Below are 53,365 nucleotides of genomic sequence, written 5' to 3'. Positions count from 1 at the left end.
GGGACGTAGCGGTTGAATTGATATTTACCGAAGCTGGATCTTGATTGCCGCCTTGAGGGTCACGCCTTCTTCACGAACTCGGTTTTGAGCACCAGGCCCTTCACTTGCTTGGTGTTGCATTCGATCTCGCCGGGATTGCCGTTGAGGCGAACGTTCTTCACCAACGTGCCCCGCTTGATCGTCTCCGAAGTGCCTTTGACTTTGAGGTCCTTGATCAGCGTGACGGAATCGCCGTCATTCAATTGAGCGCCATTGCTGTCGCGCACGACTACATCGTTTGGCATGCCGTCTCCTGTGATTTGGATCACCACTACCAGATCGCGCAACAATTCCAAAACCGGCTTGTGGGCGTTCACACATGCACCCTTGCTAGCCGACAAGATCACCGCGAATTTGGACACCAGAATAGGGCATTGATCCTTCTGGCGCCCCTTACGAAACGCAGCGATATCAGACGATTCTACCATTTTTGTGGATTGGCGGAGAGAGCGTCCGCCGAAGGTGGAGTGTCATGGGGTGACGCACGGTGACAGGCTAACCGAAAATCCCTGCAAATACAACGAAGTTGCCCATTCCAACAGGTCGAGCGCTGACATATACTACCTTTCAATGACACCAAGGAAAGGTGCAAGTGAAATGGCCCGCCCCACCAACAAGCTCTCCGCTCAGGAGGTCAAGTTCGAAGCAAGGCCGGGACGCCACAGCGATGGCGGCGGCCTCTACCTTCAGGTTGAGCCGAGCGGGTCGAAATCTTGGGTCTTCATGTGGAAGCGTGACGGTAAGCGCACAGCGATGGGGCTGGGACGTTATCCCGATACCGGCCTGGGCGACGCGCGCGGGAAGGCTGAGGCGGCTCGCAAGAACCTCGCTGCTGGCCGCGATCCCTTGCTGCATGCGCGCCAAGAGGCGGATCGCGAGGAGGCCGAGCCGACCTTCGCTGAGGCAGCCGAGGCTTTCCTCGACGAGGATAGAAAGGCCTCGTGGAAGAACGCCAAGCACCGGGCTCAATGGGAAATGACGCTCGGCGACGCCTATTGCAGGCATCTCAGCTTGATGAAGGTGTCGGCAATCGGCACCGAAGACGTACTGAAGGTTCTGAAGCCCGTCTGGTCGGCGAAGCCCGAGACGGCGTCGCGCCTTCGCGGTCGTATCGAGCGTGTGCTCAGTTTCGCCAAGATGCGTGGCTGGCGGTCAGGCGAGAACCCGGCGCTGTGGCGCGGCCATCTCGATGCGATCCTGCCGAAGCCTGAAAAGCTGAAGCGGCGCGGTCATCATCGTGCAATGGCCTATGGGAGCGTCCCGGCGTTCATGCAGCGCCTGCGCGAGGCCAGCGGCATGGACGCAAAGGTCCTTGAGTTCACGGTGCTTACTGCCGCGCGGTCCGGGGAGACCGTCGGCGCGACATGGGACGAGATCGATTTCGAGCAGAAGGTCTGGACGGTCCCGGCAAGCCGCATGAAGGCCGGGCGCAGGCACGAGGTGCCGCTGTCTCCACGCGCCGTTGCGCTCCTGCGTTCGCTGCCGAAGGGCAACGATAACCCGCACGTTTTCCTCGGCTTGGGTAAGGGGAAACCGATCTCGGCTGCCTCGATGGAAATGTTGTTGCGCCGATGGGAACTCAAGGACCAAACGACCATCCACGGCTTTAGGTCCTCTTTCCGCGACTGGGCCGGTGACTGCACCAATTTTCCGCGTGAGGTGGCAGAGGCCGCGCTGGCGCATGTCGTCGGCGACAAGGCCGAGCAAGCTTACCGGCGCGGAACGGCACTGGAGCGTCGCCGAAAGCTGATGAGCGCGTGGGCCGACTTCCTCGCCAGCGGCAACGCCAAGTGCAAGGTGATCCCGTTGGCCGGACGGCGCAAGGCGGCGGCAAAGTAGGGGCCATGGGCAAAAGGCCCGACAGCCACAAGGCCATCCGCGCGGCTTATCTGAAGGCGATGGCCGACGAGGGCGACGAGACCGGCGTCTTCGCCCATATCGTGAGGATGCTCTGGAGGTCCGAAGATCCAGAGCAGCGGATGGCGGCCCGAATTTTGCTCAGGTACTCCAGAACAGGTCGCTTCTCGGAAGCGCCAAAGGCGACGATCGGCAAGCCGACTGGTCCGGTCAAATGCAAAAGGACGCCGACCGGCGAGCGCAGGGAGTGCGAGGTTCTTCGCAGCGAGATCGCACTTTCGGCTTTCCACCACCTTGCACCCGACCCCAAGCCTCCCAAGTTCACGCTGGCGGCGATCTTCGACGCGGACGAACGGCGGAGCTCGCTACGTCGGCGCAAGCTAGGGAAGGCGGTCGCCGACACGGCCCGGTACTTTGGCATCAGCGAGAACGTGGTGCGCGACTGCTTCGAGGAGCACTATGACGAACTGTTGCTGTTTGGCGACGTGATCACATGGTCATGACGAAGAGGACGCCGGATCGGCCTTTGAAATCGTCATGAAACTGCCAAATCATTGTTTTGCAAAGCGATTTCAATAGTGTTGTCATGGGCTGACCAACGCTTTCGAGAAGTGCCAGCCATGAACACCACTGCAGGGGCCGAGCGCACCGATCCCATCGTGGACCTCCTTTCGAAGCTGCCCGACAACCGGGTTTCCTATTCGATCAAGGAGGTCGCCGAGATGACCGGCCTGAGCAAGAGGACGGTTTTGCGGCGCATCGCCGACGGCAGCCTTCCGGCGGTCCGCAGCCAGGGCAGGACACTGATCCTGAAGGAACTCAACCCCGAGGCAGCCTAGACCCGCTGACAGCTACCCTGCGCGGCGGGCCAAGGTTGTTTTCAGGCTGGTGAGACGGCCCGAAACTACTCCCCGTTTGAAGCGCAGGTCAACTGCCCGACCCCTATGCGAGAGGGAGGACGCGAACCATGCGCGCACCGCACCCAGATCAACGGCTCCTGCGGGAGCAACTCGAGACCTACCGGGCGCTGCTCGATCTTCGGGAACACGATATCGACCGGCTCCACGCCGAAAGTGAAGCCTTCCTCCGACTGCTCGATTTTCTCCTGTCCGCGGGCCTCATCGAAGCGGCGCGTGAAGCGATCCGGGAACGGCTTCAATGAGGAGGGGAGCAGAAATTGCGGCAAGCCGTAAAAACGGCGCTGGCCGGCACCGAGGCTACATCTTCGACTATCGCCCGCGAGCAAAGACACTTGCGCTGCTCGATGACGTGCGGGCCGTCATGAACGAATATCGCGGTTATTGGCCGCTGACATGCCGGCAGGTTTTCTATCGGCTGGTCAGCACCACCGCGCTCTATCCGAAAACGGAACTCTTCTACGGCAAACTGTGCCACCATCTCGCGAACGCACGCCGGGGTCGGGCAATCCAGTTTGGCGCGATCCGCGATGATGGCTTAACCACCTGTAGCCTCGACCATTTCGACAATCATGAGCATTTCCTGCGGCACGTTCGTGAGCTTGGAAAAAACTACACGCGCAACAAACTTGCCAGGCAGGAAGTCCACATCGAGGTGTGGTGCGAAGCGGCAGGCATGCTGCCGCAATTGCACGCGGTCGCCGAACCGTACTCGATCCCGGTCTATTCGTCCGGCGGCTTCGACAGCCTGACGGCAAAGAAACGTCTGGCAGACCGCATCTGCAAACTCGGCAAACCGGCCATAATCCTTCACCTTGGCGACTTCGACCCGAGCGGCGTTTCAATCTTCGACAGCGTGGCCGAGGACGTGGCCGCTTTCGTGGAAGCCGACCGGCCCTGGGCGACGGTCTCGGTTGCCTTCGAGAGAGTTGCCCTGACTGCCGAACAGGTCCGTCAATACGATCTGCCTACTGCGCCGCCCAAGGCATCGGACACGCGCTCGAAATCGTGGCAGGGTGGAACTTGCCAGTTGGAGGCGCTGCCGCCCGACGTGATCGCGGACATCCTTCGGGCGACGATCAACAGGCATTTCGATCTCGAAGGTCTCCATCACGACCTGCGGCAAGAGGAAACAGATCGGCGCAGGATCGCTGGGGCGCTTCCGGTTCCGGGAGGCGCGTCATGATGCGTTTCTCGCCGAAGGTAATGGCCCGGCAGCTCGGAGGCGATGCGCTGCAGAGCGGGCGTGTTCTCTGTCCGGGTCCGGGCCACAGCCGAAGAGACCGTTCGCTGAGCGTTTGGTTTGACCAGGAAGGGAAGCTGCGTGTCCGCTCATTTGGCGATGACGACTGGCAGACATGCATGGACTATGTTCGCGAGCGCCTCGGCCTGCCGGCGTTCACACCCGGCTCGCCGCGCCCGGCGCCGCCGCAGCCGTGCTTCCGTGATCATGAAAACGCGCGCATCGATGAGGTCAGCCGGAGGCAGAAGGCGGGGCAACTATGGGCCGAGGGTATTGGTCCCAGCGGCACACTGGTGGAGACCTACCTCGCCTCGCGCGGCCTGATGCTGCCTCCCGAAGTCGCCTTTCGCACGATCCGATTTCACCCGGCCAGCCCGTGGCTGGACGAGAGCGGAGAGGTCGTCCGTGCCCCTGTCATGATCTGCCGGTTCTCGCCGAGCGAGAACGATCTCGATCCTGAAGCGCCGCCGAGCGCCATTCATCGCACGCGCCTGAAGCCGGACGGCTCGCGCCATCTCGGCAAGAAGATGCTCGGCGCGGTAGCAGGCCAAGTGATCAAGTTGTCGACGGACGAGGACATTACCCTCGGGCTCGGGATTTGCGAGGGCATCGAGACAGGGCTTGCGATCATGGAGGCGGGTTTTCGTCCCGTCTGGGCGCTTGGCTCGGCTGGGGCGGTCGCCAACTTCCCGACGCTCGCCGGGATCGATTGCCTGACGGTGTTCGCCGATCATGATGGCCCCGGCCTCGCCGCCGCGCAGCAATGCGCCGAGCGCTGGATCGCCGCCGGCAAGGAGATATTCATCCGGTGGCCGCGCTATCTCGGCCATGACTATGCAGACGAGGCATGATCATGACGGGCGACGAAGACAATGTACTTCATCTCACGCCGCGCACCGACGAACCCGACGCCACCGCCGAGCACGTTGCCAATCCGCTCAACTTACGCCGCGAATTGCACCGCAACGCCCTGACAAAGGGGCTGGTCCGATACAACGAGTTCTCGCAGGAAATCGAGCTTGCGCGTCCAATCCCGCGTCCGAACATGAAGATGCCGAAGACTTTCGTGCCCTGCGCATGGACAGACGCCGACGATACGGCACTGATCGAACACTTCAATCACCGAGGCTTCCGCCGCGTGGGTCGCTCGCTGGCGCGTGACGTGATCGAGCTTGAGGCTCGATCTCATCCTTTCCATCCGGTGCGTGAGTATCTCGACGGCCTTGTCTGGGACGGCCAGCCGCGCCTGTCGCGGTTTTTTCTCGACCATTGTGGTGCTGTCGTCGACGAGGAAACCGACGCCGACAAGGCGGCGGCCTTGAGGTACGTCGAGGCGGTAACGCGGTGCTTCTTCGTATCGGCAGTTGCGCGTGTCTACATGCCCGGCTGCAAGGCCGACACCATGATCGTGCTTGAAGGCCCGCAGGGCTCGCAGAAATCTCAGCTTCTGCGCGCGCTTGCCATTCGCGACGAGTGGTTTTCCGACAGCTTACCGCACGATCTCGAAAGCAAGGATGCTCGCGCGCACCTCGCGGGCCGCTGGATTGTCGAAATGAGCGAGGTCGCGCAATTCCGGCGCTCCGAGATCGAGACCCTGAAAGCCTTTCTGTCCTGCCAGATCGACAAGTATCGACCCGCCTATGGCCGCACCGCTGTCGCCGTTCCGCGCCAGTGCGTCTTCGCCGGCAGCACGAACGCCGACACGTATTTGCAAGATCCGACCGGAAACCGGCGCTTCTGGCCTTTCCGGGTCGAAAAGATCGATCTCGGCGCGGTGATGAAGATCGTCGACCAGCTGTGGGCTGAAGCCGTCACCGCTTGGCGTGCCTGCGAACAGTGGTGGCTTGCCCAGGACATCGAGGCGATTGCGGCGGACCAGCAGGAAGACCGCGTCGTCACCGATCCTTGGCATGACAAGATCGCCGATTTTGTCAGTACGCGACGGACGGGCGTCTGGTTCACCACCGCCGATATCCTCCATCATCTCGACATTGATGAGGGACGTCGCGACCGTTCTCACGAAATGCGCGTCGGTGCCGTGCTGCGTCGACTGAAATGCGAACGCAAGAAGCGGCGCGGCGGCCCCAACAAAAAGCCGCACTGGGCATATCGGCTGCCACCGATCGAGGACAGCCGGTGAGGTCTTGTATCTCGTTCCCACCCTTTCTGTCCGCAAGAAGCCGGAAAAGCCGGTTTGAAAAAGATGTGATCGAGAAAAGTAGGCTTTGAACTGTTCCCACCATACCTACCTTCATACCGCCGTTGAAGGCGTTGGAAACAAAGGAAAGTCGGCGAGGGTTTGTTCCTACAGTACCTACCGTTCCTACCTATAGAATAGAGGTATCGTGGGTAGGAATTACGAACTCTATAGGAAACACTGGGAACAAGAGGGAACTGGGAACAGGCGAAGGCTACCTAGTGGTCGAAATTTAACGCTTGGTCCTCTCAGCACGGCGGATGCGGAAGGCACGGGACGGGGAAGACGGTGGTCTGCTCCCGGACAGGTACCATGCCGCCGAACACGTCCCGACTTCTACTTGCTTGTCGTCCGCCTGCGATCCCGAGATCGCTTCTGATAATTATGCCATCGGATCGTCTGCGTGTGAGCGCCAACAAGCCTATATCCGATATTCTGAGCGACTTGAACGATGATGCTAGTGCCCCAGAGCGTCCCCAAACCGCCCACCGCGAATGCGATTACTCCTTGTGTGCCGCCGCCAGCGCTTTTCCCTAAAGCTAAGCCAACTCCGAAACTACCAGCCCAAAGGCAGACCTGACCTGCAATCACGGGCAAGACGAGCCAGAGCGCAACGCCCGTCTCTCGGTAGCGGCGCTCGGAGTAGGTGCTGATACCGGCTATGAGCAAAACGCCGAGTACTAAGAGAACGGTCGACCTGGCAATGATTTCTGCTATCGACAATGTCATCTCTCTGCCCTTGCGACTTTGCGCTTATCCGATTGTGCCAGTCGGCCGGAATGTCCGCAATTAGGCAAGCGGCGGTCTACGGCAAGTAGCCGCAACTGGGCGCTGCGGACTAGGTGACCGTGTCTTATGCAGGGGTCCCGGGGTGGCTCGCAGTCCTGCATTGCGATACTCTGAGCCATGCTTCAAAACACACGCCATGAATGCTACGCGCGGCACCGGGCAAAGGGCAAAAGCATCGACGAAGCCTATGCTCTCGCCGGCTATCGGCCCAATCGCGGCAACGCGGCTCGCCTGAACGCAAATGAAAGCATCAAGGTCCGCGTGGCCGAGTTACAGGGCGAAGCAGCCGAGAGGGCCATCGTGACCATTGAGAGCATCGCTCGCCAGCTTGATGACGACCGCCAGCTTGCCCGTGAGTTGGGACAGGCAGCTGCTGCCGTGAACGCCACCATGTCAAAGGCGAAAATCTACGGCCTGGTCACCGACCGTCATGAGGTCGAGAGCGTGGCGCGCAAGCCGATGCGCGAGCCTGGAGCCGCCCCGCAAATGTCGCTGCAGGAGTGGGAGGAGCGGTTCAAGCCGAAGACCTCCGCACCGCTGCCGGGAAACGGCGAGCCCTCCGCCGAACCGAAGACGGCGGAGCCGGAGCGCGAGATCGGGATCATGGAGGCCATCCGGCGGGCCAAGGCCGGCAGGCGGGTGAAGTCGGGTTCGACCTAACGTCGCTTGGACATCGCCGAGGACGCCCCCGCAAAGGCACCTCGTGCGGCCTAGAGGCCGCTCGGGGCCGGGCGGAGTTCCTACCTCCTGAAGGGCCTTGCGCCGTTCTACGGGCTGCCCTGCAGGGTCAAAGCACCGTCCGCTGAACCCAGTTGCGACCTTTCTTCCGACATTCTGACGACCTTGTAAAGTTTGCACACGAGCGTATACTGTCCTTACATCAGTTTGGGATCGCTCATGAAGCCCGTCATTTCCTACCTTCGCGTGTCGACCAACGGCCAGAGCCGAAGCGGCCTTGGCCTTGAGGCGCAGCGTCAGGCCATCGCCCGTTTTGCCGAAACCGAAGGGTTCGACATCATCGCCGAGTTCCTAGAAGTCGAAACCGGCAAGGGTGCGGACGCCCTGTCGCGTCGTCCGCAGCTTGCCAAGGCGCTTGCTGCCGCGAAAAAGGCAGGGTGTTCAATTGTGGTTGCCAAGTTGGATCGGCTCAGCCGCGACGTTGCCTTCATCGCCGGATTGATGGCAAGGCGCGTGGCGTTCGTGGTCGCCGAGCTTGGCCCGAACGTCGATCCCTTCGTGTTGCATCTTTTCGCGGCTGTCGCCGAGCGTGAGAGAGCTATGATCTCTGAACGCACGCGTGCGGCGCTTGCCGCTGCTAAAGAGCGTGGTGTCCAACTTGGCGGCCCGAAGCTTGCCGAAGCGCAGCAAAAATCAAGGGAGGTTCGAATGACACAGGCCGATGCCTTCGCAGCCAACATCCTCCCGATCATCCGCGACATCCAAGCGAGCGGGGTCAAATCCCTGAGACAAATCGCGGTGGCACTCAATGCGCGTGGCATCGCCACGGCGCGCGGCGGAACGTGGACCGCGGTTCAGGTGACGGACATCATCAATCGCGATGGTCGCTTGAAGTCCAATCCGCGCCAGCCGGTCGCTGCGGAGCCGCAAGATGAAGCGGCAAAAGATGCAGGGCCCGCATCACGGACACCGCTCGGCTCCCGCTGGTAGCAGGACGGCCCGGACGACCGCACCCGCCCCTCCGGGTTCATCGGAAGGCCGGGGGCCGGAGTGGCTTGTGGGGCCCCTATGGCGCGCCCGACCGACCCCTCGTTCACAGTTCGGGACCTCCTCATGGCCGACCGCTCGCCCCAAAACCCAAATCACTCTGAACGACCGAGTTCGACCCATTGCGGACCATCTAACTTCGGGGCATCCTGAGGCTAGAAACTGGGAAAGCTGCCTTGGACGATGTGAAGCTGCTCACTGCGTCAACCAACTATGCGGTCGTACAACTTCCGCAGCGTCGCTTCCCAGGCGTGGTGTTTCAAGGCGACAGCTTACATATCCTTATTCGAGACCTCGGTAGAGTAGCAAACGAGATCGATCCATTTGAGAAGGCGGAAGCGTTGGCGGATGTCATTGAAGAGCTTCGCGTTATTCAGAGGCATTATGAAGCCGTTCTAAAGCGCGAGGGCATAGAGCGCCCCTACCAAGATTAAACGACCGCTTTCCACCCGTTGCGGACATATAGAGAGCGTCGCATAAGCTATTGACCATGCGCACACTCGCTGAACGGCTAATAGGCAAACATCTGAAAGGCATCGACGCTTCCGAACCTGGACATGGCGTTGGCGTGCTTTTCACGGATGGCTCTGCCTTCACCGTGTACAGCAGCGTTGCTGTTTTGATTTCCTCGCTGGCAAATGCGTCGCGCGTCGAAGTGGTGAATGTCAGCGAGCGACAGGTTGAATTGCATTTATCCAGCCACGGCTGCATCACGATTTCGACTGACTGGGACAAACACGACGTGGTCGAGGCGTATGTCTTCCGGGATGTAGACGGAACCCTGATCGTCGAAAATGGAAGTTAGAAGCCGAACGCTTTCCACCCATATCGGCCATCTGCAGCCAGCTGACAGAGTTTTAAACGCTAGAGCGCCAGCGTGAGAGACTGCCGCCGCCGGAGCGACCGGATGCTGGTCGGCACCCTCCGAGTTCATCGGCAGGCGGGGTGTGGTGGCGATTGTGGGTCCCTATCAGGCGAAGGCCGCCAACTTCGCGTAATCCTGCGCCTAGCTCCACTACCGGAGCTGCTCCTTACCTTCCGATTTGCGACGCTGCCGACATTAGCTCCTGAGTGTTCGGGGCGCCGAATAGGCCGCCATCGAGTACCTCGTTGGAAGTCCAGCGAACGACGCCATCGCGGTCCAGCAAGAACTGGCCGACGAGCTGCCCAATGCCGGTGGCCATCATCTGTTGATCCGCTTCCGTGATATCGTAGCTGTCCTTCTTGTTCAGATATTCGAGCGCCGCAAACGGGTCCATCGGCTCCGGGATCTCGCCCGGCAAGTCGACCCGCATCGACTTCACATCGCTCATCGAAACCTTTTGCGGCCATGCGCTCTCGTCATCTGTGATCTGCATATTCGGCAATCCAAAGGCGCGGTGTGAAGTCCGCTCCGGATCGGATGCCGCGAGCAGGCCGAGCATCGGATGGTACCGCAGATAGAGGCGCGCCCGGTCGATGGGCGTGTTGACCACTGTCAGGCTTTCGATGCCCTTCTCGTTGAGGGCTGGGGTGAGCAGCGAAATCGTCGCGATATGACGCCTGCAAAAAGGACAATGGAGACCTCGATACAGCCCAACCAGCACTGGTTTCTCGCCTCGGAAATCGTCGATGGCGATCTTGCCCTCGCGGGTAATCGCGTCGAGCACGACATTGGGCGCCGTTTCGCCAGGTTGCAGCGGGCCTATGTTGAGACGTTCTGACATGCTGATCCCTCCTCGCGGGTCAATCCAACGGATGTGCGGGCGGGTGGCTTGAGCCCATGTGCGGCACATACGTCCTTGGGCATGCTGAAATGGCGGTCGGCCTTAGGACGGCGTCGAGGTCGAGCGTCGATAATCCATTTATAACACACACGGAGAGGGTGGACGCTAGTTCTTACGGAGGGCAACGCTTTTACACTAGATGGCGCCCCACGAACGCTGGACCTTCTCGCGCAGACGATCCCACAGCCAACTGCTGGTCCTCGTCACTCCATAGCTCATTTGCAACCGGATGTGAGTTAATCTCCGCTGGGTCGGCTGACCAACCCCCGGGCTTCATCGGCAGCCAGGGGGTGGGGGTGGGTTGTGGGACCCCACATTGGATTGCTCCTTCTGGGTTCGAACAGTCCACTGACCCCATTGTCAGCAGACAGCATCCGACCATCTCTGCGCCCTTCCACGGTGGTGCTATGGTCCAGCATGATCGGTAGCGAGGAGGATATCCATGCCCACGATCTCTCGCCGTAGTCTTCTTGCGCTGACCGGCGCGGCGGTTGCCGTCGACCCGATGTCCGCTGCTGACGAAAGCTCCTCGCCGAAGCTGCAGGCACTGATCGCGGCACATGAGGCGGCCTATGCTGCGTTCCACCGTGTTGTTTATCGAGCGGGGAGCAGCAGGGATGACCGCGAGCGGGCCGACGGGGTCGAGCAGGAGGCGCTGCTGGCCCTCTGCTCCTATCGTGCAATCAGCCAAGGAGACTGCCGGGCCAAGGCGATGGCGGTCTGCATGAGCCGGCGCATCTGCGTCGATCTGTACAAGCAGATCATCAAGCTGCAGCCCGACTGGCACTCCGATGATGACGACAAGGGCGCGGTCAAGATCGTCATGACCGGCTCGGCATCCGACCCGCTCGACTGGCAGCAGCACATCGGCAACAAGAAGCGCCGAGACGATCTCGCCAAGCGGGCGCGCAACCCCGACGATCCGCTCAAGCTGGTGATCGTGCGCGACATGTGGCTGACCGGCTTCGACGCGCCGTGCATGCACACCATCTACATCGACAAGCCGATGCGCGGCCACGGCCTGATGCAGGCCATCGCCCGCGTCAACCGGGTGTTCAAGGACAAGCCGGGCGGCCTGATCGTCGACTATATCGGCATCGCCCAGAACCTGAAGAACGCGCTCGGCCAATACACCAAATCCGATCAGGAAAAGACCGGTATCGACGAGGAGCAAGCGGTCGCCGTCCTGATGGAGAAGTACGAGGTGGTGCGCGGCATGTTCCATGGCCACGATTACAGCCTCGGCATCAGTGGTGAGCCCCAGCAGCGTCTCGTCGCGCTTGCCGATGCCATCGACTGGATACTGAAATGGCAGGAGCAGCAAGCCGCCAAGGTCGGCGGCGCGGACGAGAAGAAGAAGGCCCACCGCCGCTTTTCCGACGCGGTGCTTGAACTCAGTAAAGCCTATGCGCTCGCATCGGCCAGCGACAAGGCACGCGCCATTCGTGACGAAGTCGGCTTCTTTCAGGCGGTGCGGGCGGCGTTGGTCAAGACCACGGCCACCGGCAAGATGTCGGACCGGGCCAAGAGCTTCGCCGTCGAGCAATTGCTGAACCAAGCCGTCGCCAATGCGGAGATCGTGGACATATTGAAGGCGGCGGGCATTCAGTCGCCAGACATCTCGATCCTGTCGGACGAGTTTTTGGCCGACATCCAGAAGCTGGAGAAGAAGAACCTTGCGCTGGAGGCGTTGAAGAAGCTGCTCAACGGCGAGATCAAGAGCCGGACGCGGTCCAACGTGGTGGAGGCAAGATCGTTTTCGCAGCGACTGGAAGAGGCGGTCTCCCGCTATCATGCCAGTGCCATCTCGACGGTCGAGATGATCCAGGAACTGATCGCTCTGGCGAAGGACATCAAGGCGTCAGCCGCACGTGGCGAGGAGCAAGGCCTGTCGCCCGAGGAGGTGGCCTTCTATGACGCCCTGGCCGAGAACGAGAGCGCTGTCGAGGCGATGGGCAGCGAGCAATTGCGCGTCATCGCTCATGAGCTTGTCGAGCAGATGCGAGGGTCAGCGACCGTCGACTGGCAGCACAAGAGCAGCGCCCGCGCTCGCATGCGCGTGTTGGTCAAGCGCATTTTGAAGAAATACGGCTACCCGCCGGACCTCGAACAGGAGGCCGTGCAGACGGTGTTGGCGCAAGCGGAAACGCTCCTGCGTGAAGTAATGGTTCCGGCGAAGTAGCGTTGGTCGGATGAGACAACCCGAAGGGGAACGAAGCAGCCAATGGATGATGTTCAAAGGCGAAGGCTAGAGCGCATTGCATGGAACCACGCCGCCGCCGCAACCCGCGACGATGAAGAAAGATGGCCATTTCTGTTTCAGACTGAGGGGGCAGTCGGCTATCTCTTCTGCCCATTTCCTGAGGTTGAGGCGTTCGACGGCGATCTTGAGGGATTAAATCTCGCGTGGAAGCCGGAGCGCGTTGCGCAGATCGATGACGGCGGAGACCTGACCTCTGTGGAATTTGCAGAATGGCAGCGTGCCTATTGTGACCAACAAGTGGTAGCTGGTGCGGATAGCGTGTGGCCAGTCTGGATCGTGCCGATCAGGCTGGAAGGCCAGACCGCCGGTTACGCCACGTTTCTGTCCCAGCACGACGATCCCACGCTGGGTGGCGTGTACGAGACTGTCGAACAGGCGGAAGCCGCGCTATCTGGACAGGGCGCATTCAAGCGGAGCTAACCGCCCCAGGGTGGCGGCAGGGTTCACTACGGAACGGCTCACACACGCATCAATCATGCGCTGAAGGTGCAAGGAAAGGTGCAAGGAAATTCGGCCGCAACGCAGAAAATATAACGAAATCAACATGTTATATAAAGTAGATGGCGGAGAGAGCGGGATTCGAACCCGCGTTACGGTTTCCCGTAAACACACTTTCCAGGCGTGCGCCTTCAACCACTCGGCCACCTCTCCGTCCATGCATGTCACGCCGGCCGGTTTCGCCGCGCGGGTTGGGGAGATGCACCTCCCTTGGGGCGGAGGCGTTGAATTCCTCGCCAGCGTCGCCAACCAGCGAACGCCCTTCCCCTGCACCTGAGCCGTCGAAGCAACAGGCGCGGGGCTCATCTAGTCGATCCGGCGCCGAATGCCAAGCCATAACGACAGTCTATTCGCTTTGCCGGCCACACGGCGTTTCGCGAGGCCGCCAGCGCGGCGCAAACGCAAGCCGGCGGCTTAGGGCGACGGGAGAAAGCGTGGACTTCAAATTCGCGTAGGACGATTGCGAAGTGGGCAGGCCCATTCTATCTCTCGTTTCGAAACGTGCCGGAAGGCCCTCGGGAGGAGCTTGAGGACTGGCCCGGGAGGAAGGTCGCTGATGTTTCGCTTCATCTTTCGTCTTGCCGCCATGGTCGCCCTGTCGATTTCCGTCATCATGGCGGTGCTCGACGCGACGCGTACCGTGGCGGCCTCAGCGCTGGTGCTGACGCCGCTCAACACCAGTTGGCTGGCGGTCTCGCCGGACACTCGGGCCGAATTCGAAACCTTCGTGCGAACCAAGGCCGGCCCTCTGCTGTGGGATGGCGCCGTCGCTTGGGTGCTCAACCAGCCGGGCTTTGCCGTGTTCGCGGCGCTGGCCTTCCTGCTCTATGCGATCGGCTACAGGCGGCAACCGCGCGGACGGTTCCCCGCGAACTGATTTACTCTGAGGAAAGCCGCGCATGTTCTTTCTCAGCGACATGCTGAACAAGAAGCTCAAGCTGCCGAAGCCGACCGAGGCGTTGCCGGGCCGCGCCAGGGCGATCCCGACCGCACGACGGCACCAAGTCTCGAAAAGACCGCTCAAGGGTCCTTATCCCGAGGGGCTGGAGACGGCGATGTTCGGGCTCGGCTGCTTCTGGGGTGCGGAGCGGCTGTTCTGGCAGATCGAAGGCGTCTGGGTCACGGCGGTCGGCTATGCCGGCGGCATCACGCCCAATCCGACCTACCAGGAAACTTGCACCGGCCTCACCGGCCATGCCGAAGTGGTGCTGGTCGTCCATGATCCCAGGATCGTCTCCTATGCCGCGCTCCTGAAGCTGTTCTGGGAAAGCCACGACCCGACACAGGGCATGCGCCAGGGCAATGATGTCGGCACCACTTACCGCTCCGCTATCTACGCGATCGGCGATGCGCAATTGCAGGCGGCGAGCGCCTCACGCGATGCCTATGAGGCTTCGCTGCGCGGCGCCGGCCACGGCGGGATCACCACCGAGATCGCGCCGGCGACCGAATTCTACTTCGCCGAAGCCGATCACCAGCAATATCTGGCGAAGAACCCTTACGGCGCCTGCAACTTGAAAGGCACGGGCGTCGCTTACGGCATTCCGGCCGCCGCCTGAGGTCTTTGGCGCAAAGATCAAGCTGCTGCGCGGCTGGCCTTCGCCATGCTTTTCCAAAAGGTCAAAATTCCGCGTGAATTTTGTTTCGGGCCGTGCCAGATTGCCGCCGAGCGGGAGGGGAATACACTCCTGGCTGATGCCGTATGCCTGCCGGAGAACCGGGCCGGCATGCGGCGCATAACGGAAAAAATAACCGACAGGGTGTGGATCACATGAAACGTATCGTTCTCGGCCTCCTGGCCGCAACCGCAATGGTTCTTCCGGCTTTCGCCGCGGATGTCCAGCCGGCCATCCTCTATGATCTCGGCGGCAAATTCGACAAATCCTTCAACGAAGCTGCCTTCCACGGCGCCGAAAAGTTCAAGACCGAAACCGGCACGGCCTATGTCGAGTTCGAGGTTTCCAACGCCTCGCAGCGCGAGCAGGCGCTGCGCCGCTTCGCCGAGGACGGCCGCAACCCGATCGTCATGGCCGGCTTTGCCTGGGAGGACGCGCTGAAGAAGGTCGCGGCCGAATATCCTGACCTCAACTTCGCCATCATCGACGACGCCGTCGATCTGCCCAATGTCCGCTCGCTGGTATTCAAGGAGAATGAAGGCTCCTATCTGGTCGGCATCCTGGCGGGGATGGCTTCGAAGTCGAAGAAGGTCAGCTTCATCGGCGGCATGGACATCCCGCTGATCCGCAAGTTCGAATGCGGCTATGTCGGCGGCGCCAAGGCGGCCGGCGCGACGGACGTCATCCAGAACATGACCGGTGACACGCCGGCCGCCTGGAACGACCCGGCCAAAGGCGGCGAGATCGCCAAGACGCAGATCGACCAGGGCTCCGACGTGGTCTACGCCGCGGCCGGCGGCACCGGCGTCGGCGTGCTGCAGGCGGCGGCCGATGCCGGCAAGCTTGGCATCGGCGTCGATTCCAACCAGAACGGCCTGCAGCCCGGCAAAGTGCTGACCTCGATGATGAAGCGCGTCGACGTTGCCGTCTACAACGCCTTCATGGACGGCAAGAACGGCACCTTCAAGGGCGGCCTGCAAAACCTCGGCCTCAAGGAAGGCGGCGTCGACTACGCCATGGACGACAACAACAAGGCGCTGGTGACCGACGAGATGAAGGCGGCCGTCGAAAAGGCCAAAGCCGACATCATCTCCGGCAAGATCCAGGTGCACGACTACACCACCGACAACGCCTGCCCCTATTGAGCTGCATCCTGCCATGATCTGCAAACCGCCGGGCGCAAGCCTGGCGGTTTGTCTTTTACCGGATCGAGCGAAATAGCCACCGCTCCGCCACGGATGCCATTTCGAGACAACGATGCAGCCGATAATCGAACCCATGGCCGAGCGCGATGTCGAAACGATCGCGCGACTGCGCCTCGCCACCTTTTTCGAGGGGACCGCAAGGACTTTCGAAGAGGATGCGGCAGGCCTTCGCGAACTGCTCGCCGGTGACGGCTTCGAGGCGGCATTCGTGGCCCGGATCGGCGATGTAGCGGTTGGCTCGTGCCTGCTGGTCCGCCACGAACTGGAACCGGCGCATGATCTGACACCATGGCTGGCAGGATTGGCTGTCGATGGTGGCCACAGAAACAGGGGAACCGGCGTTGCGCTGGTCAGGGCGACTGAAGCCCATGCAGTTGGGCAGGGTGTCGAGACGCTCTATCTCTACACATGGGAAGCACGTGATTTCTACGCAGCCCTTGGCTGGAACATGATTGAGGTTTTTGGGCAGGACAACGAAACGATGGCTCTGATGTCGTGCCGGCCGCGAGCGTGATCCCGAAAATAAACCCCTAGAACTTGCCCGCCAGATACCCCAGCGCAAAAGCCACGATCAGGCCGACAGCCACGGCAAATCCGCGCCGGCCGCCAAACGCGTGCAAGCCGATGCCGTGCGGCCGCTGCGACAGGCTTTGGATCACGGCTGGCGACCCGGCATCGATGAGCCCAGAGCTGCGCATCTGCGGCAGGTCGCCGATGCGCTGCGTGATCTGCTTCCAGCGCTCGTCAGGTTCGGCATGGTCGAAGACATGCATGCGTTCGGCAAGCTGCACGACCGCGTCGCGGAAGGCCGGGTCGATTTCCAAATCGCGCTCGGCTCGTTCGCGTTCGGCGTCGTTCATCAGGCCGAGAACATAGTCGCCGGCCCGCGCGATGCGGTCGCTTTCACTTGCCACGGCATGCACCCTCCCCCTCTTTCCTCACCAGTGCGGCGGCTTGGTTACAGGCACTTCGTCTCCTGCCTGCTCCTCCAGCGCCAGGAACCGTTCGGTCAGCGCATCGAGCTTGCGCTGCATGCGCTCGATCACCTTCCACTGCTCGGCAATCTGACCGGACAGTTCCTCGATGGTCTTCTCCTGTTCGGCGGCGCGAATCTCCAGCGTCGTCAGCCGGTCGGCGGGCATGGTCATTCAAAATCCCCAGTCTTGCAGCGTAAAGCCTTTGCGCCGTGACGCGAATTTCGGCTTCGCCATATTAGCGAATGTGAAGGCCCCGGCCACGTTGGAAATTGACAAGCGCACCGGGATTTGTCGAGAGTGGCCCTGCTCCGGCCAATTGGCACGGGCGGAGCGTCATGCTAGGCGTTTTGACCAAGCGATAAAAAAATAAGAGTGGGACAGGCTGCATGGCGCAAGCCGCAATCGAGCTGATCGGCATCAACAAGAGTTTTGGCGCCGTGCGCGCCAACCGGGACATCAATCTGGAGATCGCGCGCGGCACCATCCACGGCATTGTCGGCGAGAACGGCGCGGGCAAGTCGACGCTGATGTCGATCCTCTATGGCTTTTACCAGGCCGATAGCGGCGAGATCCGAGTCGGCGGTCAGCCGACGGCTATCAAGACGCCCAATGACGCCATCGCGCTCGGCATTGGCATGGTGCATCAGCACTTCATGCTGGTCGACAACTTCTCGGTGCTGGAAAACGTCATCCTCGGCGCCGAGAGCGATGCCCTGCTGAAGAAGAGCATCGCCAAGGCGCGATCCGAACTGGAGCGGCTGGAGCGCGAATACGGACTGGAAGTCGATCCCGATGCGATTATCGAGGAACTGCCGGTCGGCCTGCAGCAGCGTGTCGAGATACTGAAGGCGCTTTATCGCGGCGCCGAGATCCTGATCCTCGACGAGCCGACGGGCGTGTTGACACCGGCCGAGGCCGACCATCTTTTCCGCATCCTCAAGCAGCTGAAGAACCAGGGCAAGACGGTGGTGCTGATCACTCACAAACTGCGCGAGATCATGGACATCACCGACACCGTGTCGGTCATGCGCCAGGGCACGATGGTGGCGACGCGCGAGACCGCCAAGACCACCGTCGAGGAACTGGCTGAGCTGATGGTCGGACGGCGCGTGCTCCTGAGGGTCGAAAAGGGCGAGGCGGAAGCCGGCGGCGTCAAGCTGGCGGTCAAGAACCTGACGGTGAAGGACACACGCGGCGTCACCATGGTCGACGACATCTCCTTCGATATCAGGGCCGGCGAGATTGTCGGGATCGCCGGTGTCGCCGGCAACGGACAATCCGAACTGCTCGAGGCGATTTCCGGCATCAGGCGAGCCGTCTCCGGCTCGGTCATGCTCGACGGCAAGCCGATCGACCTGACCGGTGCCGCCGATCCTGGCGAATTGCGTGACCGCGGGCTCGCGCACGTGCCGGAGGATCGCCATCACGTCGGGCTGGTGCTTGCCTTCGAGGAGAATGAGAATTCCATCCTCGGCTATCATGACGACCCGCGCTATTTGAAGGGCCCCTTCCTCAACATCGATGCCATCCGCAACGATGCCAAGGACAAGATCGCCAAATACGATATCCGCCCCACGGACTGCCGGCTCAAGACCGCCAATTTTTCCGGCGGCAACCAGCAGAAGATCGTGCTCGCGCGCGAAATGGAACAGGATCCCGGCGTGCTGATCGTCGGCCAGCCGACGCGCGGCGTCGACGTCGGCGCCATCGAATTCATCCACAAGCGCCTGATCGCCATGCGCGACCAGGGCAAGGCAGTGCTGGTGGTGTCGGTCGAACTGGACGAGATCCGTTCACTCTCCGACCGCATCCTGGTGATGTTTGCCGGCCGCATCGTCGGCGAGCGCGGCCCGGAGGCGACCGAAGGCGAACTCGGCCTGCTGATGGCCGGCGTCGAACACCAGGAGGCTGCAGAGTGAGCACGCCTTACGCCAAGCTGCCGGCTTGGGCCGACTACGGCCTGATCCCGCTGATCAATCTGTTCGTTGCCTTCGTGGTCGCCGGCTTCGTCGTGCTTCTGGTCGGCGAAAACCCGCTGCGCGCCGCCGTCATCCTGGTCGAGGGCGCCTTCGGCAAGGGCACAGGCATTGCCTTCACCCTTTTCTATGCCACCACGTTCATCTTCACCGGGCTTTCGGTGGCCGTGGCGGCACATTGCGGCCTGTTCAACATCGGCACCGAAGGACAGGCCTACATAGCGGGCCTCGGCATTGCTGTCGTCTGCCTCAGCTTCGACACGACGCTGCCATGGTGGTTGACCTTTCCGCTGGCCATCGTCGCGGCAGCAGTCGTGGGCGCTTTGTGGGCACTAATCCCCGCTTATCTGCAGGCCAAGCGCGGTTCACACATCGTCATCACCACCATCATGTTCAACTTCATCGCCGCCTCGATCATGGTTTACCTGCTGGTCGGCCCGTTGAAGCCGGCAGCCTCGCAAGCGCCGCAGACGCGCAACTTCTTCGCCGGTGCGGAATTGCCGAAGCTCAACTGGATCATCGAACTGTTCGGCGCCAAGATCCGTTCGGCGCCGCTCAACATTTCCTTCCTGCTGGCGCTGGTCATGGCCTTCCTGGTCTGGCTGCTGATCTGGCGCACCAAGCTCGGCTATGAGATGCGCACCTATGGCCACAGCCCCAAGGCGGCGCGTTATGCCGGCATTTCCGAAACCCGCATCATCATCACCGCCATGATGATCTCCGGCGCGCTGGCCGGCATGATGGCGCTCAATCCGGTGATGGGCGACCAGCACAATGTAGCCATCGACTTTGTTTCAGGCGCCGGTTTCGTCGGCATCGCGGTGGCGCTGATGGGCCGCCTGCACCCGGTCGGCATCGTGCTGGCGGCGATCCTGTTCGGCATGCTCTACCAGGGCGGCGCCGAACTCGCCTTCGAGATGCCGGCGATCAGCCGTGACATGATCGTCATCATCCAGGGGTTGGTGATCCTGTTTGCCGGCGCTCTCGAGCACATGTTCAGGCCCTACATCCAGGCGCTGTTCGCCTCGTTCAACCCGAGGTCGGTCGGCATGGAAGCGATCAAGGGGAAGGGTGCCTGAGATGGATGTGTTCAACGCAATCGTCCAGACACTGGACTCGACCATCCGGCTCTCGGTGCCGCTGCTGCTCGCTTGCCTCGCCGGCCTTTATTCGGAACGTGCCGGCATCTTCGACATAGGCCTCGAAGGCAAGATGCTGGTCGGCGCCTTCGCCGGTGCGGCTGCTGCTTCCGTGTTCCATTCGGCCTTCCTCGGCCTCGGCATGGCCATCCTGATCTCGGTCGCCTTTGCCATGATCCACGGTTTTGCGTCGATCACCCATCGCGGCAACCAGATCGTCTCCGGCGTGGCAATCAATTTCATCGCGGCTGGTTCGACCATCATTCTCGGCCAGGCCTGGTTCCAGCAAGGCGGGCGCACGCCGGCGCTGCAACCGGGCGAACGCTTCGAAGCCATCATCTGGCCCGGCGCCGATGCCATCCACGATGTGCCGATCATCGGACCGATCTATGCCGAGCTACTGTCGGGCCACTCGATCCTGGTCTATCTCGCCTTCCTGATGGTGCCGTTTACCTGGTGGGTGCTGTTTCGCACCCGCTTCGGCCTGCGCCTGCGCGCCGTTGGCGAGAACCCGGCCGCCGTCGACACCGCCGGAATTTCGGTCGCCTGGCTGCGCTACCGGGCGCTGATCTGCACCGGCATCCTCACAGGCATTGCCGGCGCCTATCTGTCGATGGTGCAAAATGGCGGCTTCGTGAAGGATATGACCGCCGGCAAGGGCTATATCGCGCTGGCAGCCCTGATCTTCGCCAAGTGGAAGCCGGTCAACGCCATGTTCGCTTGCTTGCTGTTCGGCTTCCTCGACGCGCTGTCGATCCGCCTGCAAGGCTCGCCGCTGCCCATCATCGGCAAGGTGCCGGTGCAGTTCATGCAAGCGCTGCCCTACATCCTCACCGTCATCCTGCTCGCCGGCTTCATCGGCAAGGCGATCCCGCCGCGCGCCGGCGGCGTCCCCTACGTCAAGGAACGCTAAGGTCGAAACGCCGCTCGGCGCAAGCGCCGGGTTTTGGACATGATCCTCGGAGAGAACACCTGAATGTCGCATGATCTGTTCGAGGCCGCCAAGACCGCCATGGCCAAGGCCTACGCGCCCTATTCGAAGTTTCCCGTGGGCGCTGCCTTGCGCACCGAGGACGGTCGCGTCTTTGCCGGTGCCAATATCGAGGTCGCCTCCTATCCGGAAGGCTGGTGCGCGGAGACCACCGCGCTCGGCCACTACATCATGGGCGGCGGCGGCAAGATCGTGGAAATCGCCGTCATCGCCGAGCGGATGGCCAAATGCTCGCCCTGCGGCGGCTGCCGACAGCGGCTGGCCGAATTCTGCCAGCCCGAAACCAAGCTCTATCTCTGCGACGATGCCGGCGTGGCCGAGACCGTGACCATGGGTGACATGCTGCCTTACGGCTTCCGGGGCGACATTTTGAAATGAAGAGGCGGCTGTGATGACGGAAAAGGCGCTGGATCATCTCATCGAAAGACTGGACGGCCTGGCGCCGTTGACGGCGCTTGTGCTGGGTTCGGGCCTGGGCGGGCTGGTCGATCAGATCGAGGATCCGATCCGCATCTCCTATGGCAAGCTGCCGGGTTTTCCCCGAAGCGGCGTGACCGGCCATGCCGGCGAAGTGGTGGCGGGGCTGTTTGCCGGCGTGCCGGTGCTGATGCTGTCCGGCCGCGCCCACTATTACGAGCACGGCAACGCGGCGGCGATGCGGCCGGTGCTGGAAGTGCTTGCCGGCATCGGCATCACGAAACTGATCCTCACCAATGCCGCCGGCTCGGTCGATCCGGAAATGCTGCCGGGTTCGGTGATGCTGATATCCGACCACATCAATTTCTCGGGCAGCAATCCGCTGATCGGCGAACCCAGCGACCGCCGCTTCGTTGGTCTTACCGAAGCTTATGATGCCAGCATCCGCAGGGCGCTCGAACATGCGGCGAACGTGACCGGCACCGCATTGCACACGGGCGTCTACATGTGGTTCTCCGGCCCGTGCTTCGAAACACCGGCCGAGATCCGGATGGCGCGCATCATGGGTGCCAACGCGGTCGGCATGTCGACCGTACCGGAGGTCATTCTCGCCCGCTTTCTCGGGCTGCGCGTCGCCGCCTGCTCGGTCATCACCAACCTGGCAGCCGGCATGACCGGGGCCGAGCTTTCGCATCAGGAGACCAAGGACATGGCACCGGTTGGAGGCGCGCGGCTGGCAACGATCCTGCAGCGCGTGTTCCGCGACGGACTGCTGGAGAGCTGATGCTTCCGCAGGAAATCATCCGCCGCAAGCGCGATGGCCTGAGGCTGTCGGAGCAGGAGATCGCCGGCTTCGTCGAAGGGGTGACATCAGGCGCCGTTTCGGACGGCCAGGTCGGCGCCTTCGCCATGGCGGTGTTCTTCAACGGCATGAACCGAGACGAAGCGGTCGCTCTGACGCTCGCCATGCGCGATTCCGGCGATGTGCTCGACTGGTCGGACCTGCCCGGCCCGGTTACCGACAAGCATTCGACAGGCGGCGTTGGCGACAATGTCTCGCTGATGCTGGCGCCGATCGTCGCCGCGTGCGGCGCTTATGTGCCGATGATATCGGGCCGTGGCCTCGGCCACACCGGCGGCACGCTGGACAAGATGGACGCGATCCCAGGCTATGTCAGCCAGCCTGACATCGCAATGTTTCGCAAGGCGGTGCTTGAAACCGGCTGCGCCATCATCGGCCAGACCGCCGACCTCGCACCCGCCGACGGCCGGCTCTATGCGATCCGCGATGTCACCGGCACGGTCGAATCAGTGCCCTTGATCACCGCTTCGATCCTGTCGAAGAAGCTGGCGGCCGGGCTGCAGTCGCTGGTGCTCGATGTCAAGGTCGGCAACGGCGCCTTCATGGAAAAGTCGCGCGACGCGACGGCTCTGGCCAACAGTCTGGTCGAGATCGCCAATGGTGCCGGGCTGAAGGCCTCGGCATTGATCACCGGCATGAACGAGCCGCTGGCCTCGGCCGCCGGCAACGCCGTCGAGGTGCGCAATGCCGTCGATTTCCTCACCGGCCGGTTTCGTGACCATCGGCTGGAGGACGTGACGCTGGCGCTGGCCGCCGAAATGCTGCAGTCGACGGGACTGGTGTCGTCCAACCAGGATGGCATGCGGCGCGCCACCGAGACGCTCGCCAGCGGCCGTGCCGCCGCCACGTTCGCGCGCATGGTGGCCGCGCTCGGCGGCCCCGCCGATTTCATCGAGAAGCCCGAAAAATACCTCGCTCCGGCTGCGACCGAATTTGCCGTCAAGGCGACCGCGAACGGCTTCGTCACCGGCATTGCCACCCGCGACATCGGGCTCGCCGTGGTTGCCCTGGGCGGCGGACGCACGCGGCCGGACGACAAGGTCGACCCTGCGGTCGGCATCACCAGGCTGTTGCCTGTCGGAGCGGAGATCAGGCTCGGCGAGCCCTTGGCTCTGGTCCATGCCCGCACGATGTCGGATGCGGAGACTGCGGCGGCAGCCGTGCTTTCGGCCTACGCGATCGGGGCCTCGAAGCCAGCGGCCGACAAGTCGGTCATCCGCCGGATTCTGCCGCGCGGCTAATTACTGAACAAGCAGCAGCGTGCCGTTCTCGACCTGGTATTTGTCGAGCCGGTTGAGGAAGCTCATGCCGATCAGGTTGGTGCGCAGCGCCTTGTCGTCGAGCACGATGGTCTGGACGTCGTTGACGGTGATGCTGCCGATCTGCAGGCGGTCGATCACTGCCACGGCTGCCTTGATGGTGCCGTTGGCGGTGCTGACCTCGTGAGTGAACTCGGAAGGGTTCAGCGACAGGCCGATCCTGCGCGCCGTCGAAATGTTGATGGCGACCAGCGTGGCGCCGGTGTCGATCATGCCGTCGATCTGACGTCCGTTGAGCTTGAAGGCCGACGAGAAGTGTCCGCGATCGTCTGCCGCGACGACCACCCTGCGGCCCATCGGCAGCGGCGCCGCCGGCTTGTCGGGCACCGAAGCCAAATTGACGTCAGGCCGGGCTCCGACCGCTTGTTTGCCCGGTGCCGCCGATCTCAGCAGATTTTCAACGAGTTGCGGATTCGACTGATACACGATCGGTATCGATGCCGACGTGCCGGCGAAAACGCCAAGGATGAGAAGTTTGCGCAGCATGGACCGGCCTCGCCGCATGACCCCGAAAATCGGGGTCGATTTTCGGAAAGGATCATGCACAAATCAAAAGTGCTACGGCGTCCTTTGCGCACCGAATGAACGCGTGGCGCTGTAGTGAGAGCCGATCCTTAAGCCCGGATGGTTTTTGCCGCTTTAACGGTCGCCAATACCGCGTCTTTGCGTAAACATTCGGTAAATCGCACCAGGCAACTTGCCTGTACTACTTGGTCCCGTACATGCGGTCGCCGGCATCGCCGAGGCCGGGCATGATGTAGCCCTTCTCGTTGAGCTGGCGGTCGATGGAAGCCGTGAAGACGGGAACGTCAGGATGCGCCTTGGTGAAGCGCTCGATGCCTTCGGGCGCCGCCAGCAGGCAAAGGAAGCGGATGTTGGTGGCGCCGCGCTCCTTCAGCTTGTCGATCGCCGCGATCGCCGAATTGGCGGTTGCCAGCATCGGATCGACGACGATCACCAAACGGTCGGCGAGGTCGCTCGGCGCCTTGAAGAAATATTCCACCGCTTCCAGCGTTTCGTGATCGCGATAGAGACCGACATGGGCGACGCGGGCCGCCGGCACCAGGTCGAGCAGGCCTTCCAGCAAGCCGTTGCCGGCGCGCAGCACCGAGGCGAAGACCAGCTTCTTGCCCTCCAGCGTCGGCGCCTCCATCGTTTCCATCGGCGTTTCGATCGTCGTCGTCGTCAGTTCGAGGTTGCGGGTGACCTCGTAGCCAAGCAGCAGCGAGATTTCGCGCAGCAGCCGGCGGAAGCCGGCCGTCGAGGTCTCCTTCTTGCGCATGATTGTCAGCTTGTGCTGGACAAGCGGATGATCGATGACGGTGACGCCCTGCATGGTGTTCTCCTGATGCTGCGCCCGAAAGTGCGCGCATGGTCCTTATGAGACGCGCCGCGCTTCAAGCTGCTTGAGCGAACCCTAGCGACAATGCGGCGGCCAAGGAACCGCCTGGCCCAACCCGACCACAGTTTTGTCGGCAGAAATCAGCGTGCCGCGCTGTTTAACCGGGCAAGAAGTGCTGACTTGGTTTTTTTGTCGACGAAAGCAGCTTCGATGGCGGTCCGGGTAACGGCGACCAGCGCCTTTTCGTTCATCGCGAAATGCTCGGCCGCGATGTCGTATTCGCGCTTCAGCGAGGTCCAGAAATAGGGCGGATCGTCGGAATTGAGTGTCACCTTGCAGCCGGCCGCCTGCAGCGCCGGAAACGGATGGTCGGCAAAACTGTCGAACACCTTGAGCGCGACGTTGGAGCCGGGGCAGCATTCGAGCACGACGCCCTCGTCGGCAATGCGCCGGACAAGATCCGGATTCTCGATGGCACGCACGCCATGGCCGATGCGAGAGGGACGGATGTGATCGAGCGCCGCCTGGACGGTCTCCCAGCCCGTCAGTTCGCCGGCATGGATGGTGATGCCGAGCCCAGCCTCGCGCGCGATCTCGAAAGCCCTGACATAGTCATCCATCTCGCCGATGCGCTCATCTCCGGCGACGCCGAAACCGGTTACCAGCGGGTGCTCGCAGCGCGCCGCGAAACGCGCCGCCTGCTCGATCGACTCGACGCCGACATGGCGCACGCCGGTGACGATCATGCGGCCCTCGATGCCGGTCTTTGCCTTGGCACGCGCCATGCCTTCGCCAAGCGCGTCGGTATAGGCCTTGGGCGAAAGCCCGGCCTTGCTTGCATGGTCCGGCGAGGTGAATATCTCGGAATAGATAGCCCCGTCGCGGGCAAGGCTGGTCAGATAATGATCGGCCAGCCGCGCATAGTCCTCCTCGGTCCGGAACAGATCGGACGAAAAGTCGTAAGCGGCGAGGAAGGACGTGAAATCGTGCCAGACGAACGAACCGTTCTGGATATAGGGCGAGGTGTCCTTGCCGTATTTCTGCGCCTGGCGGATGACGAGCTCTGGCGACGCTGCCCCTTCGATGTGGCAGTGCAGTTCCGCTTTCAAAGGCATTCAATCATCCCGTCGGTCAGTCCAGGTCTCGAAAACCGCCACCTGGAAGCGCGGCTGAACACCGCGCCTTAAACAATAGCGCCCACACTATCGATCGGCTATGGTCCCGCCGGTTTTATGACGGATCAAAAAAATGTCAGTTGAGAGAACCACGGCCGCGGGCGGCATGGAAACCTCCTATGGTTTCAAGCGTGTAGGGGCTGGCGACAAGCAGTCTCTGGTCAACGATGTTTTCCACAAGGTCGCCAACCGCTACGACCTGATGAACGATCTGATGTCGGCCGGCCTTCACCGGCTGTGGAAGGATGCCATGGTGACATGGCTCAATCCTCCAAAAAGGATCGGCTGGCGCGTGCTCGACGTTGCCGGCGGCACCGGCGACATCGCCTTTCGCATCGTCGATGCCAGCCACGGCAATGCCCATGTCACGGTGCTCGACATCAATGGCTCGATGCTGGCCGTCGGCCGCGATCGCGCCGAAAAGAAAGGCCTGTCCGGCAACACCGATTTCGTCGAGGCCAATGCCGAGGAACTGCCCTTCCCTGACGCCTCATTCGACGCCTACACCATCGCTTTCGGCATTCGCAACGTGCCGCGCATCGATGTCGCGCTCAGCGAAGCGTTTCGGGTGTTGAAGCCGGGCGGGCGATTCCTGTGCCTTGAATTTTCCGAAGTCGAGATGCCGCTGCTCGACAAGGTCTACGAAGCCTGGTCATTCAACGCCATTCCGAAGATCGGCAGGATGGTGACCGGCGACGGCGAGCCCTATTCCTATCTGGTCGAATCGATCGCCAGGTTTCCCAACCAGCAGAATTTCGCGACGATGATTTCCCGCGCCGGCTTCGATCGCGTTTCCTTCCGCAACTATTCCGGCGGTATTGCCGCGCTTCATTCGGGCTGGAAGCTTTGAGGCCGGGGCGCATTTCTCACATTCGATATGCGCTGTGCCGGTTCGAAGAGCCGGCAGGACGAGCGCGGCCATGAGCACCGCCGGCGCTGGATTTCGGCTTATGCGCGCCGGCTGGGTGCTTATGCGCGAGGGCGTCGTTGCCGCCTTGCCAGGCGAGGAACTGTCCGGCCTGCCGAAATTCGGCTGGCGACTGGCGCGGCTGTTCACCCGCCGCCGCGCGCTTGCCTATGAGCGCAGCGACCGGCTGGCCAAGGCGGTTGTCCGGCTCGGACCGTCCTATGTCAAGCTCGGCCAGTTCCTGGCGACACGGCCCGACGTTGTCGGCAACGACATGGCTCTCGATCTCGCCATGTTGCAGGACAAGATGCACACCTTCCCGAAGGTCGAGGCTATCGCGGCTATCGAGGCTTCGCTCGGGCGCAAGATCGGCGATCTCTATTCGCAGTTTGGTGATCCGGTCGCTGCCGCCTCCATCGCCCAGGTCCATGCCGCCGACGCGGTCCATGACGGCGTTACGACCAAGGTGGCGGTCAAGGTGATTCGGCCGGGCGTGCGCCGCCGCTTCTTCCAGGATCTCGAAAGTTATTTCCTCGCCGCCCGCCTGCAGGAAAAGTACATCGCATCGTCCCGTCGTCTGCGGCCGGTCGAGGTCACCGAGACGCTGGCGCAGACCACCAAGATCGAGATGGATCTTCGCCTCGAGGCGGCCGCGCTTTCCGAGCTCGGCGAAAGCACCAGGAAGGACCCCGGCTTTCGTGTGCCATCTGTCGACTGGGAGCGCACCGGCCGCGATGTGCTGACGATGGAATGGGTCGACGGCGTCAAGATGAACGACATTGCTGGCCTCGAAGCCGCCGGCCATGACCTGAAGGCGATCGCCGCCAACCTCATCCAGTCGTTCCTGCGCCACACGTTGCGTGACGGCTTCTTCCACGCTGACATGCATCCGGGCAACCTCTTCGTCGAAGCAAACGGCACCATCGTCGCCGTCGATCTCGGCATTGCCGGACGCCTCGGCAAGAAAGAGCGCCGCTTCCTCGCCGAAATCCTCTACGGCTTCATCGTGCGCGACTATCTGCGCGTCGCCGAGGTGCATTTCGAGGCCGGCTACGTGCCGCGCCAGCACAATGTCGCAGCCTTCGCGCAAGCGATCCGGGCTATCGGTGAGCCGATCCATGGCCAGCCGGCCGAGACCATTTCGATGGCCAAGCTTTTGACGCTGCTATTCGAGGTGACCGAACTCTTCGACATGGCGACGCGGCCGGAACTGATCCTGCTGCAGAAGACCATGGTGGTGGTCGAAGGTGTCGCGCGCACGCTCGACCCGGCCTTCAACATGTGGAAGACGGCCGAACCGGTGGTAAGCGGCTGGATCGCCGGTAACCTCGGGCCGCGTGGCATGATGCTCGATGCGCGCGATGGCGCCAAGGCGCTGCTGACGCTCGCCCGCCAGGCGCCCGAGCTTGCGGCGCGCACCGATCGGCTGTCGCGCGAGATCGATCTGATGGCCGAGCACGGCCTGCGCTTCGACGAGACGACCGCGCGCGCCATCGGCAAGGCCGAGGCGCATTACAGCCGCTCCGGCCGCCTGGCGCTGTGGGTGATCGCGCTGGCGCTGGTCTATATCGCCTGGAAGATCGTCTAGTACTTAGCTTCGGACTCCGAGGCTGCAACTTGCGCCAGCTTGATCGCATTGCTATCATTGCATTCGCCTATCTCAGCCGAGTGCAATCACATGGCCAGCATCACGATCCGCAACCTGGACGATGAGGTCAAGGAGTTGCTGCGCCGGTTGGCGGCGGAGAACGATCGCTCCATGGAAGAACAGGCGCGGGTGATGATTCGTGCCGCCGTTGACGGGCAGATCGGTCCGGTGGGTCGCATCGACCGGATCGAGAAGACGCTGCGCGAACTGACCAGCGCGCACGGCGCGGCGATCCCCGCTAACGCACCGGCAGGCAAGAGGCTGCAGCACGGTCTCTCCGGCAAGCGTATCCAGCTCATCATCGGCGGCGGCATCGCCGCCTATAAGGCGCTCGATCTGATACGTCGGCTGCGCGAGCGTGGGGCTGCGGTTCGGGTGGTCATGACATCCGCTGCGCAGGAATTCGTTACCACGCTGTCGGTCGGCGCGCTCTCCGCCGATCATGTCTTCGCCGACCTGTTCGACCGCCAGGACGAGCACGATGTCGGCCATATCAGGCTGTCGCGCGAGGCCGATCTGCTGGTGGTGGCTCCCGCCACCGCCGACCTTATGGCCAAGCTTGCCAATGGCCACGCCAACGATCTTGCCTCCACCGTGCTCATCGCCACCGACAAGCCTGTGTTGATGGCGCCTGCCATGAACCCCAGGATGTGGGCGCATCCGGCCACCCGCCGCAACCGAGCGACGCTGCAGAAGGACGGCATTGCCTTCGTCGGCCCGGCCAAGGGCGAGATGGCCGAAAGCAACGAGGCGGGCGAAGGCCGCATGGCCGAGCCGCTGGAGATCGTCGCCGCCATCGAGGCGCTGCTCGACATCGGCCCCAAGCCGCTGTCGGGGCGCAAGATCATCGTCACCTCCGGCCCGACGCATGAGCCTATCGACCCCGTGCGCTATATCGCCAACCGTTCCTCCGGCAAGCAGGGCCATGCCATCGCCGCGGCACTGGCGAGACTCGGCGCCGATGTCCGTCTCGTCTCCGGCCCGGTCGGCATTGCCGATCCCGCCGGTGTCAAGACCATCCATGTCGAACGAGCGCAAGAGATGCGCGATGCGGTCGAACAGCTCCTGCCCGCCGACGCGGCGGTGTTCGTCGCCGCGGTTGCCGACTGGCGCAGCGAAAGTTCGGCCGGTGAGAAGATAAAGAAGGTTGCAGGCGAAGGGCCGCCGGTGCTGCGCATGGTCGAGAACCCCGACATTCTCGCCGGGATTGGCCATCATAGTCAGCGACCCGGCCTTGTGATCGGCTTCGCTGCCGAGACACAGGATCTCTTGCGCAACGCCGAGGCCAAGCTGCGGAAGAAAGGTGCCGATTTCATCGTTGCCAACGACGTGTCGCAGTCCAGCGGCGTTGGCCCTTCAGGTGTGATGGGCGGCGATCGCAATCGGGTGCGGATCGTATCGAACTCCGGCGTCGAGGAATGGCCCGAGATGAGCAAGGACGAAGTGGCGGCGCGGCTCGCAGCCCTGATCGCCGAAAGGCTGAAAACGATCGTCGTTTGAGCCGACGCGAAGACGTCCGGCCACTGCGTTCTGCTGCGGCGACGCACCGCGTTCAAGCGGCGGCTCCACATGGGCTCTGCGGTCAGTTGGTCAAAAGCTCCGCGGTTCGGGCAAGCGCGCCGGCGAAGCCGTTGAGCGGAATGGAAAAGCTCACCGCCTGTCCGGTGTCGGCCGCGAAGGCATCGATCTTCAAGGTGGTGCCTGACTTCAGCAGCGGCGTGACGGTCGCATCGAGCGCCACCGGCACCAGACAGCCGACGACCTGGCAGGTATTGAATGCCAGGCTGCCGTCCAGTTTCTGGTCGTCGATGGTCAGGCTGACCCCCTTGGCCAGCGCCAGGCCGAACGGCAGCGCAATCGTTCCCGTGGCATCCTCGCCGGTCTTGCTCGACAGCTCGATCGCCAGCAGGCGCTGGTTGCTTTGCTTGTTGAATTGCTGATGCGACAGACTGCAGATCTTGGTCGTGCCTGATATCTGGCAATTGACGGTCCAGTCGCCATGGGTTTCGGAGAGGGCGGACGCTCCACCAGGCAACTGCGGCGCATCGGCGGCGGGCGGCGCCGCCACCTTGTCGCCCTTGCTCTGCGCCGCCGCGGCCGGCACGCCGATGGCACAGGCAACACCCAGCATCGCCACGAGATACGCGTACTTCCTCATCAAGTCCTCCCGCCCGGCTCCGCCTCGGGCCACCCGGAAGCTGACCTTGAGAGACGCGCTGATCGCGTTCTGTTTAACCGTTTCGCCGAAGGCGCCATCATCATACCCGACGGCCACCATTGACGCATTCAGCACAAGGCTGACGCCGACCCGATAGAGCGGCGAATCGACGGCGCCCGTCAAGTGCAATGCGAAGTTACCGGGCAGATTCTCCGCCACCGGAGAAGGGTCACCCAACGGTCGACAAGCCGATGTCGCTTGGAACGGCGCCTGGATATGGCACAGCCGGGCACGCGCCCTATATTAAGGCGAGGAATTTTGCGCGGGAATGAACAGATGTTAGCACTTCGACCATCAATGATTTTCAGGTCGGCAATGCTGGCCACGGCAATGCTGGTGGGCGCTTGCCTGCCCACTTTCGCGCAAGCCATCGATTCCGCCGCCGGCGACAACGCGTTGATCCGGCAGAACGACCTGCAAATTCTGGAAAACAGGATACAGCGTCAGCAATTCCAGCAGCAACAGCAGCAGTATCGTGCCCAGGACCGCCAGATCGTTCAGCAACCGCCACCGATGGTGCAACAACTCAATCCAAGCTGCCAGACGCAGATAATCGGCACCACCGCGGTGCGCAATTGCCGCTGACATCCAGTCGTTTTTCGTTTATTTAGCCGACTTATGTATTCGGAGCGCCCTGCGGCACAAGCGAAATGTTTGGTTTGCAACGATGCCTGGTCGCGGCTATGCGGCATTGCATCGACTGGATGACGAATGGCAGCCCCCAAGAAAAAGGCCGTCCGCAAGGCAAAGAAGGGCGACAGGATCCGCCAGGTGGCGGCTATTCCCTTTCGGCTGAACGCGCGCGGCGATATCGAGGTCATGCTAGTCACGTCGCGAACCACCAGGCGCTTCATCGTCCCCAAGGGATGGCCTATGAAAGGCAAGAACGGACGCAAGGCGGCGACCATCGAGGCGCAGGAGGAAGCTGGCGTGCTCGGCAAGACGCTGAAGCAGCCGGCGGGCATCTATTCCTACTGGAAGCGGCTGGCCAACCGCTTTGTCCGCGTCGACGTCATCGTCTACCTGCTTGAAGTGACCGAGGAACTGGGCAACTGGCAGGAAGCAAAACGACGCCAGCGGGCCTGGCTGACGCCGGCCGACGCAGCCATGCTCATCGATGAACCCGATCTTTCGACGCTGGTGAAAACCTTGAAGGTCCCCCAGCCCGTGACGGTCGATCAGGCCTAGAGCAAGATCAATCAGGCCGCGAGCAAAGAGCTCCGAGCCTCACTCGTCGGCCGCCACCTGCGCCTTCGGCGAGGACGCCTCCATGCTCGAGCAGGCGAGCCTCGCGGCGGACGCGCTGTCGTAGAATGCGTCCTCGTTGGGAAGGCTCGCTCAGTTCAACTTGACCAGAACCACTCGGCGGTTCTTGGCGCGGCCCGCGTCGTCATCATTGCTGGCGACAGGCGCCATCATGCCGGCGCCGGCCGCGGTCAACCGCCCCCCGTCGATGCCATATTTCGCCACTAGCGCTGCCTTGACCGCTTGTGCCCGTCGCGACGAGAGGTCGAGATTGTAGTCGAAGGCGCCCTGGTTGTCGGTGTGGCCGACGACGATCACGGCCATCTTCGGGTCGTTGGCCAGCAGCGTCGAAATTTCCTTCAGTGTTGGTTCCGACTCCGGCTTGATGTCGGCCTTGTCGGTGTCGAAGAAGATGCCGTAGAGCGAAATGCTGCCGGTGGCGGAAAGGGAATCCGCCATCTTGGCCGCCTCGATGACCACCATCTTCTTGTCGCGTGCCTTGGGTTCCAGCACCTGGACAATCGCTATGGTGCGGCCGTTGAGCTCCTTGCAGTAGAGATCGCCGGTCATCGAATAGGTCTGCACGGTCACATAGGCGTCGCCGCCTTCCTGCGGCACCTTGGCCGAGAAATAACGCTGGTCATTGATGCCGGAGGTCAGTGCGCAGGCGCCATTCGAGAAGGCTGCGTCCTTCAGATCGCTCTCATGAAAGGAATACATCGTCAGGCTCATGTCGCCACCGCCGCCACTCGACGAACGGTCGGCGGCGCCGCCGCATTCCTCCTTCTTGCATTCGAACAGGATTTCGCCGCCCGCCGCCGCAATCACATCCTGATAGTTGCGCAGCACTTCGAGCGGCGAGCGCTCGGCCGGCAGCACATAGGCAATGCGGGTCAGGGCGCCTTCGACCTCGGCCTTCTTGTCAGGTGCAAAGACACGATTGTTCATCGCGTCACGCGCATCCGGGTCGGCGCTCGGCTTGAGTGGCGACAGCGGCACGCTGAAATCGGTGAAGGCTAGTTTCTCGTATGAGACGATGAATGAGCCTTCGTAGCGCTTGGCGAGATGGTTGTCGGCGGCACCCTTGATATCGGCGGTCGGCACCGTCGCGTCGGCAGCGGCCAACCGCAATGTCAGCACGAGAACAAACCCCGCCCAGAAAAACGCCATGGCTATCGTCTTGAATGCACGCATCGATCATCCCCCTTCGCACTATGATCGATGCTAGCAGACCGGGTATGTCCAGTCGATGACGCCGCCGAGAGCATGATGCCGAAAAGTGCGAAGCGGTTTTTCGGGCGACATCATGCTCTATCCCTTTGATTTAGAGGCAGATTCAGATCTCAGGTCGGTCGATTCGACCTGAGATCTGAATCTGTCGCTAAGGTCACCGCGCCAGCAGGATGGTCGGGGCGTTATGGTAAGTGGTCTGCACCACTTCCCGGTAGCCGCACTTCGCCGCAACCCTCAGCGAAGCGGCGTTCTCCGGATCGATGATGCAGACGGTCTTCGCACGCCCGAACGCGTCTTCGCCCCATGCGAGCACGCGGCCTACCACCTCGGTGGCGAAGCCTGCGCCGTGAACAGTCGGAACCAGCGCCCAGCCGGCCTCGGGAATGCCTTCGATCGACGGCTCCATATCGCGCTTCAGATCGTGAAAGCCGGCCTCGCCGATGAAACGGCCCGTCGCCTTCTCCTCGATTGCCCAGAAACCGTAGCCGAGCAACGACCACAGGCCGGCGTGACGCAGGAAGCGCATCCAGCTCTCTTCGCGCGTGCGCGGCTTGCCTCCGATGAAACGGGTGACGACGGGCTCGGTCCACATTGGTTCGCTTCGTCTCGATGACCGGAGCGCTGGTCGCTTGTGGATTGTTCATGAGATCTGTCTCGCACGGATCGTCAGCGCTTAGCAAATAGCCGGCGCGGTGCAAGGGCCAGGGGCGATACGGGCCATCATCCACGCGCCGCTGCTGGGATTTTCGCGCGACGGTGTTACTTTGACCGCAGGCTGATTCAGCACCTGCCGACGCCTCCCCTTTTAGGCGCGGCGGTGCCGTCAAACCAAGGGATAGAGCATGGACACCACCGATCTTGTGCTTGCCATTGCCCATCATGTGCTGGTGTTTTCGCTGGCGGGGATCATCGGCGCCGAATTCATACTGACCCGTGGCGATCTGGCCGCCGCGACGCTCAAGCGGCTCGCAGGCATCGACCGCCACTATGGCATCATCGCCGTGCTTATCATCGTCGTCGGCATCGGCCGTGTGTTCTATGGCCTCAAGGGCTGGGAATTCTACGTTTACAACTGGGTGTTCTGGGCCAAGATGACGGCGTTTGCCGTCGTCGGCCTGTTGTCGATCATCCCGACGATCCGCTTTGTTTCCTGGAACAGACAGGCGAGCGCCAGTCCCTCGTTCCAGGTGCCGGCGGCCGAGCTTGTGTCCGTGAAGAGCTACATCCGCGCCGAGGCCTTCATCTTCCTGCTCATCCCGGTCTTCGCGGCGGCGATGGCGCGCGGCTACGGCTATTAGAATCGCCGTTTGGGGAGTTATGCCGTTAATGCGAGCGGCGCGAGTTCGACCAGCGGTGCCGGCACATCGGTCGTCTTTACCTCTGCCTTGCAGATGTCGGCGATGATGCAGGCTGGGCAATCCGGCTTGCGCGCCTTGCAGACATAGCGGCCATGCAGGATCAGCCAGTGATGCGCGTGCCGCATATATTCGTCCGGGATGATCTTGAGCAGCCCCTGCTCGACCTGTTCCGGCGTATTGCCAGGGGCCAGCCCGAGCCGGTTGCCGAGGCGTAAAATATGGGTGTCGACCGCCATCGTGTGCTGGCCGAAGGCCATGTTGAGCACGACATTGGCGGTCTTGCGCCCGACGCCGGGCAGCTTGACCAATTCATCGCGCTCGTTGGGCACCTCGCCGCCATGGTCGCGGATCAACGCCTGCGACAGCGCAATCACATTCTTGGCCTTGTTGCGCCAGAGCCCGACGGTGCGGATATGCTCGCCGACCTTGGCTTCGCCCAGTGCCAGCATCTTCTGCGGCGTATCGGCGGCCCTGAACAGCGCCCGCGTCGCCTTGTTGACACCGGCGTCGGTTGCTTGCGCCGACAGCACCACCGCGACCAGTAGCGTGAACGCATTGACATGTTCGAGCTCACCCTTCGGCTCCGGCCGCTGGATCGAAAAGCGCCGGAATATCTCGTGCACTTCCGCCGGGCTGTAGCGCGAAGTGCGCCGCACCGGCTTCGGGCGCGGCTTGGCGTTCGACCCCTCGCGCCGGCCGGGCAGCAATTCTTTTTTGGACATGGAAGAATCTTTGGACTTGGGGCTCGCCATTTCCCTCCTATAATATCCTGCCATGAGCGACACAAACGCCTCGTTTCAGGCCGACGAACCATTCTTTCGCGCCCTGCTGACCCCGCACCGGTCGCTGGGCCGGACAGGCTTCTTCATCCTGATGGGCGCGCTGCTGTTCGGCTGGCTGGTGACAGGTGCGTTTTTCCTGTCGCGCGGCGCCTGGCCGGTGTTCGGATTCTTCGGCCTCGACGTGGCCGGCGTCTACATCGCCTTTCGCCTCAACTACCGTGCTGCCCGCGCACGCGAGGAAGTGTCGGTTTCGCGCACCAGCCTCGACATCCGCAAGACGGCACCATCCGGTAAATCGGAAGCGCATCGCTTCAATCCGTTCTGGACGCGGTTTTCGATCGCCCGTCATGCCGAGATCGGGATCACAAGGATGACGGTGGAAGGCCAAGGCCAGAACGTGCCGATCGGATCTTTCCTGGACCCTGACTCCCGAGAAAGCTTTGCCACTGCCTTTTCACGCGCGCTGGCCACAGCCAAGGCGCGCTAAAGCAAAGCAACTCCGGAGAAAGCGCTGCGCGCTTGATCCCCGAGCAGCGAATCCGGCATCCGGCTCTCCAGCGCCTTGCCGTAGAGCGTAATCAGCAAGGTTTCCTTAGCGCCGGTGAGGGCTACTTTTTCGCCAGCCATGAGCGACTCCTGGCTCAAGATCCGAGTCTATCTGGGTATGCGCGGCCAGAAGGCAAGTTTCGGGTGGCGGTCACCGCCGCAAGGGGCGATATTCCGGCTCAAGGAGATAGTCCATGAGCACACACACAGCGGTCCTCAAAAAGGACATCACGCCTGAAGGTAGCGACTACGAAATCGTGCGCCGCGCCATCGAGAAGATCAGCCTCGACTATCGCGATCAGCCTTCCCTCGAAGAGCTGGCCGAGGAGGTCGGCGAGACGCCCACCGGCCTGCAAAAGCTCTTCACACGCTGGGCCGGCCTGTCGCCCAAGGCCTTCCTGCAGGCGGTGACATTGGATCATGCCCGCAGGCTGCTCGATTCAGGCATGCCGCTGCTTGAGACCTCGTTCGAATTGGGCATGTCGGGCCCTGGCCGGCTGCATGATCTTTTCGTCACCCACGAGGCGATGTCACCAGGCGACTACAAGACGCGCGGCGCCGGTCTCACCATCCGTTACGGCTATCATCCCTCGCCGTTCGGCACCGCCCTGATCATGTCCACCGACCGCGGACTTGCCGGCCTCGCCTTCAGCGATCCCGGCGAGGAGCGTGCTGCCTTCGCCGACATGTCCAGCCGTTGGCCAAACGCCATCTATGTCGAGGACATGGCTGCTACGGGCCCCTATGCCGCGCGCATATTCGACCCGACGCTGTGGCGCCCGGACCAGCCGCTGCATGTCGTCATGATCGGCACCGACTTCCAGGTTCGGGTCTGGGAGGCGCTGCTCAAGATCCCGATGGGCAAGGCCCGCACCTATTCCTCGATTGCTGCCAGCATCGGTGCGCCGTCCGCCAGCCGTGCGGTCGGTGCGGCGAACGGCGCCAACCCGCTCTCTTTCGTGGTTCCCTGCCACCGCGCTATCGGCAAATCCGGCGACCTCACCGGCTATCACTGGGGATTGACGCGCAAGCGCGCTATCCTGGGCTGGGAAGCGGGACAGGTGTCGTGAAATATCGATTTTTCGAGCTTTGCCGGAGAGATGTATAGATACCGATAAATTACCAAGTATAAGTGCGATATCCGCGTCAATTTTATTTCTTGCAACCGGGGGCAACCTCCGGTTTTCCTGTTTGTTGTTTTTAGCATTTATTTCAGTTAACTCAAAATTAACTACGACAAAGTGATGATGACCCCTATTAATTCGGGCGATCCGAATTGATAGGAGGTCTCGATGACATGGTTTCGCGCCGCCCTCGGCGCAGCAATGCTGTTTGCCTGTCTTGCCCAACCCGTATTGGCCACGACGCAAAATGTCATTTTCAACGGCACGATCACGCCGACCTGTACGCTTGTTATTGCCACCAATGGCACGATGACAGTCAGCCCCGACCTGCAGTCACTCAGCTCCCACAACAGCGGCGGTTCTGCCGGAACCGTGACGCTGACAACTACCGGAGGCGTGTCGCTCAGCGTCGATCCGGTCACCACGACGACGGTACCTTCGGCGGACGTAACGTCGACGACCTGGACACCGACCTACTCCGCTGCGGGCACGCATTCTATCGTTGAAACCGGCTCGGCCACCAGCATCGGAACACCCGGCGCCGACCTCGTCTCGGTCAATCTCGCCGGCACCAAGGGTGGCAGCAACCGCTTCGCCTCCGGCAACTATCAAGCAACGGTAACGCTGCGCTGCGAATGACGCCGTAGCGATGGAGGGGTCCTTGAAACATGCTCGAATCCTGACGACGGCACTGGCCGTCGGATTGGCCCCCATTGCCGCCGAAGCCCAGTCGATGTCGCCGATGCGTGGCGAGGTCAACAGCTTCAGTGACGCCTTCGCTGTCCGCGTTTTCCCCGCCAATCCCTATGACCGGAAGATCCGGGTCGAAATCCACGTCTACGATCAGGATTTTCAGCCAGTAGACGCCAGGATCTCTCCGAATGTCTTCCAATTGGCTTCGCAGGCTTCACGTCCTGTCCTTGTGGTCGTGCCCTTCGACGGTGCCCCCGAGCGTAAAGTGCGTATCTGTACCGAAAGCATCCCCTTCCCCAATCAACAGACGCAGATAAGGGCACAGATATGCGGAAAGTTCTTTGGGCGCCGCAAATCCTGATAGTCGCGCTCGCGGCTGCTTCGGCGGGCATCTCGCCTGCGGTGGCCGAGGATGTCTACAACCTCAACCAGAACGAGAGCGGTTTCAACCTGCCCGGCGTCACCTTGCCCCAGGGCCAGGACGAGGTCCATGCCGCGGACGGCACCACTTGCCGTTCCGCAGTCTCCGGCACCGGCGCCTATGTTGATCTCGGCGTCATCAGAGGTAACAGTCAGTCGGACAACAGCGTTGCCACCTATGGCCGGGTTGTGATCCCGATCGGGCGTACGCCGAAGCGCGTCGACTGCAGCCGGCTCTACGAACTCGAGGTCGACCGCCTGCAACTGGAACTGAAACTGCTGAAGATGGGCCTTGGCGCCGACGGCCAGACGGCGAGCGTGGCCGCCAGCGCTCCCGCGGCCGCATCACCCGGATGGGCAAACGAAGGCTGGAGCATCAGGACCGGAAACGGCGATGGCAAGAAAAAGAAGAAGAAATAACCGCGCGCTGCTTGCGATGGCAGCATTTGCCGGCTTCTGCCTTCCGGTGCAAGCGGCGATCACCGGCACCTGCACCATCATGGTCGGGACGTCGGGAACAATGACCGCAAATCCCGCTATCGGCATACTGGGCTCCAAACAGGCGGGTGGATCCAGCGCCAGCGCCACCATCGTGGCAAACTCACTGCTGTGCTCCTTGCTCAATCTGCTGGACTGCTATTCGGTTTCGGCGCCGGCGCCGGCCGCATTCACGACCGCACCGAGCGGCGGCGACACCAACGTGACCTTCGCCTCAGTCTTCCGCCTCGATGGCTCGGGGGTCGACATCAACGGAAGTGCGCCGCAACGGGTCGTCAACGGCACTCACACCATGCAGGTCGACCTCACCGCCACCAAGTCGAGCGGTATCTTTCCCGCCGGCAACTATCAGGGAGCGGTCACTGTGCGCTGCGAATAGGCCGTGACGCATCAAATCGAGCTGGACCCTTCGCGCGGTCTGGCAAGCTGCGGCCTTACAGGTTAGCTTTCGCGCACGATTGGAAACGACCTTCGCCCGCGCGGACCAACGAGGACGCTCCGACACTTTGAATTTGTACTGCCAGGAGGCCTTGCTTGATTATCGTCATCGGCTCGATCAACCTCGACCTTATCGCCAATGTCGACCGCCTGCCGAGCCCCGGCGAGACGGTGGCCGGCTCGGCCTTCACCACCGCGCCCGGCGGCAAGGGCGCCAACCAGGCGCTGGCCGCCGCGCGCGCCGGCGCCTCGGTGCGCATGGTGGGAGCTGTCGGCAAGGACAGCTTCGCAGCCGACGCGCTGGCGCTGCTGCGCGATGGCAAGGTCGACCTGTCCGGCGTCGCCGAGACCCACGCCTCGACTGGCACGGCGCTGATCATGGTCGGCGACGACGGCGAGAACATCATCGCCGTGATACCGGGCGCCAACGCGTCTGTGGTGCCCGGCGATCTCTCAAAGGCCTTTTTCAAACAGGGCGATGTCGTGCTGCTGCAGCATGAAATTCCGCTGGCGACCGTCGCAGCCGCTCTCGACCAGGCAAGAGCAGCCGGGGCCATCACCGTGCTCAACACAGCACCCTTCCAGGGCGATGCAGCCGGCTTTCTCGGCAAGGCGGACTATGCCGTCGCCAACGAGACCGAATTCGATCTCTATGGCGAAGCTCTGTCACTGCAAGGCCGCGACCGGGCGGCGCGCATGCGCGACTTTGCCGGGAAAACCGGCCGCACCATCGTCGTCACGCTTGGCGGCGACGGCGTGATGGCGGCGACGCCAAGCGACTTCCTGACCGTTCCGGCACTGAAGATCACGCCTGTCGACACGGTCGGTGCCGGCGACACGTTCTGCGGCTATTTCGCCGCCGGTCTGTCGTCCGGCCTTACGCTCGAACAGGCACTGGCGCGCGCCGGCGCGGCCGGCTCGCTAGCTTGCCTGAAGCCGGGCGCTCAGCCGGCGATCCCGCTGGCCAAGGATGTCGATCAGGCGCTGCAGGAAACCCGTTGAGATGCTGCGCCCTCGGACAAAGCATGCCGTGACGCCGGCCGGCGACATCTGCCGCCTGTCCGCCATCGAGCTCGCCGACGCGATCCGCCGGAAGACACTTTCCGTGCGCGAGGTGGTCACGGCATTCCTCGACCGCATCGAGGCGGTCAACCCGCTGGTCAACGCCATCGTCGCCTTGCGCGATCGCGCCGATATCCTGCGCGAAGCCGATGCGGCCGATGCCCGGCGGCAAGCGGGTGTCGAAACCGGGGCGCTGTTCGGCCTGCCTATCGCCATCAAGGACCTCGCCTCGACCGCGGGCCTCAGAACCTCTTTCGGCTCGCCGATCTTCGCTGACTTCGTGCCGCAAGAAGACGATTTCTTCGTCGAACGCATCCGCGACGCCGGCGCCATCATCATCGGCAAGACCAACGTCCCCGAATTCGGGCTTGGCTCCAACACCTACAACACCGTGTTCGGGCCGACGCTCAACGCCTTCGATCCGGCCCTGACAGCCGGCGGCTCGAGCGGCGGCGCGGCGGTGGCGCTGGCGCTCGACATGGTACCGGTCGCCGATGGCAGCGACTTCGGCGGCTCGCTGCGCAACCCGGCCGCCTGGAACAATGTTTTTGGCTTCCGCCCGTCACAGGGACTTGTTCCCGGCGGACCCGACTTCGAGGTCTTTCATGCGCAGATGGGCGTCGACGGACCGATGGGCCGCAGTGTTCGCGACATGGCGTTGCTGCTCGATGTGCAGGCGGGCTACCATCCGCGGGCGCCTTTGTCCTATGAGAAACCGACGTCATTCCTCGGAGGGCTTGCAGCAAAAGCGACTGGCGGCGGCATCGCCTGGTTTGGTGACCTCGGCGGTTATCTGCCGGTCGAACCCGGCATCCTCAGCCTGTGCGAGGCAGCACTTGGCCGCTTTGCGGATGCGTCCTTCCCCAGCGAACCCCTGCTGCCGGGTTTCGATTTCGAAGCGTTGTGGCAGGCCTTCGTGACGCTGCGGCAAGCCAGCAGCGGCTGTGCGCTCAAGACACACTATGACGACCCCGCGCAACGCCGCCTGCTCAAGCCGGAAGCCATCTGGGAAGTGGAGAACGCGATACGGTTGACGGCGCCGCAGATCCGCGCCGCCTCGGTCATCCGCACCTCCTGGCATCGCACGCTGCTGTCGCTCTTCGACCGCTATGATCTCATTGCGCTGCCGACCGCGCAGGTCTTCCCGTTCGATGTAAACACGCATTGGCCCCGTGAGGTCGCCGGGCAAGCGATGGACAGCTACCACCGCTGGATGCAGGTTTCCGCCTTCGCGACCTTGGGCGGCTGCCCGGCGGTCAGCGTACCGGTCGGCTTCGACGACAAGGGCCGGCCGATGGGCATGCAGCTGATCGGACGACCGCGCGGCGATCTTGCCGTGCTGAAGGCGGCGGCGGCCTACGAGGCAACGATGCCCTGGCAGGCCGGCGCCTGAGCAGCATCGCGGCGCTTCGCGCACCGGCTTGCACCGTCAGCGCTGCCATGCATTGATTATCCTCAGCTGCGCCGCATCGGCGGCATTCCTAGAGCATGATCCGAAAAGTGGGGACCGGTTTTCGGAAAAGATCGTGCTCCAACAAAGAGGGAAAAATCATGTCGCTCGAACTCTACGCCGCCTATGTCCTTGCTTGCATCGTCATCATCCTGGTGCCCGGTCCGACGGTCACGCTGATCATCGCCAACAGCATCCGCCATGGCACCCGCGCCGGTCTCGCCAATGTCGCCGGCACGCAAGCCGGGCTTGCCGTGATGATCGCCATCGTCGGCATCGGCCTTAACACGCTGATTTCGGGCATGGGCCACTGGTTCGAATGGGTGCGGCTGATCGGCGCCGCCTATCTGATCTGGATGGGTGTCCAGATGTTCCGCTCAAAGGGCAAGTTGAACGCTGACGGGACCGCCAAGAAGCCGCGCGGGGGCTTCTTCCTGCAGGGTCTGCTGGTGGCGCTCAGCAACCCCAAGACGCTGATTTTCTTCGGCGCCTTCTTTCCGCAGTTCATTTCGCCACAAGGCAACTATTCGCTGCAGATCGCCGTCATGGGCCTCACCGCCATGATCTTCGCGGCCATGTCGGATTCGACCTATGCGCTGGCCGCCGGCCGCGCCGGACGCCTGCTATCGGCCAGCCGCATCAAGCTCATGTCCAGGATCAGCGGCAGCTTCATGGTCGGTGGCGGCCTGTGGCTGGCGTTCTCACGGTCGAAGTAGGACCGCCTCACCTTCTCCCCTTGTGGGTCCCATAAGGGGAGAAGGCAAAGAGGGCCCTAAAGCCGCCCCAATCTCTCCACCAGCAGGGCGAAAAACCCATCATGGTCGATGTCGCGCATCACCATGGCGTTCTTCGGCCGTTTGGTGACGCCCCACCAGTCGATCACGGTCATGCCCATGGTCAGTTCCGAGGCGGTTTCCACGCTGACATTGCAGTTGCGACCCCTGAAGAGTTCAGGCTTCAGAAGATAAGCGATGACGCAGGGGTCGTGCAGGGGTCCGCCATCGGTGCCGTATTTCTCCTCGTCGAAGCGCTCGAAGAATTCCAGCATTTCCGCGGTTGCGGTGCCGACCTTTGTGCCGAGCGCACGGAAAGTCTGCGTGCGCTTGGCGGTGGTCAGCGCCTTGTGGGTGACGTCGAGCGGCATCATCACGATCGGAATGCCGGATTTAAGCACGACATCGGCGGCATGCGGATCGACATAGATGTTGAATTCGGCGGCCGGCGTGACGTTGCCCCCTTCGAAGAAGCCGCCCCCCATCAGCACGATTTCCTTGATGCGCGGTGCGATGCGCGGCTCGCGGATCAGCGCCAGCGCAATGTTGGTCAGCGGACCGAGCGGGCAAAGTGTGATCGTGCCGCTCTCTTCCTTCATCAGCGTCTCGACGATGAAATCGACCGCATACTGGTCCTGCAGCTTCATCGTCGGTTCGGGGAGTTGCGGGCCATTGAGACCGGTTTTGCCATGCACTTCCTCGGCGGTGACCAGTTCGCGCATCAGCGGCCGGATAGCGCCGGCATAGACCTTGATATCCGGGCGGCCAGCCAGCTCGCAGATCTTGCGGGCATTCTTTTCGGTAAGTTTCAGCGGCACGTTGCCGGCAACGGCGGTGATGCCGACGATCTCCAGCTCGGAGCTGCCGAGCGCCAGCAAAATGGCGACGGCATCATCCTGGCCGGGATCCGTGTCGATGATGATCTTGCGTGATTGGGGCATTTCAATTCCTTGTTTGGCGAGGCCATGGACTTTGAATGAATCTGATCGAAACATCCAAACTGCGCCGAAGCGGCCGCGAGCTGCCACGTCGAACCGCTCGACCTGGGAAGACGATCCCGGCCTGCGCGCTTCTCCCTGCATCTGCTCGCCGTTTCAAGCGCCATGCCGATCATTCCTGTGAGTCCACGACCTGGTCTTTTTGGGCGGGTCTATTGACGGCTTGAACTTGGTCGCGGGGCGGACCATATCAAGACCATCGGGAAAAATGCCATCTGGGTTTTTCCACTTGATGTCGCTCTTGAGAGGACAGTGTAACATGAGCCGAATGACGCCTTTTTCCAGCCCGCTTCTCCTTGGTTTCGACGCCATGGAAAAGACCTTGGAACGTTTGGCGAAGTCCGGTGACAGCTATCCTCCATACAACATCGAACGCCTCAGCGGCGCCGACGGCAAGACCGAAAGGTTGCGCATCACATTGGCTGTCGCCGGTTTCGCCGAAAGCGATCTCGATGTCACAACGGAGGAAAACCAGTTGGTCGTGCGAGGCCGTCAGACTGACGACACCGAGCGCGAATTTCTTCATCGCGGCATCGCCGCGCGCCAGTTCCAGCGCTGTTTCGTGCTGGCCGACGGCATGCGGGTGATCGCGGCGGAGCTGAAGAACGGCCTTTTGTCGATCGATCTCGATCGGCCGGAGTCCGAACGGCTGGTACGGAAAATAAATATATCGGTGAAAGACTAATCTTTACCGATGGCTCTCATGCGGGATGGCCTTGAGCGGCGTCCTCGCGCCAAGGAGGCTTTGAATGACCAGAACTGAAAATATCACCATGACCAATGGCGAATTCGCGCATCTCGGCGAGGGCTCGGTCGCTTATCTCAGAAAGGTCTCGAGCGACGAATTGCTCGGCCGGTTCCCTAACCTCGGCGAAATCGCGCCCGGCATGGAACTGTGGGCGCTGTTTGCTGCCAATGGTCAGCCGATCCTGCTTTCCGATGCGCGTGACCGTGCACTGGCCGGCGCCATGGAAAACGACCTGACCACGGTCGCCATTCACTGAGGTGATCCCAATCGAAACGAGCAGGGCCGTCCGTGGCGGCCCTTGCGAGGATTTCGTCCTGAGTTCAGGCCGCGTGTGAGGCCTGGGTGTCCGACAAAAGCGCGTGAATTGCCGCGGCGTCGCGTGTGCCCCTGATCTTGGCCACAGTGTCGGCGTCGCGCAGCACCCGCGCGATGCGCGACAGGGCCTTGAGATGATCGGCGCCAGCACCTTCCGGCGCCAGCAGCAGGAACACCAGGTCGACCGGCTGATCGTCGAGCGACTCGAAATCCACCGGCGTCTCCAGCCGCGCGAAAACCCCCGCGATGCGCTTCACGCCGGCCAGCTTGCCGTGCGGAATGGCGATGCCGTTGCCGACGCCGGTCGAGCCCAGCCGTTCACGCTGCAGGATGGTGTCGAACACCTCCCGTTCCGGAATGCCGGAAATCGCCGCTGCCCGTTCGGACAGCAGTTGGAGCAGCTGCTTCTTGGAGTTCGCCTTCAACGCCGGCAGTATCGCCGGGACGTTGATAAGATCGCTCAGATCCATGCTTGAAATCCCTTGTTCGCCTGCCGTCACCAGTCCCCACCCCTCGTGCGGCCGGCTCTTATCCCAGTGCGACCGTGGTCGTCACGTCCGTGCGATCCTTGTCGTCACGCTTGTGCGACCTTGGTCGTGAACGGGTCGATCCAGCCGATGTTTCCATCGGGCCGGCGATAGACGATGTTGAGATGGTCGTTTCCGGCGTTGCGGAAGACGAAGACCGGGCTGTCCTTGTTGTCGAGCTCGATGACCGCCGACGCCACCGACATGGTCTTCAGCGTCATGGTCGATTCGGCGACGATAGCCGGTGCGAAATTCTCCGGAATATCCTCGTCGTCGTCCGCAAGCGGCGCCATCACCGTGTAGGCAATGTCGGTCGGTTCGCCATTTGCGGCACCCGAACTGTGCGACTTCAGTCGCCGCTTGTAGCGCCTAAGGCGGGTCTCCAGACGATCCGCCGCGGCCTCGAAGGCCAATGTCGGATCCTGGGCATCGCCGGTAGCCTGCAGCGAAGCGCCGGAATCCAGCCGGATCATGCAATCCGCCGAATAGCGCGAGCCCGATTTGATGACCGTGACGTGACCGGCAAAGCCGCGATCGAAATATTTGCCGATCGCTTCGCCGACACGATCATTGATGCGTGTGCGGAACGCATCGCCGATATCCATGTGTTTTCCCGATATGCGCAGATTCATCTGAAAACTGACCTTCCTTGCTCAGGCTTCAAACTGGCCCGAGTTTATACTCGTGATCCGTGCGCACAAGCTTTGCGGCGTCACTCGCGCCGATTTTAAATCCGAACTTTCCGGTTGATCACAAGCCGCCTTTTGACCGTCCCGAGGCCAACGTCGTGACGGACCATCCGCATGCAGGCATCTAGCCCGTCTCATGCGGGCGGGCTTCTAGCCACTTCACCGCGGCTTGTCAATGAAGTGCTGGCCTGAGGAAAGTCGAACCGCGTCAGCGCCCGGCGCTGGCCATTGCCCGTTTCTCGCGCCGGCGCTGCACTGAGGAGGGAATATTCATTCCTTCCCGGTACTTGGCGACCGTACGCCTGGCAATATCGACACCACTCTCCCGCAGCATGTCGACGATCGCATCGTCGGAAAGTACGTCGACGGGTTTTTCCTCGTCGATCAGTTGCTTGATGCGGTCACGCACGGCTTCCGAGGAATGCGCGTCACCGCCGCCCGACGCCGCGATCGAGGCGGTGAAGAAGTAACGCAGTTCGAACACGCCGCGCGGCGTCAGCATGTATTTGTTGGCGGTGACCCGACTGACCGTCGATTCGTGCATGCCGATGGCATCGGCCACCGTGCGTAGGTTGAGCGGCTTCAACTGGCGCACGCCATGGACGAGGAAGGCATCCTGCTGACGCACGATTTCCGAGGCCACCTTAAGAATCGTCTTCGCCCGCTGGTCGAGACTGCGTGTCAGCCAGTTGGCGTTCTGCAGGCATTCGGCCAGAAAATCCTTTTCGGCCTGGTTCTTCGCCTGCGGCGAGACCTGGGCGAAATAGATATGATCGACCAGCACGCGCGGCAGCGTTTCGGCATTGAGTTCTACCGTCCAGCTGCCGTCATTGGCGGCACGCACCTCGACATCGGCGACGATCGCATCGCTGGCGCCACCCGAAAATGCCATACCGGGCCGGGGATCGAGCGCCCGGATCTCGGCCAGCATGTCGAGCAGATCCTCCTCGTCGACGCCGCAGATCCGTTTCAGCGCGTGGAAATCACGCCGCGCCAGGAGTTCGAGATTGGCGATCAGCGCCGTCATCGCCGGATCGAGCCGGTCCCGCACGGCAAGCTGCAGCGACAGGCATTCGGCAAGGTCGCGGGCAAACAGGCCGGCCGGCTCGAAGGTCTGGCACACCGCCAGTACCTTACCCACTGCGGCGGCGTCCGTACCGATACGGGCGGCGATCTCGGCCAGGTCGGCGCGCAGATAACCGGCCTCGTCGAGGCCATCGGCCAGGTCGGCGGCGATCGACCGTGCCGTCGTATCGGCAAAGGCAAGCGCGACCTGTTCGCCGACATGGTCACGCAGCGTGATCGCCGCGGCCGCCATGTCGCCGGCGTCTAAACCTTCGGATGAGGAACTCGCGCCATTGCCGGAAGCCGATTTCCATTGCGCCGTCAGGTCGGGACCGAGCCGCTCGCTGGTTCCCGGGTCGTCGGGAAACAGGTTTTCCAGGGATGTGTCGAGCTTGTCCGAAATCGCTTCGGCGCTCCACTGCATTTCCTTTTCGAACCAGTCGCCGTCGGTGGTGGCCTGCGGCTCCGCCTCGACCTTCTGCGCCTGTTCGCCGGCGGCATCGTCCTGCGGCTCGGCGCGCTCAAGCAGCGGGTTGCGCTCGATTTCCTCGTCGATGAAATGCTCGAGTTCGACATGGGTGAACTGCAGCAGCCGAATCGACTGCATCAGCTGCGGCGTCATCACCAGCGACTGTGATTGTCGTAGCTGTAGTTTGGCCGCCAATGCCATGGTTCGGTTTCAAACGCCTCGTCTACGCATCCGGACTTCCGGAGAACAATTTTTGCAGCCGGCCATTAGAAACTGGCCCGGCTTTTGCTTGTCAAGGCAATTGCTAGCAAAACCCACTTACCGGAGCGTTATCGCGGCTCAAAATCGAGGAAAAAAGCCCCGCGAGTGCGAAAAAATCGTGTCAGGAAACAAATTTCACGCTCAGAGCGTAAAACCCTCGCCGAGGTAAAGCCGCCGCACATCGGCGTTCGCAACCACTTCGTCGGCCCGACCGTGGGTCAGCACCTGGCCGGCATGGATGATATAGGCGCGGTCGATCAGGCCTAGCGTTTCGCGCACATTGTGGTCGGTGATGAGGACGCCGATGCCGCGCGCTGTCAGGTGGCGCACCAATTGCTGGATATCGGCGACGGCGATCGGATCGATACCGGCAAAAGGCTCGTCGAGCAGCATGTAGGCCGGACGGGTCGCCAGCGCACGCGCGATTTCCAGGCGCCGCCGCTCGCCGCCGGAGAGCGACATGGACGGCGACTTGCGCAGATGGCTGATGTGGAATTCCTCAAGCAACTCGTCGAGATTGCGTTCGCGCACCTTGCGGTCTTTTTCGACCACTTCCAGCACGGCGCGGATGTTCTGCTCGACATTGAGGCCGCGGAAGATCGAGGCCTCTTGCGGCAGATAGCCGATGCCGAGGCGGGCGCGACGGTACATCGGCATCGAGGTCACGTCGAAGCCATCGATCTCGATCGTGCCTTCATCCACAGGCACCAGGCCCGTGACCATGTAGAAACAGGTCGTCTTGCCGGCGCCGTTGGGCCCGAGCAGTCCGACGGCCTCGCCGGCGCGCACGCCGATGGTGACGCCGCTGACGACCTTGCGGCCCTTGTAGCTCTTGGTCAGACCCTTGGCGATCAGGGTTCCCTTGAACTTTCCCGTATCGACGGTCACCGTGGTCGGCGCCGAAAGCTTGCCGGCGGCCCGTCCCGGAAGACGCGCCGTCAGCGACGACAGGCTGGCCATCAGGGGTTCGTCGCTCCCGATTTCGGCGGCGGGGTGATCGACATCTGGACGCGTTGACCAGCGCATGGATCGACCTGAGCCAGCCCGCTTTTCATCTGCACAGTGAGCTTGCAGCCGACCAGGACGTTGTCGTTTTGCGACAGAACGACCTTTTTGCCCGAAAGCACCAGAACCTGGCTCTTCATATCGAAGCTGCCTTGATCGCCGGTCGCGACCTGCGCATCCGACTTGATGTAGACCTTGTCGGATATCTCCATGTGATCGATGTTGGCCGAACCGGTCATCGCCGCCGCGCCGGCCGCTTCCGTGCCTTTGCCGCCGGCGTTGGAATCCTTGACGTAATAGACCATCATCTTGCCGGCCTTCATCAATGTCGGCCCCTGGACGACGCTGACATTGCCGGTGAAGATGGCGACACTGTCGGCCTGACGGACTTCCAGCTTGTCGCTTTCGATCTGGATCGGTTTGTCGCCGGACAGCTTGAGACCTGATTGGCTGGTGGTCTGCGCCAATGACGGCGCCAGTCCGAGCAGCAGCAACGCTGAAGTTGCAGCCGCGAGCCGCGTCGAACTACTGAGCCGCATTGGTTTCTCCGCTGTTTCCCTCTGCCGTTTTCAAGGCGGCGGAATCGATATTGACGCGCACTTTGCTTTCGAAAACCAGAACCTTGCCATTGTCCCGGACCGACATCGAATCCGCTGTTATCCGCGAACCGCCTCGGCTGACATCGACGGGATCTCCCGTCTTCATAGTGCCTTTGCCCATGTCGAGGAAGACAGATTTGAAATTGGCCTGCATGCCGTCGCTTGTGGTGATCGTCACGTCGCTTGTCAGGTTCATCGTGTTGCCGTCACGATCGTAAGTGCCATGCGAAGCCTTGATCGCAGCGACATTGTCAGGCGCGATCGGCACCTTGGCATCGATGCCTTCCAGTTCGATGATGCCTTGCGTGCCGACATCCTGAATGGCCCGCAGCGCGGTCATCGAATAGGGCTGCTTCTGCTTGGTGAAACCGTTTAGCTTAGGATTGGCCATCACCAGCTTGCCGTTGGAAAAGGCCGTGCCTTCCGCCTGGACCGTGACGGAGACTGGTGCGGCGAGATAGGAATAGACCGGGAAAGCAATGGCGATCAGTGCAGCAGCCAGCGGCACGGCGAATTTGAGAACGCGCACGCGGCGCGAATGACGCCGCGCGCGGTCGAAAGCGTCGCCGCGCGTCCGGCCGTCCGCCGGGGGAGCCAACTCCATCTCGGCGTTGGTCGGTTCAATCGGTCGCGCTAACATTCACTGCTTTCTTCTAAACCCCTGCCCGCCCCGAGCACCGCCTATAGGTGGGACGCCGGCGCCTTCAAGCAAGCACAAGCCCACGAAAACTGCAAAAATGTGACAGCCGCTCTTGTACAGATGAAAACGAGATCCGCACAACCGCACGTTCTCCATAGCAGAAACAGACACGCGGCGTAAAATTATATCCGCCATCGGTCGCGCTGCGCGCCTCGGGGCGACTGCACAAATACGTGAGCAGAAAGGGGTGGGAGCCCGTCTAGCCGTCCTACTCGATTGCCGACGCGGGTGGCCATCTCGCCCCTGCTGAATGAATTGTCTCGCCATGCACAAAAGAGAATTGCTTCCCGATGGGAGGATCATGGTCTAAAAGCGTCTCCTCCCGCCGACTGAAAGGCTGACCATGGCACCGAGAGCCGACGACCTGATCGACCGCCGCCGCTTACGGCGCAAGCTGACATTCTGGCGCGTTGCCGCGATCGGCATCGTAGCCCTCGGGGTGATCGCGCTTTCAGCCTGGTTCTATGGCGACGATTTCGGCGGCTCGGTGGTCGACCATATCGCCAAGGTCAAGATCGAAGGCACGATTACCGAGGACGAGGAACTGATCAAGCGGCTGGAAACCATTCGCCTGTCATCGAAGGTGAAAGGCGTGATCCTGTCGATCGATTCGCCTGGCGGCACCACGGTCGGCGGTGAATCGATCTATGACGAGGTGCGCAAGCTGGCCGCCGACAAACCTGTCGTGGCCGAGGTCGGCACGCTCGCCGCATCGGCGGGCTATATGATCGCCAGTGCCGCCGATCATATCGTTGCCCGCAAGACCTCGATCGTTGGCTCGATCGGCGTCCTGATCCAATATCCCGACGTCAGCGGCCTGATGGACAAGCTCGGCGTCAAGCTGGAGGAAGTGAAATCCTCGCCGCTGAAAGCTGCGCCCTCTCCGTTCAAGGCGACCAATGACGACGAGCGCGCCATGGTCCGCAAGCTCATCCTCGACAGCTACGACTGGTTTGTCGGCATTGTTGCCGAGCGCCGCAAGATGACCCGCGAACAAGCGCTGGCACTTGCCGACGGCTCGATCTTCACCGGTCGCCAGGGTCTCGCCAACGGACTGATCGACGCCGTCGGCGGCGAGACCGAAGCCGTCAACTGGCTGGCGACCAAGGGCGTCGATGCCAAACTCGAGGTCGTCGAATGGAAAGACACCGGACGGCGGGGCGGCTTCCTATTCTCCAAGGCGATGGCGCAGACGATCGGCAGCGCGCTCGGCCTGCCGGCCTCCAGCGGCGACATCATCCATGAACTCGGCGCCGACCGCTTGTTTCTTGACGGTCTCGTTTCCGTCTGGCACCCTTGAGATGCCGCTTGGGGCAAGTGAAAAAAGCAAATAAAATCATCCTCATAATTTTGACCGCACTGCTTTCACGGGGATCCGTCTCATGATCAAGTCCGAACTTGTGCAGATTATTGCCACGCGCAATCCGCATCTTTTCCTACGCGACGTCGAAAACATCGTCGGCGCGATCTTCGATGAAATCACCGACGCCCTTGCCGAAGGCAACCGGGTCGAGCTGCGCGGCTTCGGTGCTTTTTCGGTGAAAAACCGTCCCGCCCGCACCGGCCGCAACCCGCGCACCGGCGAATCCGTCGAGGTTGAGGAGAAATGGGTGCCGTTCTTCAAGACCGGCAAGGAACTGCGTGAAAGGCTGAACGGCGGCAAGTAGGCGGGCGTCTGCGCCAGACGGCCTCTCGGAGAGGCCAGCTTCCGACGGAAAACATCATGTTCAATCGCTTCGTCCTCATCGTGATCTTCGTGCCCCTTGCGATCATCCTGATCGCACTCGCCGTTGCCAATCGCGAACTGGTTGCCTTCACGCTGGATCCGTTCAATCCCGGCAATCCGAAGCTGACGCTGACGCTGCCGCTGTTCATCTTTCTGTTCCTGGCCCTCGCCATCGGCATGATCGTTGGCAGCCTGGCAACCTGGGTCAAGCAGGGCCGCTATCGCAAGCTGGCGCGCCAGCGCGGCATCGAGGCCGAGAACCTGCGCCAGGCGGTCAGCCGCGTGCCGGCGGCGAAAGGCCCGGACCAAGGATCGGCCCAGGGATCGACCCAAGGGGCGGCATTGCCGAAGCCGACCACTTGAACCGCCCGTCGGCGGTTTTGTCCCCACGGAGTTTTTCATGCTGACCATTTCGGCCGCAGAGGTCGACCACGCGCTGAACTTTCCCGGACTGGTCGAGACGCTGCGCACGGCGTTTCGCGAGGGTGCGGTGCAGCCGGTCAGGCATCATCATACGATCGAGCGGCCCGATGGTGCGGCCTCCACCTTGCTTTTGATGCCGGCCTGGACCGATTTCAACGCGGCCGGAACGTCGGCTGGTGGTCACATCGGCGTCAAGATCGTCACCGTCTCGCCCGACAACAACACCGTCGGCAAGCCTGCGGTGATGGGACTCTACCTGCTGCTCAATGGCGCCACCGGCGAGCCCGAGGCGTTGATCGACGGGCAGCGGCTGACTCAGTGGCGCACCGCCTGCGCTTCGGCGCTCGCGGCTTCCTATCTCGCCCGCGGCGATGCCTCGCGGCTGCTTGTGGTCGGAGCGGGCGCGCTGTCGCCTTTCCTCGCCAAGGCGCATAGCGCCGTGCGGCCGATCAAATCCATCCGCATCTGGAACCGCACCCCGGCCAATGCCGAGAAGGTCGCGGCCAATCTGCGGGCCGAAGGCTTCGCCGCCAGCGCCGCCACCGATCTCGATGCCGAGCTTCAGCAGGCCGACATCGTCTCGTCGGCGACGATCACGACGACGCCGCTGATCAAGGGCACACTGTTGCGGCCGGGAACACATGTCGACCTAGTCGGCGGCTTTACGCCGACGATGCGCGAAAGCGATGATGACGCGATCGCGCTTGCCCGCGTCTTTGTCGACACCCGCGCCGGCGCCACCAAGGAGGCTGGCGACATCGTCCAGCCGCTCGCCTCCGGCGTATTGAAGCCGGAAGCCATTGTCGCCGATCTGCATGAACTCGCACGCGGCCAGAAGAAAGGCCGCGAGAGCGCTGGTGAGATCACGCTGTTCAAATCGGTCGGCGCAGCGCTCGAAGACCTTGCCGCCGGCATAGCGGTCTATGACGTGCTCAAGCCCTAGTTCGCCGATACAGCCATTTTGGCGCCCATCGCTTCGGCGATCAGCGAAAAATCATGCGCGCTGATCGGGAAGAGGCCAAACCGAAGCTGATAGCCCCAATTCGACTTCCCCGCGCTGAAGTCCAGCCTGTCGAGCAGCGGCTTGATCGGCGTCTCCTCGGCCTTTGCCCACTCGACATCGCGACGGAAC

General features: G+C 62.2%; 62 protein-coding genes, 1 tRNA gene and 2 pseudogenes (1 of these 65 running past the window's edge). 44 read left to right on the top strand and 21 right to left on the bottom strand.

Going from position 1 to position 53,365, the window contains the following annotated elements; genetic code table 11:
* Positions 1–59: 59 nt before the first annotated feature.
* A complete protein-coding gene (locus NKJ01_RS00565; protein ID WP_352599825.1) occupies positions 60–284 on the bottom strand; it encodes an alkylphosphonate utilization protein in 225 nt (74 codons plus the stop codon).
* A 352-nt stretch (positions 285–636) separates the two neighbouring features.
* Between NKJ01_RS00565 and NKJ01_RS00560 the strand changes: the two genes are divergently transcribed.
* From NKJ01_RS00560 to NKJ01_RS00510, 11 genes are all read left to right on the top strand, one after another.
* Positions 637–1,878, top strand: coding sequence for a tyrosine-type recombinase/integrase (locus NKJ01_RS00560; RefSeq protein WP_352725182.1), 1,242 nt, complete (start codon positions 637–639; stop codon positions 1,876–1,878).
* A gap of 5 nt (positions 1,879–1,883) precedes the next feature.
* Entirely contained in the window at positions 1,884–2,399 is a 516-nt protein-coding gene (locus tag NKJ01_RS00555) for a hypothetical protein (protein WP_352725180.1), read from the top strand.
* Between the two features lie 117 nt (positions 2,400–2,516).
* On the top strand, positions 2,517–2,735 hold the full coding sequence (locus NKJ01_RS00550) for a helix-turn-helix domain-containing protein (protein ID WP_352725178.1): 219 nt from the start codon (positions 2,517–2,519) through the stop codon (positions 2,733–2,735).
* Positions 2,736–2,863: 128 nt separating this feature from the next.
* Complete coding sequence (locus tag NKJ01_RS00545) at positions 2,864–3,058, top strand: hypothetical protein (protein ID WP_352725176.1); 195 nt, start codon at positions 2,864–2,866, stop codon at positions 3,056–3,058.
* Positions 3,055–3,999: a hypothetical protein gene (locus NKJ01_RS00540; RefSeq protein WP_352725172.1), complete on the top strand. Its 945-nt coding sequence runs from the start codon at positions 3,055–3,057 to the stop codon at positions 3,997–3,999. Before NKJ01_RS00545 ends, NKJ01_RS00540 begins: the two co-directional genes overlap by 4 nt.
* Before the next feature lie 176 nt (positions 4,000–4,175).
* Positions 4,176–4,907: a DUF7146 domain-containing protein gene (locus NKJ01_RS00535; RefSeq protein ID WP_352725170.1), complete on the top strand. Its 732-nt coding sequence runs from the start codon at positions 4,176–4,178 to the stop codon at positions 4,905–4,907.
* A 2-nt stretch (positions 4,908–4,909) separates the two neighbouring features.
* On the top strand, positions 4,910–6,196 hold the full coding sequence (locus tag NKJ01_RS00530) for a virulence-associated E family protein (protein WP_352725168.1): 1,287 nt from the start codon (positions 4,910–4,912) through the stop codon (positions 6,194–6,196).
* 963 nt (positions 6,197–7,159) lie between these two features.
* Positions 7,160–7,702 (top strand): hypothetical protein, encoded by a 543-nt coding sequence (locus NKJ01_RS00525; protein ID WP_352725166.1) that lies wholly within the window; start codon positions 7,160–7,162, stop codon positions 7,700–7,702.
* 237 nt (positions 7,703–7,939) lie between these two features.
* A complete protein-coding gene (locus tag NKJ01_RS00520; RefSeq protein ID WP_352725164.1) occupies positions 7,940–8,710 on the top strand; it encodes a recombinase family protein in 771 nt (256 codons plus the stop codon).
* A 242-nt stretch (positions 8,711–8,952) separates the two neighbouring features.
* Positions 8,953–9,201, top strand: coding sequence for a DUF6959 family protein (locus NKJ01_RS00515; protein WP_502905836.1), 249 nt, complete (start codon positions 8,953–8,955; stop codon positions 9,199–9,201).
* 56 nt (positions 9,202–9,257) lie between these two features.
* Positions 9,258–9,572 (top strand): hypothetical protein, encoded by a 315-nt coding sequence (locus NKJ01_RS00510; RefSeq protein WP_352725160.1) that lies wholly within the window; start codon positions 9,258–9,260, stop codon positions 9,570–9,572.
* Between the two features lie 226 nt (positions 9,573–9,798).
* Here the strand turns inward: NKJ01_RS00510 and NKJ01_RS00505 are convergent, their stop codons facing one another.
* Entirely contained in the window at positions 9,799–10,473 is a 675-nt protein-coding gene (locus NKJ01_RS00505) for a peroxiredoxin-like family protein (protein ID WP_352725158.1), read from the bottom strand.
* A gap of 502 nt (positions 10,474–10,975) precedes the next feature.
* Here NKJ01_RS00505 and NKJ01_RS00500 point away from each other — a divergent pair.
* Positions 10,976–12,715, top strand: coding sequence for a type I restriction enzyme endonuclease domain-containing protein (locus NKJ01_RS00500; RefSeq protein WP_352725156.1), 1,740 nt, complete (start codon positions 10,976–10,978; stop codon positions 12,713–12,715).
* Between the two features lie 42 nt (positions 12,716–12,757).
* A complete protein-coding gene (locus NKJ01_RS00495) occupies positions 12,758–13,216 on the top strand; it encodes a hypothetical protein (protein ID WP_352725154.1) in 459 nt (152 codons plus the stop codon).
* 141 nt (positions 13,217–13,357) lie between these two features.
* Here the strand turns inward: NKJ01_RS00495 and NKJ01_RS00490 are convergent.
* A tRNA-Ser gene (locus NKJ01_RS00490) sits at positions 13,358–13,447 on the bottom strand.
* A 403-nt stretch (positions 13,448–13,850) separates the two neighbouring features.
* Between NKJ01_RS00490 and NKJ01_RS00485 the strand changes: the two genes are divergently transcribed.
* The 4 genes from NKJ01_RS00485 to NKJ01_RS00470 all read left to right on the top strand — a co-directional run bounded on the left by NKJ01_RS00485 (position 13,851) and on the right by NKJ01_RS00470 (position 16,629).
* A complete protein-coding gene (locus NKJ01_RS00485) occupies positions 13,851–14,171 on the top strand; it encodes a hypothetical protein (protein ID WP_352725152.1) in 321 nt (106 codons plus the stop codon).
* Between the two features lie 22 nt (positions 14,172–14,193).
* Positions 14,194–14,853, top strand: coding sequence for a peptide-methionine (S)-S-oxide reductase MsrA (gene msrA / locus NKJ01_RS00480; protein WP_352725150.1), 660 nt, complete (start codon positions 14,194–14,196; stop codon positions 14,851–14,853).
* Positions 14,854–15,065: 212 nt separating this feature from the next.
* Entirely contained in the window at positions 15,066–16,055 is a 990-nt protein-coding gene (locus NKJ01_RS00475) for a BMP family lipoprotein (protein ID WP_352599493.1), read from the top strand.
* A 112-nt stretch (positions 16,056–16,167) separates the two neighbouring features.
* Positions 16,168–16,629, top strand: a complete 462-nt coding sequence (locus NKJ01_RS00470; RefSeq protein WP_352599491.1) for a GNAT family N-acetyltransferase — start codon at positions 16,168–16,170, stop codon at positions 16,627–16,629.
* 16 nt (positions 16,630–16,645) lie between these two features.
* On the opposite strand, the gene NKJ01_RS00465 is transcribed toward NKJ01_RS00470, so the two are convergent.
* Positions 16,646–17,029: a hypothetical protein gene (locus tag NKJ01_RS00465; protein WP_352725148.1), complete on the bottom strand. Its 384-nt coding sequence runs from the start codon at positions 17,027–17,029 to the stop codon at positions 16,646–16,648.
* A gap of 24 nt (positions 17,030–17,053) precedes the next feature.
* Positions 17,054–17,263, bottom strand: a complete 210-nt coding sequence (locus NKJ01_RS00460; protein WP_352599487.1) for a SlyX family protein — start codon at positions 17,261–17,263, stop codon at positions 17,054–17,056.
* Between the two features lie 215 nt (positions 17,264–17,478).
* Between NKJ01_RS00460 and NKJ01_RS00455 the strand changes: the two genes are divergently transcribed.
* The 6 genes from NKJ01_RS00455 (at position 17,479) to deoA (ending at position 23,718) form a co-directional block, all read left to right on the top strand.
* The gene (locus NKJ01_RS00455) at positions 17,479–19,011 is read left to right on the top strand and encodes an ABC transporter ATP-binding protein (RefSeq protein ID WP_352725145.1); all 1,533 of its coding nucleotides are present in this window, start codon (positions 17,479–17,481) and stop codon (positions 19,009–19,011) included.
* A complete protein-coding gene (locus tag NKJ01_RS00450) occupies positions 19,008–20,147 on the top strand; it encodes an ABC transporter permease (RefSeq protein ID WP_352599483.1) in 1,140 nt (379 codons plus the stop codon). Before NKJ01_RS00455 ends, NKJ01_RS00450 begins: the two co-directional genes overlap by 4 nt.
* 1 nt (position 20,148) lies before the next feature.
* Entirely contained in the window at positions 20,149–21,120 is a 972-nt protein-coding gene (locus tag NKJ01_RS00445) for an ABC transporter permease (RefSeq protein ID WP_023759653.1), read from the top strand.
* A 63-nt stretch (positions 21,121–21,183) separates the two neighbouring features.
* Positions 21,184–21,576 (top strand): cytidine deaminase, encoded by a 393-nt coding sequence (cdd, locus tag NKJ01_RS00440; protein ID WP_352725142.1) that lies wholly within the window; start codon positions 21,184–21,186, stop codon positions 21,574–21,576.
* A 13-nt stretch (positions 21,577–21,589) separates the two neighbouring features.
* Positions 21,590–22,399 (top strand): purine-nucleoside phosphorylase, encoded by an 810-nt coding sequence (locus NKJ01_RS00435; protein ID WP_352725140.1) that lies wholly within the window; start codon positions 21,590–21,592, stop codon positions 22,397–22,399.
* Positions 22,399–23,718, top strand: coding sequence for a thymidine phosphorylase (gene deoA / locus NKJ01_RS00430; protein ID WP_352599477.1), 1,320 nt, complete (start codon positions 22,399–22,401; stop codon positions 23,716–23,718). The genes NKJ01_RS00435 and deoA overlap by 1 nt, the downstream gene beginning before the upstream one ends.
* Here the strand turns inward: deoA and NKJ01_RS00425 are convergent, their stop codons facing one another.
* From NKJ01_RS00425 to NKJ01_RS00415, 3 genes are all read right to left on the bottom strand, one after another.
* Positions 23,719–24,282 (bottom strand): TIGR02281 family clan AA aspartic protease, encoded by a 564-nt coding sequence (locus tag NKJ01_RS00425; protein ID WP_352725138.1) that lies wholly within the window; start codon positions 24,280–24,282, stop codon positions 23,719–23,721. It abuts the gene before it with no gap.
* Between the two features lie 220 nt (positions 24,283–24,502).
* Complete coding sequence (upp, locus tag NKJ01_RS00420) at positions 24,503–25,132, bottom strand: uracil phosphoribosyltransferase (protein WP_023759649.1); 630 nt, start codon at positions 25,130–25,132, stop codon at positions 24,503–24,505.
* Positions 25,133–25,278: 146 nt separating this feature from the next.
* Entirely contained in the window at positions 25,279–26,253 is a 975-nt protein-coding gene (locus tag NKJ01_RS00415; RefSeq protein ID WP_352725136.1) for an adenosine deaminase, read from the bottom strand.
* A gap of 133 nt (positions 26,254–26,386) precedes the next feature.
* Between NKJ01_RS00415 and ubiE the strand changes: the two genes are divergently transcribed.
* The 3 genes from ubiE (at position 26,387) to coaBC (ending at position 30,368) form a co-directional block, all read left to right on the top strand.
* Positions 26,387–27,163 (top strand): bifunctional demethylmenaquinone methyltransferase/2-methoxy-6-polyprenyl-1,4-benzoquinol methylase UbiE, encoded by a 777-nt coding sequence (ubiE, locus tag NKJ01_RS00410; protein WP_352725134.1) that lies wholly within the window; start codon positions 26,387–26,389, stop codon positions 27,161–27,163.
* A 70-nt stretch (positions 27,164–27,233) separates the two neighbouring features.
* Positions 27,234–28,808 carry a 2-polyprenylphenol 6-hydroxylase gene (gene ubiB / locus NKJ01_RS00405; RefSeq protein ID WP_352725132.1) on the top strand — a complete coding sequence of 525 codons (1,575 nt, stop codon included), beginning with the start codon at positions 27,234–27,236 and terminating at the stop codon, positions 28,806–28,808.
* Between the two features lie 90 nt (positions 28,809–28,898).
* Entirely contained in the window at positions 28,899–30,368 is a 1,470-nt protein-coding gene (gene coaBC, locus NKJ01_RS00400; RefSeq protein WP_352725130.1) for a bifunctional phosphopantothenoylcysteine decarboxylase/phosphopantothenate--cysteine ligase CoaBC, read from the top strand.
* A gap of 82 nt (positions 30,369–30,450) precedes the next feature.
* Here the strand turns inward: coaBC and NKJ01_RS00395 are convergent, their stop codons facing one another.
* A complete protein-coding gene (locus NKJ01_RS00395; protein ID WP_352725128.1) occupies positions 30,451–31,026 on the bottom strand; it encodes an invasion associated locus B family protein in 576 nt (191 codons plus the stop codon).
* 375 nt (positions 31,027–31,401) lie between these two features.
* Between NKJ01_RS00395 and NKJ01_RS00390 the strand changes: the two genes are divergently transcribed.
* Together NKJ01_RS00390 and NKJ01_RS00385 are read left to right on the top strand one after the other, a co-directional pair.
* A complete protein-coding gene (locus tag NKJ01_RS00390; protein ID WP_245266640.1) occupies positions 31,402–31,671 on the top strand; it encodes a hypothetical protein in 270 nt (89 codons plus the stop codon).
* Between the two features lie 126 nt (positions 31,672–31,797).
* Positions 31,798–32,274 carry an NUDIX hydrolase gene (locus tag NKJ01_RS00385; RefSeq protein ID WP_023759641.1) on the top strand — a complete coding sequence of 159 codons (477 nt, stop codon included), beginning with the start codon at positions 31,798–31,800 and terminating at the stop codon, positions 32,272–32,274.
* A 150-nt stretch (positions 32,275–32,424) separates the two neighbouring features.
* Here NKJ01_RS00385 and NKJ01_RS00380 read toward each other — a convergent pair whose 3' ends face one another.
* Positions 32,425–33,525, bottom strand: a complete 1,101-nt coding sequence (locus NKJ01_RS00380) for an OmpA family protein (RefSeq protein WP_352725126.1) — start codon at positions 33,523–33,525, stop codon at positions 32,425–32,427.
* A gap of 193 nt (positions 33,526–33,718) precedes the next feature.
* Positions 33,719–34,208, bottom strand: a pseudogene (locus NKJ01_RS00375) (GNAT family N-acetyltransferase).
* A 198-nt stretch (positions 34,209–34,406) separates the two neighbouring features.
* On the opposite strand from NKJ01_RS00375, the gene NKJ01_RS00370 reads away from it, so the two are divergent.
* Positions 34,407–34,862, top strand: a complete 456-nt coding sequence (locus NKJ01_RS00370) for a DUF2214 family protein (RefSeq protein WP_352725124.1) — start codon at positions 34,407–34,409, stop codon at positions 34,860–34,862.
* A 17-nt stretch (positions 34,863–34,879) separates the two neighbouring features.
* Here NKJ01_RS00370 and nth read toward each other — a convergent pair whose 3' ends face one another.
* Positions 34,880–35,674, bottom strand: coding sequence for an endonuclease III (gene nth, locus NKJ01_RS00365; RefSeq protein WP_352599460.1), 795 nt, complete (start codon positions 35,672–35,674; stop codon positions 34,880–34,882).
* Positions 35,675–35,696: 22 nt separating this feature from the next.
* On the opposite strand from nth, the gene NKJ01_RS00360 reads away from it, so the two are divergent.
* Positions 35,697–36,191 carry a DUF2244 domain-containing protein gene (locus NKJ01_RS00360; RefSeq protein WP_352725122.1) on the top strand — a complete coding sequence of 165 codons (495 nt, stop codon included), beginning with the start codon at positions 35,697–35,699 and terminating at the stop codon, positions 36,189–36,191.
* Between the two features lie 32 nt (positions 36,192–36,223).
* Here the strand turns inward: NKJ01_RS00360 and NKJ01_RS00355 are convergent.
* A pseudogene (locus NKJ01_RS00355) lies at positions 36,224–36,331 on the bottom strand (class I SAM-dependent methyltransferase); the annotation flags it as partial.
* Positions 36,332–36,444: 113 nt separating this feature from the next.
* On the opposite strand from NKJ01_RS00355, the gene NKJ01_RS00350 reads away from it, so the two are divergent.
* From NKJ01_RS00350 to NKJ01_RS00315, 8 genes are all read left to right on the top strand, one after another.
* Positions 36,445–37,320 carry a methylated-DNA--[protein]-cysteine S-methyltransferase gene (locus NKJ01_RS00350; protein ID WP_023759634.1) on the top strand — a complete coding sequence of 292 codons (876 nt, stop codon included), beginning with the start codon at positions 36,445–36,447 and terminating at the stop codon, positions 37,318–37,320.
* Between the two features lie 222 nt (positions 37,321–37,542).
* A complete protein-coding gene (locus NKJ01_RS00345; protein WP_352725119.1) occupies positions 37,543–38,013 on the top strand; it encodes a hypothetical protein in 471 nt (156 codons plus the stop codon).
* Positions 38,014–38,035: 22 nt separating this feature from the next.
* Positions 38,036–38,428: a hypothetical protein gene (locus NKJ01_RS00340; RefSeq protein WP_352725479.1), complete on the top strand. Its 393-nt coding sequence runs from the start codon at positions 38,036–38,038 to the stop codon at positions 38,426–38,428.
* Positions 38,395–38,907, top strand: coding sequence for a hypothetical protein (locus NKJ01_RS00335; protein WP_023759631.1), 513 nt, complete (start codon positions 38,395–38,397; stop codon positions 38,905–38,907). Before NKJ01_RS00340 ends, NKJ01_RS00335 begins: the two co-directional genes overlap by 34 nt.
* Positions 38,882–39,364, top strand: a complete 483-nt coding sequence (locus NKJ01_RS00330; protein ID WP_352725117.1) for a hypothetical protein — start codon at positions 38,882–38,884, stop codon at positions 39,362–39,364. The genes NKJ01_RS00335 and NKJ01_RS00330 overlap by 26 nt, the downstream gene beginning before the upstream one ends.
* Positions 39,365–39,519: 155 nt before the next feature.
* Positions 39,520–40,425, top strand: a complete 906-nt coding sequence (locus NKJ01_RS00325) for a ribokinase (protein ID WP_352725115.1) — start codon at positions 39,520–39,522, stop codon at positions 40,423–40,425.
* A 1-nt stretch (position 40,426) separates the two neighbouring features.
* Positions 40,427–41,878, top strand: a complete 1,452-nt coding sequence (locus NKJ01_RS00320; protein ID WP_352725113.1) for an amidase — start codon at positions 40,427–40,429, stop codon at positions 41,876–41,878.
* A gap of 158 nt (positions 41,879–42,036) precedes the next feature.
* On the top strand, positions 42,037–42,651 hold the full coding sequence (locus NKJ01_RS00315; protein WP_352725111.1) for a LysE family translocator: 615 nt from the start codon (positions 42,037–42,039) through the stop codon (positions 42,649–42,651).
* Positions 42,652–42,707: 56 nt separating this feature from the next.
* Here the strand turns inward: NKJ01_RS00315 and NKJ01_RS00310 are convergent, their stop codons facing one another.
* A complete protein-coding gene (locus tag NKJ01_RS00310) occupies positions 42,708–43,649 on the bottom strand; it encodes a nucleoside hydrolase (protein WP_352599446.1) in 942 nt (313 codons plus the stop codon).
* A 316-nt stretch (positions 43,650–43,965) separates the two neighbouring features.
* Between NKJ01_RS00310 and NKJ01_RS00305 the strand changes: the two genes are divergently transcribed.
* Both NKJ01_RS00305 and NKJ01_RS00300 read left to right on the top strand, forming a co-directional pair.
* On the top strand, positions 43,966–44,391 hold the full coding sequence (locus NKJ01_RS00305; protein ID WP_023760739.1) for an Hsp20 family protein: 426 nt from the start codon (positions 43,966–43,968) through the stop codon (positions 44,389–44,391).
* A 64-nt stretch (positions 44,392–44,455) separates the two neighbouring features.
* On the top strand, positions 44,456–44,710 hold the full coding sequence (locus tag NKJ01_RS00300) for a BQ00720 family protein (protein ID WP_023760740.1): 255 nt from the start codon (positions 44,456–44,458) through the stop codon (positions 44,708–44,710).
* Positions 44,711–44,774: 64 nt separating this feature from the next.
* Here NKJ01_RS00300 and ptsN read toward each other — a convergent pair whose 3' ends face one another.
* From ptsN to lptC, 6 genes are all read right to left on the bottom strand, one after another.
* The gene (gene ptsN / locus NKJ01_RS00295) at positions 44,775–45,239 is read right to left on the bottom strand and encodes a PTS IIA-like nitrogen regulatory protein PtsN (protein ID WP_013529589.1); all 465 of its coding nucleotides are present in this window, start codon (positions 45,237–45,239) and stop codon (positions 44,775–44,777) included.
* A 104-nt stretch (positions 45,240–45,343) separates the two neighbouring features.
* On the bottom strand, positions 45,344–45,928 hold the full coding sequence (gene hpf / locus NKJ01_RS00290) for a ribosome hibernation-promoting factor, HPF/YfiA family (RefSeq protein ID WP_023760741.1): 585 nt from the start codon (positions 45,926–45,928) through the stop codon (positions 45,344–45,346).
* A gap of 265 nt (positions 45,929–46,193) precedes the next feature.
* Positions 46,194–47,720, bottom strand: a complete 1,527-nt coding sequence (rpoN, locus tag NKJ01_RS00285; RefSeq protein WP_352725108.1) for an RNA polymerase factor sigma-54 — start codon at positions 47,718–47,720, stop codon at positions 46,194–46,196.
* Between the two features lie 201 nt (positions 47,721–47,921).
* Complete coding sequence (gene lptB / locus NKJ01_RS00280) at positions 47,922–48,740, bottom strand: LPS export ABC transporter ATP-binding protein (protein WP_023760743.1); 819 nt, start codon at positions 48,738–48,740, stop codon at positions 47,922–47,924.
* Positions 48,740–49,324, bottom strand: coding sequence for an LptA/OstA family protein (locus NKJ01_RS00275; RefSeq protein WP_352599441.1), 585 nt, complete (start codon positions 49,322–49,324; stop codon positions 48,740–48,742). Before NKJ01_RS00275 ends, lptB begins: the two co-directional genes overlap by 1 nt.
* Positions 49,311–50,024 (bottom strand): LPS export ABC transporter periplasmic protein LptC, encoded by a 714-nt coding sequence (gene lptC, locus NKJ01_RS00270; protein WP_023760745.1) that lies wholly within the window; start codon positions 50,022–50,024, stop codon positions 49,311–49,313. Before lptC ends, NKJ01_RS00275 begins: the two co-directional genes overlap by 14 nt.
* 403 nt (positions 50,025–50,427) lie before the next feature.
* Here lptC and sppA point away from each other — a divergent pair, with 403 nt between their 5' ends.
* From sppA to lhpI, 4 genes are all read left to right on the top strand, one after another.
* Positions 50,428–51,384, top strand: a complete 957-nt coding sequence (gene sppA, locus NKJ01_RS00265; RefSeq protein WP_352725105.1) for a signal peptide peptidase SppA — start codon at positions 50,428–50,430, stop codon at positions 51,382–51,384.
* Positions 51,385–51,466: 82 nt separating this feature from the next.
* Positions 51,467–51,751 (top strand): integration host factor subunit beta, encoded by a 285-nt coding sequence (locus tag NKJ01_RS00260; protein WP_006200394.1) that lies wholly within the window; start codon positions 51,467–51,469, stop codon positions 51,749–51,751.
* Positions 51,752–51,807: 56 nt separating this feature from the next.
* Positions 51,808–52,173: a DUF1049 domain-containing protein gene (locus NKJ01_RS00255; protein WP_023760747.1), complete on the top strand. Its 366-nt coding sequence runs from the start codon at positions 51,808–51,810 to the stop codon at positions 52,171–52,173.
* Positions 52,174–52,210: 37 nt separating this feature from the next.
* Positions 52,211–53,176 carry a bifunctional Delta(1)-pyrroline-2-carboxylate/Delta(1)-piperideine-2-carboxylate reductase gene (gene lhpI / locus NKJ01_RS00250; protein WP_352725102.1) on the top strand — a complete coding sequence of 322 codons (966 nt, stop codon included), beginning with the start codon at positions 52,211–52,213 and terminating at the stop codon, positions 53,174–53,176.
* Here lhpI and NKJ01_RS00245 read toward each other — a convergent pair.
* Positions 53,173–53,365, bottom strand: partial view of an EVE domain-containing protein gene (locus NKJ01_RS00245; RefSeq protein ID WP_352599433.1) — the 3' portion only. It continues 245 nt past the right edge of the window; only the last 193 of its 438 coding nucleotides appear in the window; its start codon lies off the right edge, out of view — the gene reads right to left on this strand; the stop codon is at positions 53,173–53,175. The genes lhpI and NKJ01_RS00245 overlap by 4 nt on opposite strands.

Origin of the sequence: Mesorhizobium sp. M0276, assembly GCF_040321755.1 — a bacterium.
GTDB lineage: Bacteria > Pseudomonadota > Alphaproteobacteria > Rhizobiales > Rhizobiaceae > Mesorhizobium.
Note: the sequence above shows the minus strand (reverse complement) of the source record. Positions and strands in the feature narration are given on the sequence as shown.

Bases quoted from the DNA above. Each gene is read 5' to 3' on its own strand.
- NKJ01_RS00310 (WP_352599446.1), bottom strand. From the start codon at position 43,649: ATGCCCCAATCACGCAAGATCATCATCGACACGGATCCCGGCCAGGAT.
- NKJ01_RS00545 (WP_352725176.1), top strand. From the start codon at position 2,864: ATGCGCGCACCGCACCCAGATCAACGGCTCCTGCGGGAGCAACTCGAG.
- NKJ01_RS00495 (WP_352725154.1), top strand. From the start codon at position 12,758: ATGGATGATGTTCAAAGGCGAAGGCTAGAGCGCATTGCATGGAACCAC.
- sppA (WP_352725105.1), top strand. From the start codon at position 50,428: ATGGCACCGAGAGCCGACGACCTGATCGACCGCCGCCGCTTACGGCGC.
- lhpI (WP_352725102.1), top strand. From the start codon at position 52,211: ATGCTGACCATTTCGGCCGCAGAGGTCGACCACGCGCTGAACTTTCCC.
- NKJ01_RS00520 (WP_352725164.1), top strand. From the start codon at position 7,940: ATGAAGCCCGTCATTTCCTACCTTCGCGTGTCGACCAACGGCCAGAGC.
- NKJ01_RS00475 (WP_352599493.1), top strand. From the start codon at position 15,066: ATGAAACGTATCGTTCTCGGCCTCCTGGCCGCAACCGCAATGGTTCTT.
- NKJ01_RS00360 (WP_352725122.1), top strand. From the start codon at position 35,697: ATGAGCGACACAAACGCCTCGTTTCAGGCCGACGAACCATTCTTTCGC.
- NKJ01_RS00540 (WP_352725172.1), top strand. From the start codon at position 3,055: ATGAGGAGGGGAGCAGAAATTGCGGCAAGCCGTAAAAACGGCGCTGGC.
- NKJ01_RS00335 (WP_023759631.1), top strand. From the start codon at position 38,395: ATGCGGAAAGTTCTTTGGGCGCCGCAAATCCTGATAGTCGCGCTCGCG.
- NKJ01_RS00415 (WP_352725136.1), bottom strand. From the start codon at position 26,253: ATGCCTTTGAAAGCGGAACTGCACTGCCACATCGAAGGGGCAGCGTCG.
- NKJ01_RS00345 (WP_352725119.1), top strand. From the start codon at position 37,543: ATGACATGGTTTCGCGCCGCCCTCGGCGCAGCAATGCTGTTTGCCTGT.
- NKJ01_RS00425 (WP_352725138.1), bottom strand. From the start codon at position 24,282: ATGCTGCGCAAACTTCTCATCCTTGGCGTTTTCGCCGGCACGTCGGCA.
- ubiE (WP_352725134.1), top strand. From the start codon at position 26,387: ATGTCAGTTGAGAGAACCACGGCCGCGGGCGGCATGGAAACCTCCTAT.
- ptsN (WP_013529589.1), bottom strand. From the start codon at position 45,239: ATGGATCTGAGCGATCTTATCAACGTCCCGGCGATACTGCCGGCGTTG.
- NKJ01_RS00385 (WP_023759641.1), top strand. From the start codon at position 31,798: ATGGCAGCCCCCAAGAAAAAGGCCGTCCGCAAGGCAAAGAAGGGCGAC.
- rpoN (WP_352725108.1), bottom strand. From the start codon at position 47,720: ATGGCATTGGCGGCCAAACTACAGCTACGACAATCACAGTCGCTGGTG.
- NKJ01_RS00510 (WP_352725160.1), top strand. From the start codon at position 9,258: ATGCGCACACTCGCTGAACGGCTAATAGGCAAACATCTGAAAGGCATC.
- NKJ01_RS00530 (WP_352725168.1), top strand. From the start codon at position 4,910: ATGACGGGCGACGAAGACAATGTACTTCATCTCACGCCGCGCACCGAC.
- NKJ01_RS00505 (WP_352725158.1), bottom strand. From the start codon at position 10,473: ATGTCAGAACGTCTCAACATAGGCCCGCTGCAACCTGGCGAAACGGCG.
- NKJ01_RS00315 (WP_352725111.1), top strand. From the start codon at position 42,037: ATGTCGCTCGAACTCTACGCCGCCTATGTCCTTGCTTGCATCGTCATC.
- NKJ01_RS00525 (WP_352725166.1), top strand. From the start codon at position 7,160: ATGCTTCAAAACACACGCCATGAATGCTACGCGCGGCACCGGGCAAAG.
- NKJ01_RS00260 (WP_006200394.1), top strand. From the start codon at position 51,467: ATGATCAAGTCCGAACTTGTGCAGATTATTGCCACGCGCAATCCGCAT.
- NKJ01_RS00380 (WP_352725126.1), bottom strand. From the start codon at position 33,525: ATGCGTGCATTCAAGACGATAGCCATGGCGTTTTTCTGGGCGGGGTTT.
- NKJ01_RS00460 (WP_352599487.1), bottom strand. From the start codon at position 17,263: ATGACCATGCCCGCCGACCGGCTGACGACGCTGGAGATTCGCGCCGCC.
- cdd (WP_352725142.1), top strand. From the start codon at position 21,184: ATGTCGCATGATCTGTTCGAGGCCGCCAAGACCGCCATGGCCAAGGCC.
- NKJ01_RS00445 (WP_023759653.1), top strand. From the start codon at position 20,149: ATGGATGTGTTCAACGCAATCGTCCAGACACTGGACTCGACCATCCGG.
- msrA (WP_352725150.1), top strand. From the start codon at position 14,194: ATGTTCTTTCTCAGCGACATGCTGAACAAGAAGCTCAAGCTGCCGAAG.
- lptB (WP_023760743.1), bottom strand. From the start codon at position 48,740: ATGGCCAGCCTGTCGTCGCTGACGGCGCGTCTTCCGGGACGGGCCGCC.
- nth (WP_352599460.1), bottom strand. From the start codon at position 35,674: ATGGCGAGCCCCAAGTCCAAAGATTCTTCCATGTCCAAAAAAGAATTG.
- NKJ01_RS00330 (WP_352725117.1), top strand. From the start codon at position 38,882: ATGGCAAGAAAAAGAAGAAGAAATAACCGCGCGCTGCTTGCGATGGCA.
- hpf (WP_023760741.1), bottom strand. From the start codon at position 45,928: ATGAATCTGCGCATATCGGGAAAACACATGGATATCGGCGATGCGTTC.
- NKJ01_RS00435 (WP_352725140.1), top strand. From the start codon at position 21,590: ATGACGGAAAAGGCGCTGGATCATCTCATCGAAAGACTGGACGGCCTG.
- NKJ01_RS00455 (WP_352725145.1), top strand. From the start codon at position 17,479: ATGGCGCAAGCCGCAATCGAGCTGATCGGCATCAACAAGAGTTTTGGC.
- NKJ01_RS00350 (WP_023759634.1), top strand. From the start codon at position 36,445: ATGAGCACACACACAGCGGTCCTCAAAAAGGACATCACGCCTGAAGGT.
- ubiB (WP_352725132.1), top strand. From the start codon at position 27,234: ATGAGCACCGCCGGCGCTGGATTTCGGCTTATGCGCGCCGGCTGGGTG.
- upp (WP_023759649.1), bottom strand. From the start codon at position 25,132: ATGCAGGGCGTCACCGTCATCGATCATCCGCTTGTCCAGCACAAGCTG.
- NKJ01_RS00485 (WP_352725152.1), top strand. From the start codon at position 13,851: ATGTTTCGCTTCATCTTTCGTCTTGCCGCCATGGTCGCCCTGTCGATT.
- NKJ01_RS00300 (WP_023760740.1), top strand. From the start codon at position 44,456: ATGACCAGAACTGAAAATATCACCATGACCAATGGCGAATTCGCGCAT.
- NKJ01_RS00470 (WP_352599491.1), top strand. From the start codon at position 16,168: ATGCAGCCGATAATCGAACCCATGGCCGAGCGCGATGTCGAAACGATC.
- NKJ01_RS00255 (WP_023760747.1), top strand. From the start codon at position 51,808: ATGTTCAATCGCTTCGTCCTCATCGTGATCTTCGTGCCCCTTGCGATC.
- NKJ01_RS00535 (WP_352725170.1), top strand. From the start codon at position 4,176: ATGGACTATGTTCGCGAGCGCCTCGGCCTGCCGGCGTTCACACCCGGC.
- NKJ01_RS00550 (WP_352725178.1), top strand. From the start codon at position 2,517: ATGAACACCACTGCAGGGGCCGAGCGCACCGATCCCATCGTGGACCTC.
- NKJ01_RS00565 (WP_352599825.1), bottom strand. From the start codon at position 284: ATGCCAAACGATGTAGTCGTGCGCGACAGCAATGGCGCTCAATTGAAT.
- coaBC (WP_352725130.1), top strand. From the start codon at position 28,899: ATGGCCAGCATCACGATCCGCAACCTGGACGATGAGGTCAAGGAGTTG.
- NKJ01_RS00395 (WP_352725128.1), bottom strand. From the start codon at position 31,026: ATGAGGAAGTACGCGTATCTCGTGGCGATGCTGGGTGTTGCCTGTGCC.
- NKJ01_RS00275 (WP_352599441.1), bottom strand. From the start codon at position 49,324: ATGCGGCTCAGTAGTTCGACGCGGCTCGCGGCTGCAACTTCAGCGTTG.
- deoA (WP_352599477.1), top strand. From the start codon at position 22,399: ATGCTTCCGCAGGAAATCATCCGCCGCAAGCGCGATGGCCTGAGGCTG.
- NKJ01_RS00555 (WP_352725180.1), top strand. From the start codon at position 1,884: ATGGGCAAAAGGCCCGACAGCCACAAGGCCATCCGCGCGGCTTATCTG.
- NKJ01_RS00560 (WP_352725182.1), top strand. From the start codon at position 637: ATGGCCCGCCCCACCAACAAGCTCTCCGCTCAGGAGGTCAAGTTCGAA.
- NKJ01_RS00320 (WP_352725113.1), top strand. From the start codon at position 40,427: ATGCTGCGCCCTCGGACAAAGCATGCCGTGACGCCGGCCGGCGACATC.
- NKJ01_RS00500 (WP_352725156.1), top strand. From the start codon at position 10,976: ATGCCCACGATCTCTCGCCGTAGTCTTCTTGCGCTGACCGGCGCGGCG.
- lptC (WP_023760745.1), bottom strand. From the start codon at position 50,024: ATGTTAGCGCGACCGATTGAACCGACCAACGCCGAGATGGAGTTGGCT.
- NKJ01_RS00370 (WP_352725124.1), top strand. From the start codon at position 34,407: ATGGACACCACCGATCTTGTGCTTGCCATTGCCCATCATGTGCTGGTG.
- NKJ01_RS00390 (WP_245266640.1), top strand. From the start codon at position 31,402: ATGCTGGCCACGGCAATGCTGGTGGGCGCTTGCCTGCCCACTTTCGCG.
- NKJ01_RS00305 (WP_023760739.1), top strand. From the start codon at position 43,966: ATGAGCCGAATGACGCCTTTTTCCAGCCCGCTTCTCCTTGGTTTCGAC.